Below are 55472 nucleotides of genomic sequence, written 5' to 3'. Positions count from 1 at the left end.
CGGTTCCGTCCATCGCAAGCCCTGTAAGGCATAGCTTGCCCCGGCGAAAGCCGCTTCCTATGAGTGCTGCCCGTAATCTCGATCCGCTAGGATGTCCGCTTGATCCGTCGCCTGCTTCCCGCTCTTGCCCTACTGCCGGTTCTCGCGAGCTGCGCGAAGGAGGATGATTTCGACGTCAGCGGCGGTCTGAACGTCGTGCGGTCCACCTGTCCGGCGGTCGCCATTCCGGCTTACACCGGCGATATCAGCCTGTTCAGCCCCGAGCAGAGCACCGATGCACGTGCGCTGGACGTCACAGCCACCATCACCGATTTGCGCACCAGCTGCGATCAGACCGGCGACATTGTCCATACAAAGGTGACGTTCGATGTGGTGGCACGCCGTGCCAGCCCGCACGGCGCGCGCGATCTGGTCCTGCCTTATTTCGCCACAGTCATGCGCGGCGGCACCACCATCATGTCGAAACAGCAGAGCCAGGTGCTGATCCACTTCGCCGATGGCCAAATCCGTGCGACCGGAACCGCCGGTGCGGGCGCCGACGTACAGAAGTCTCTTGCGACGTTGCCGGAGGTCGCGCAGCAGCGGTTGCGCCGCAAGCGCAAGGCGACCGACGCCGACGCCTCGATTGATCCGCTCGCCGATCCCAAGATCAAGGCCGCGATCAATCAGGCCAATTTCGAGTTACTGATCGGCTTCCAGCTGACTCAGAACCAGCTGGCCTATAACGCCACCCGCTAAACGTGCCGTGCCGCTGCCCGCGTGATCGGGTGGAGTCGCTTCGATCTCATGCGGAGGCAGGCGCAGGCGCCAGGGTACGGGTAAGCTGCGCCTGATCCAGCTGGCCTTCCCATCGCGCCACCACGATCGTGGCGACCGCGTTGCCGATGAAGTTGGTGAGGCTGCGGCATTCGCTCATGAAGCGATCCACACCCAGGATCAGGGCCATTCCCGCCACGGGCACTGCTGGCACCATCAGCAAGGTCGCGGCCAGCGTGATGAAGCCCGCCCCGGTCACCCCCGCTGCGCCCTTCGACGAGAGCATGGCGACGCCCAGCAAAAGAAGCTGGTGTCCTAGCGTCAGGTGAATGCCGCACGCCTGGGCGATGAACAAGGCGGCCAGCGTCATGTAGATATTGGTGCCGTCCAGGTTGAAACTATAGCCGGTCGGCACGACCAGACCCACCACCGGCCGCGCGCAGCCGGCCTGCTCCAGCTTCTCGATCAGGTTCGGCAGCGCTGCTTCGGAGGATGATGTGCCGAGAACCAGCAATAGTTCCGGCGTCAGATAGCGAACCAGCCGGACGATGGAGAAGCCCGCCAGCCACGCAACCACGCCCAGGATGACGAAAACGAAGAGCAGCGAGGTGATGTAGAAGGTCGCCACTAGCCCGGCGAGATTGATGAGGACGCCGATCCCATATTCACCCACGGTGAACGCCATCGCGCCAAATGCGCCGATCGGTGCCGCCTTCATCAGGATCGCCACCAGCCGGAACACAACCGCTTCTGCCGATTCGATGACGGCGAGGAGCGGCGCTGACTTTTCGCCCACCATCGTGATCGCGATGCCGGTCAGGATCGCGACGAACAGCACCTGCAATATCTCGCCCTCCGCCAGCGCGCTGACCAGCGTCTGTGGAATGATCGCAAGCAGGAAGCCCACGATGCTCTGATGTTCGGCCTTGGCAACATAACCGGCGGTTTTGGCGGGATCCAGCGTTGCCGGGTCGATGTGCATGCTCGCGCCGGGCTGGACGAGATTGGCTACGATCAGGCCGAGGATCAGCGCAAAGGTCGACATCGTCAGGAAATAAGCAAAGGCCTTCAGCACGATCCGGCCGAGCCCACCAAGGTCTCGCAGATGGGCGATCCCGCCGACTATGGTGAGGAAGATGACGGGTGCGATGATCATCCGCACCAGTTTGACGAAGCCATCGCCTAGCGGCTTCAACTGCGTACCGACGTGGGGCCAGATCTGGCCCACGGCGATGCCGAGCAGAATGGCGATCAGCACCTGAACGTAGACATGCTGCCACCAGGGCGTACGCTTCGGCACCGCCGCATCGATTACCGCCATCGCCAGACATCCTCTTCGCTTTGCGCTAAAGGAAGGGCAGCCACGGCCGGTGTCAATCGTGTGCGAGCATGTATAAGGCTTGTCCCGGCTCCGGTCGTCGCATCGGACGTCGCGATCAGGGGCAGTCCGTCCGTGCGATGCTGCCATGGGGAGTTCGGATGGACCGCAAGTTTTTCCTGAAGCTGCTCAGCCAACAGCTGTATCCGGTCCTCAGGCAGGAAGGCTTCGTTGGCAGTGGATCGACGCTGCGTCGCATAAACGAGCCGGTCATCCACGTCTTCAATGTACAGGGCGCATCGGCGGGCGGGGCCTGTTATCTGAACATCGGCGCGCATCTGTCCTTTCTGCCGCCCGAAGGCGGGGGCGCGCTGGATCCGCCGCGGATCGACGAGCCATCCTGCGTTTTTCGCGATCGGATCGAACCGCCGCCGGGGCCGGAATTCGGATGGTCCTATTGCACGTCGCCGGAAGAAGCGGCCGAGAGCGTGGAATTCATCGTCAGCGAATGGGAATGCGTCGGACGTGCCTTTTTCGCGCGCTACGCGTCCTATCCGCAGAGCTTTGAGACGCTGATCGCTGAGCAAGATCCCCAGCAGGTTCACCCTGCCAAGGCGCGAACCCTTGCGCGGATCGCGATGGAATTGGGGCGATACGAGCGGGCATCCGCGTTCATCGACGCAGCACTACCGCAGACGCCTGAGCGGGCGACCCTGCTCAAGGCCGATCTCGTCGCGCTCCAGAACGCGGTCCGGTCAGCTTCGACCCGGTAGCGGCCGCGCCAGGTCGCAGACGCAATGTAGGCGTGTGCCCTGCTTATTTGTTCAGGGCCCGCCACGCCCGTCCAGCGCGGAAGGACCATTCGAGCGTCGCGGCAAGCAGGCAGATCTTCAAGGTCTGGGGGATGATGCCGTCGCCGGGAAAGCTCGGCGGCCCCAGCACGATCGCAATCTGGTTCGCCACGCCCTGCCATATGTCGAGCGAGTGCGGCCCGACCAGCTTCGTTGCGCCGACCCATGCCCAGGCCGCTAGCCAGTCGAGTGCACGATACAGCACGATCATCACGACCAGCGGAACGATGCCGGCGGCTGCGGCCAGATAGACGCTGTTGGCCGCAGCCCGATAGCGCTTGGCGGTGCCGGCCCAGAAATGCCCGACGAAGTCGCGCAACCAGCTCGGCAGCGATTGCCAGCGGTTCACCGTGCCCTCGACGCGGCGGGACCATGTCCCGGTCACTTCGACCTTCGCGTCGTGCACGTCGTAACGATAGATCAACGCGGCGAGCGCCAGCCACACCACGGGCAGCAGCGCTGAAAAGAAGATTTTGACCAGTATGTCGACCGGGTCAGCCGAAGCTGCTTCGACGGGTCCGGGCAGGGCTGCCTGCGCGGTGCCGACCGGGTGGGTGATCGCCTGCCACAGCCCTTGAAATATGTCGCCGACGCGCCGGTCGGCAAACCATTTGAAAATGCCGCCCTTCCACTGCGTGATCACGTAAAGACCGATAAAGGTCCATCCGGCCTCGCAGAGAACGATCAGCATGCTCAATGCGGGATGGTCGCTATTCTTCTTGAGCGCCTTGGCGCCCCGCCGGATCGCCCACAATATGGCGACCGATCCAATCAGCCACCATCCGCCCGACACGTCGAACAGTGATCCGCTATAAGTGGGATCGAATGGGTTGAATTGGCCCAAGCCTTCCCGCGCATATTCGCGGATCGTGTCGCCCAAAAAGCCCCAGGCGGCATAATAAGCGAAGAAGGGCACAAGCGCGCGGGAAACAATACCGGGAAAGGTACGCCAGCCGGGTGTCGCCTTGGTGCCGATCGCCGGTCCCGGATCGGATTGGGATGCCTGGCCGATCGCCGGAAGGGCTGGGCGCAGTACCTCGAACATGGCGACGATGATGATCAGCTTGATCAGCACGACCACCGTGAGCGACAGCAGGCCAGCCAGACGATTGTGATAGCCCAGCCAGACCGCGAACTGGATCATCAGCTCATTCAAGAGCAACCCACCCAGGCCAAGCGCCAGAAGTTGTGGCAGGAAGCGGACCCACAGGCGAAACATATCGGCGATCAGGGCGAGCGGCCCGCCACGCATAACCTCTTGGCTCATTGAGTCTTACTCGCGGCAAACTGGAGATAGGCTGGACGCCCGGCCAAATTGCTCATGCGCACCCGCAATTCCGGGATCGGACGCGGTACGAGGTAATAAGCGTCGACGATCACCTTTTGGCCGGGCTCGGCCGCCGAAATGCTGGTGCCGTCACAGATGGTGCCAGGGGCATCGCCCGGCTTTGCCAACATGGTCTTCACCAGATCGGGGACCGTTTCGATTGCGGTCCACGCATGGCCAGCTCCATCGGTCACCTGGATTTCGCAGCCGAGCCATGATGTCGCCTCACCTTGGGGTTCGACGGTCAGCCGCGCCCGTAGGAAGGTGCGATCCTTGGGCAGCCCGGGTTCGAATGGAATGGCATTGAGCCCGACCAGCTGGACCTTCGCACCGGCATACGCAACCGTCTGGCCCTGCGGCACGTCGATCGCATCCAATTCCTGGGTTCGGCGGATCTCGCGCAAATCGCGCCAGCCTGTGGCGGCGACGGTCGCGGGCACGAGCACGAGCAGGCTGGCGAGCGCGATCCAGCGCAAGCGCCGTTCGGACGCGCCGGCCGTGGGGCGCGGTTCAGAGCTTGGCATGAAGGTCATCCAGATCGAGCATCGCCACCGGCGCTGCAGGCGGCGTCTTGGGGAAAGGAATTCGCGCTTCCGCCGTCAGCTGCGGAAAACGCTGTTCGGACAGCAGCAGCGTTCCGCCGGCCGTCACATCAGGATGCACTTCGAAGACGAGCAGATCATGCCGCACCAGGCCGGGCTGGATCGTCTTCGTGGAGGTCAGGACCGCATCCGCGCCTTCGACGCGTTCGCTGGCGGCGTAACGCCGGCCGTCCTGCGTCAGCCAGGTCCTGCCATAGACGGCGGTTGTTTTATGATCGACCTGCGATGCGACCGGCACGATCAGCCAGACCCCGCCGGTGTCGCGTGTCACGACCTTCCCGGCGGCGCGAAACCGGATCGCACGCGCAAGCCGAGGCTGCCCTGCTGTCACCACCAGATTGTCCGTTCGTACCGGCTTGTCGGGCACGCCGCGGAACCCGATCGGACCGGTAATGTCGATGAAATGCGGGGTCGTCGCGCGCATGGCCGCCAAGGCCACAAAGCCGGCCACGATCGCGGCCACGCTGGTCAGCCGGCTCACGAAGCAGCTCCCTTGCTTGCAGCTTCCGCTGGGCTGAGCGGTAATTCGATCACACCGATCTTCTGGGGATCGAACCAGCCCGGCTGGGCGTAAAGATTATCGAAGTCCCGGTAAGAGCGCGCGTCGATGGAAAAGCGTAGCTTGGCAGGCACCGGCTCACCTGCGGGGTAGGTCCACACCAAGGTCATATCCTCCGGCAACGCCGGCTGCAGTTCGCCCGTCGCGACACGATCCCGCTGCAGAAAGGGCGTCGGGTGGGCGTCTATACCGCGAATAGGCGTATCGAGATGGATGGCGCGCACGAACGAGTTGCTCGTCATCCCGGTACGGTTGGTCGCCTGCAAATGAAGGATGATCGCCTTGCGGTCCGATCCGATGATCCGGCCGCCGTCGGGCATCCGATCGCTCACGCTGACACCATCCAGGCGCAGCGTCCACTCGCCGGCATCGACCGGTTTAGCTGCAGCAAGCCCCGGGGGCGGGGGTGTCGTCTTCAGTTCGAAGAGGCCAATTCCCCAACCGGCAACCACGGCGGCAATGCCGCCGACGCCCGTCGTTACGCGCGATCGCCACCCGCCGATCGAAAACTTCCCCGCCAAAAGCATGCCCCCTGCACTGCCTGCTGTATCGTTTCGCCTCCGACTAACGCACATTAATCCGAAATCGTTTCATCGATGGAGGAAACGACGATCTCGGGCGCACATTCACGCGCTGGGCTTGGCTGCGGAGAGAGGATTGGTGGGTCCGCCGGGGCTCGAACCCGGGACCTCTCGATTAAAAGTCGCTTGCTCTACCGACTGAGCTACGGACCCGACCGGCGACGCTCCTATGGGCGGGGCGGGGTTGGGTCAACCTCGCCGCCTGCTGCCGGACCGTTCGCATGTCGGAAATTCGCCACTTGGGTGCAATTTGCCGCAGCGGATCGAGCGCGAAACGACGTTGCGACAACGATCTATGCGGAATCTGGAGCGCCCGATCCCGCCAGTGTCCACCCGACCATAACAAGATGTCCAGGTCGAGCACGCGTTCGCCCCAGCGGCGGCCCCGCCTGCGTCCGAAGGCGCGTTCGATCATCTTCAACTGGGCGAGCAGCGCCGGCGGCGCCAAAGGGCTCTCGATCAAGATCGCGGCATTGGCGAACCGCCGCAAGGATGGTCCTAGCGGGTCGCTTGTCAGAATGCCTGATCGTGCAATTGGGCGAAGCTGTGCGATGGCGGCGTGCAAGACGGCCGAGGGCGCTCCGTAGCGTCCATGGCGGCGATTGCCGCCCAGCCCGATCGCATAGATATGGATCACCCGGCGCGTGCGGCCTCGATATAGAGTTCGCGCAAGCGTTGGGTGATCGGCCCTGGCTTGCCGTCGCCAATGGACTGCCCGTCGATCCTGACCACCGGAATGACGAAGTTTGAGGCGCTGGTCATAATCGCCTCGCGCGCTGCCAATGCCTCCGCGACGGTGAACAGGCGCTCTTCCACCGGCACGCCGTCGCGTTCCGCGATCGCCATCACCGCCTTGCGGGTGCAGCCCGGCAGGATCGCATGGCTGTTCGGCCGCGTGACCAAAGTTCCTTCCTGCGTCACGATCAAGGCGCTGGACGATGCGCCTTCGGTGACAAAGCCGTCTTCGATCAGCCAAGCCTCCTGCGCGCCGGCCGCAGCCGCCTCGCGCTTGGCCATCACCTGACCGAGCAGCATGATGCTCTTGATGTCGCGGCGTGCCCAACGTGGATCCTGGATCGTGGCGACGGCAATGCCGGTCTTGGCGGTCGGGCGCTCGATTACCTCGCTCGCCTGTGTGAACAGGAACAAGGTTGGCGTGGTCGAAGGCGCGAGGAAATCGCGTTCGGCCGGGCCTCCCGTCAGCTGAAAATAGATGCCGCCCTGGTCCAGCCCGTTGCGCGTAATAAGTTCGCGCTGGATCGCCTCGATCTCATCGATCGGAATCGGCAGGGTGAGGTCCAATCCGGCTGCGGACCGGGCGAACCGCGCCAGATGTGCTTCGCTGTCGACCAGCTTGCCGTCCAGCACGGCTGTGAATTCGTAAATCCCGTCGGCGAAGAGGAACCCGCGGTCCTGCGCCGAGACTTTGGCGTCGGCGAGCGGCAGGAAGGCGCCGTTAAGCCAGGCAATACGCTCCATCAGATATCCTGTACCAGCCGGCCGTAAAGTTCGGGGCGGCGATCACGAAAAAAGCCAAATGCGGCGCGGTGGCGCTTCACCCGATCCAGATCCAGCGTGGCGACGATCACGCCTTCTTCCTCGCGGTCCAGTTCGGCCAGTATGTCGCCGCGCTCGTCCGTGATGAAGCTGGTACCGTAAAACGTCTGGCCATGCTCCGTACCGACGCGATTGGCGGCCACGATCGGCACGACATTGGACACCGCATGGCCCACCATGGCGCGCCGCCACAGCCGGGCGGTATCTAGGCTCTCGTCATGCGGCTCGCTGCCGATTGCGGTCGGATAGAACAGGATTTCCGCGCCCATCAGCATCATTGCGCGGGCGGTCTCCGGATACCATTGGTCCCAGCAGACGCCGACGCCCAGCTTCGCCTGCGGGCTGTTCCAGACCTTGAAGCCGGTATTGCCGGGCCGGAAATAGAATTTCTCTTCATAACCCGGGCCGTCAGGAATGTGGCTCTTGCGATAGACACCCTGGATCGCGCCGTCCGGCCCGATCATCGCCAGCGAATTATAATGGTGGGGACCATCCGCTTCGAAGAAGCTCGTCGGGATCGAGACCTTCAGCTCCGCCGCCAGCGCCTGCATCGCCAGCACCGCCTTATGCTCGTCGGTTGGCTTGGCGTTGGCGAACAGGCCTTCATCCTCGACCCGGCAGAAATAAGGGCCCTCGAACAATTCCGGCGGCAGGATGACCTGCGCACCGCGGGCAGCGGCCTCGCGCACACGCGCGTCGACCTTGGCGATGTTCGCGTCGATATCGTCGGAGAAGGCGAGTTGGATCGCCGCCACGGTGATTTCGGTCATGTGCTGGGTACCTGCTGGCTGATGCAGTGGAAGCTGCCACCGCCCGTCAGGATATGGTCGGCGCGATGCCCGATCGCAACACGGTCCGGAAACAGCGCGCCGATGGCTGAAACTGCAGCCTCGTCGTTCGGCGCGCCATATTGCGGCACCACCACCACCGCGTTGCCAATGTAGAAGTTCATGTAGGAGGCCGGAATTGGCTCGCCATCCACCTCGATCAGGCCAGGGGAGGGAAGGTGGACGACATCCACGCCGAAGGCGTACGCCCGCTCGGTCGCGTCACGATAGACATGCGCATTGGGATCATCGGCCGTCGGGGTTGGCAGCGCCAGGTGTCCCGGCGCCACGAAGCGTGCAAGATTGTCGACATGGCCATCCGTATGGTCGTTCGCCAAACCGTCGCCCAACCAAAGCAGCCGCGCGATCCCCAATCCCTCGGCCAGGCGACGCTCCACGTCTTCGCGCAGCAAGCCGGGGTTACGGTTCGGGTTGAGCAGGCATTGCTCCGTCGTCACGGCCAGGCCGGTGCCATCGACGTCGATGGCGCCGCCTTCCAGCACCCAGTCATAGCTGTCCACCGGAATATCGGCCGCCTGCGCCAGTCGCCCGCCAACGCCTTCGTCGCCGGGCAGGTGATATTTGCCGCCCCACCAGTTGAAGCCGAACCGCGCCGCCCGTCGTCCATCCGGGCCGAGCGTGATGATCCCGCCGGTGTCGCGCAGCCAGATGTCACCAAAGGGCTGGATCACGACGTCTGCGGCACCGCCGCTCAGCGTGCGTGCCGCGTCCGCCGATGCTGCGTCCGCCGCGACCAGGATCACTCGCTCGCCGCGCCCGTCGGCATGCACGGCACGGGCAAAGGCGACGACCTCCTGCCGGGCAGGGGCGAGATCGTCTTCCCACAGTTCGGCATGGCTCGGAAAGCCGATCCAGACGGCCTCATGTGGCATCCACTCGGCAGGTTGGCGGCGTGTCAGGGGGATTCTCCAGCGTCAGCGTCGGGCGCGACATGGCAGCAAGGAGAATGAGGTGCAATGCGCTTGCGAGCACCGCATTTCTGTTGGACATTGTGGATGGGGAATGGGGGAATAGCGAATGCGTAAGCGGGTACGTGCCATCTATGCTGGCGCGGCATTGGTCATCAATGCGGGTTATGCCGTAGCGGCGGCACCTGAACCTCAGACTGCAAAGGAACAGGCGACGCCGGCGCAACTGTTCGGCCGGCTTGCCGAAGTCGACGACATAAGCCTTTCGCCGGACGGGAAGAGCGTCGTTTACATCGGGCCAGGTGCAGGCACGATGACCTACGCGGTCGTGATGGACGTCCAGACCGGCAAGTTCCATCTCGCCGCAAAGCAAGATGGAAAGCCCTTGAACCTCGACTCCTGCGGCTGGTCCTCCAACACCCGCATCGTCTGCACAATGGCGGGCGTCGAGTTCGCGCACGATCCCCCGCTCGGCTATACGCGGACGGTCGCCGTCGATCAGGACGGCAAGAATCCCGTTTATCTCGGCCGGCGTCCGGCGCTGGAGGCACGACGCATCCTTCAATTCGACGGGCAGATCATCGACTGGATGTCGGGGGACGGCACCGTTCTGATGACCCGCGATTACGTACCCGACGACACCACAGGGTCCCGTCTCGGCAGCAGTGGGGATGGGCTGGGCGTGGATCGCGTCGATACCGCGACAGGACGGGCGGCGACTGTGGAGAGACCGACCAAGACCGCACGGGATTATATTACCGATGGCCAGGGCACTATCCGGATCCGCGCTCTATATGATGCACAAACGGACGGCACGCTGACGGGGCTGACCGTCTACATGTATCGGCCTGCAGGCGAGCGTGGCTGGAAAACCTTCTCGCGCACGAAGGAAGGCACGGTCGCCTTCACGCCGATCGCGGTCGATGGCACGCGCGATCTCGCTTATGCCGTCCGGACGCTGAATGGGCGCGATGCTTTGTACAGCGTGGCGCTCGACGGAAGCTTCAAGGAAGAGCTGGTCTCCAGTCATCCCGAAGTGGATGTCAGCCGGGTCGTCACGATCGGGCGGCGCGGGCGCGTCATCGGCGCGTCCTTCACCACGGATCGCCGCGAGATCGAATATTTCGACCCCGAATATAAGAAGCTTGCGGCGTCGTTGGCCCGGGTGCTGCCGAAAACGCCGCTGATTTACTTTCTGAGCGCGAGCGCCGACGAAAAGAAGCTCCTGATCTTCGCCGAGAGCGATACCGATCCGGGCAGATATTATATCTTCGACAAGCAAACGCGTCACCTTGACGAGCTGCTCCAGGCGCGGCCCGCCTTGGCCGACCTGACATTGGCGCCGATGAAGAGCATCACGTTCAAGGCCGCGGACGGTACCGCCATTCCCGCCTATCTCACCTTGCCGGTCGGCGGCCAGACCAAGGGGCTGCCGGCCATCGTCATGCCCCATGGCGGCCCCTCCTATCGCGACAGCTGGGGTTTCGATTGGCTCGTCCAGTTCTTCGCCCAGCGCGGCTATGCCGTGCTCCAACCGGAATATCGCGGTTCGAGCGGCTATGGTGACGCCTTTTACGCGCAGAACGGCTTTCGCAGCTGGCAAAAGGCCATGGGCGATATCGGCGATGCCGGACGCTGGCTGGTAAAGGAAGGGATCGCCGATCCCTCCAAGCTGGCGATCGTAGGTTGGTCCTATGGAGGATATGCCGCGCTTCAGTCCAACGTAGTGGACCCGACCCTGTTCAAGGCGATCATCGCGGTGGCGCCGGTCACCGATCTCGGCATGGTCAAGCGTGAGGCCATCGGCTACACCAACAGCCAGATCGTCGCGCGGCAAATCGGGTCGGGCGATATCGTGACGCAGGGTTCTCCGGCCCGTCACGCGGATCGCATCACGGCGCCGGTGCTGATGTTCCATGGCGACCATGATTTGAACGTATTGGTCGCCGAGTCGAAGGCCATGGATGCCGCCCTGCGCAAGGCCGGCAAGAAAAGCGAGCTCGTGATCTTCCCCGGCCTCGACCATCAGCTGGAGGACAGCGACGCGCGAGCCAAGATGCTGGATCAGTCCGATCGGTTCCTGCGCGCCGCCCTGCACATGTAAATTGCGTCGGGCACGCGCGCTTGCGTGCTCGACCCCATAACGAAAGAGGCGGCCGTCGCCGGCCGCCTCTTCTTTTTGTCTGTTCTGGTTAGGCCAGGATCAGCGCGAATAGAACTCGACCACCAGGTTCGGTTCCATCTTCACCGGGTAAGGCACTTCGTCCAGCGTCGGGACGCGGACATAGGTAACCTTCGATGCGCCGTCGGCGGCGACATAATCGGGGATGTCACGCTCGGAGAGACCCTGCGCTTCCATGACCAGCGCCATTTCCTGCGCCTTCGGCCCGAGCGTCAGCTCGTCACCCGGCTTCACCAGACGCGATGCGATGTTGCACTTCACGCCATTGACGCGAATGTGGCCGTGGTTGACCAACTGGCGGGCAGACCAGATCGTCGGCGCGAACTTGGCGCGATAGACAACCGCGTCCAGGCGGCGCTCAAGCAGGCCGATCAGGTTCTGACCGGTGTCGCCCTTCATACGAGCGGCTTCGGTGTACGCCTTCTTGAACTGCTTCTCGGTCACATCGCCATAATAGCCCTTGAGCTTCTGCTTCGCCTTCAGCTGGATGCCGTAGTCCGAAACCTTGCCCTTGCGGCGCTGGCCGTGCTGACCGGGACCATATTCCCGCTTGTTGACCGGCGATTTGGGGCGACCCCAAATATTCTCGCCCATGCGGCGGTCGAGTTTGTACTTGGCGCTGGAGCGCTTCGACATAAGTCTGTCCTTCAATTGCGTTGGTGCGCACCAGGCCGAAGCCGGATGCACGAAATGCCCGGAACCGCGCTGCTGTTTCTCTGGTAGGAGAGGGCAGGGCCACCGCTTCACCGAGCGTGCGGAGCCAATTGCGAGGGGCGCCTATGGCGGCGATCGCCTGCTAAGTCAAGAATGTGCGAGCCTTATGGTGCCAGCCGCAAGCGTGGCGCAGCAAGTCGCTCAATAGGCCTTTTCCGCCGCGCGGCTCATGCGGTCCAGTTCGTCGCGATCATTCTTGGCCCGCTCGTCCCATTGGGCGACGGTCATGCATTCCCGCTTTCCGCCCAGACGCGATCCCGTGCGCTGCATCGTGCGGCATACCATCTTATCGCGCGCAGGCACCGGCTTGCTCGCCGCGGCCACCGTTGTCGCCGCCGGCGCAGGAACGGCCGGTGCGGTGTCCGTTTGTGCAGCCGCCGGCACCGCGAACAGAAGCATCGGCAGAATGAAGACGCGCATTACAAATCCCCCCAATTGGATATCCGTCTACCAGAGCCAAGCCGGCGATCCGAATCAAGCCTCTTGTCGCCGTTAAGAGGCGTTATTTCATCACAATTAACGCCGTTTCGGGGAGGCGAAGGTCGACAGGATCCCCCGCACGGTCCGCACCTCCTGCGAATTCCAGCCAGGCTTCGTGAACAGCGTACGTAGCATTCGTTGCGTCGTGGGCTTTCGGTCGGGCGGGAAGAAATAGCCGGCTTCCGCCAGCATTCTGTCGAGCTGCGCGATCATGCCATCCAGCTCCTCCTGGGGTGCCGGTGGCAGGATATCGGTGACGGATGGCTGCACCAGATCGGCGCCCTTGGACCATTCATACGCCACCAGGATCACTGCCTGCGCCAGGTTGAGTGATCCGAATTCCGGATTGATCGGTACGGTCAAGATGGTCCGCGCGATCGCGACGTCGTCCGTTTCCAGCCCCGATCGCTCGGGCCCGAACAGGATCGCGCTGCCACCCGGCTCCCGGCGGATCGCAGCGGCTGCCTCGTCCGGACGTACGACTGGTTTGGTAACGCCGCGCTTGCGCACAGTGGTCGCGTAAACATGTGCGCAGTCGGCGACCGCATCGGCCACGCTGTCGAACAGTCGCGCCTGACGCAGCACGATGTCCGCGCCGGAGGCGGCCGGACCGGCACTGGGGTTCGGCCAGCCATCGCGCGGACTGACCAACCGCAAGTCGGTCAGCCCGAAATTCAACATCGCCCGCGCCGCCTTGCCGATATTCTCGCCAAGTTGCGGCCGGACAAGGACGATAGCGGGCGGGGGGATGTCGATTGTCACTCCGCTAACCACTTTCCGTTCGTGCCGAGTAGCCGTCGAGCTTGTCGAGACGGCGTATCGAGGCGTGCTACCCTCGAAATTCTTTTTCGCCGCGCGGCTGACCTCATCCCAATCCCCCGGATCAGGGCTTCCTTCTTTGCCCGCGACCAATTCTTGATCTGCAACTCCGCAGCCAGAGCCTCTTCTCTCGTAGGAAATTCGGCAGACCACAGCAGGGTGACCGGGCGTCGATCACGCGTATAACCGGCGACCTCCCCGGCATGGTGCTGCGCGATGCGTTGCTGGAGGTCGTCGCTGTGGCCGGTATAATAAGATCCGTCGGAGCAGCGGAGAACATAGGCCCAGAATGTCATGGGCGAACGCCTATCCCTCGATATACCATCTCGACAAGCTCGATGGTTACTCGGGACGAACGGGGAGCGGAGGATTAGCGTGCCTGCTGTGGCGCCTCACTCCCCACCCGCCTCCGTCACACTCCCAGCGAAATGTTCGAAATCCCGGGCCTCGCGGAAGTTCTTATAGACGCTCGCATAGCGAATATAGGCGACGCTATCGAGCTGCTGCAGCCCGTCCATCACCATCTCGCCGACGCGGGCGGCGTTGACCTCGCTGTCGCCGCTCGTCTCCAGCTGCCGCTGGATGGAGGAGACAAGCCGCTCGATCTGCTCGTTCGTTACCGGGCGTTTGCGCGCCGCGATAGCGATGGAGCGTTCCAGCTTCGCGCGATCGAATTGCTGGCGGTCGCCATCCTTCTTGACGACTGTCAGCTCACGCAACTGCACCCGCTCGAACGTCGAGAAGCGCGCGCCGCAGCTTTCGCATTGCCGGCGGCGGCGGATGGACGCGCCGTCCTCGGTCGGGCGGCTATCCTTGACCTGGCTGTCGGGGTGAAAACAAAAAGGACAGCGCAATTAAAGCTCCGGATAGATCGGGAAGCGCGCGGTCAGCGCCTTCACGCGCTCGCGCACATTGGCTTCGATCTGGGCGTCGCCCTGTTCGCCATTCTTGCGCAAGCCGTCCAGCACGTCGGCGATCATGTCGGCGATGTCGCGGAATTCGGCCACGCCGAAGCCGCGCGTCGTGCCGGCTGGCGATCCCACGCGGATGCCGCTGGTCTTGACCGGGGGCAGGGGATCGAACGGGATGCCGTTCTTGTTGCAGGTAATGCCGCACCGCTCCAGCGCCTCGTCGGCGTCGCGGCCGGTGACGCCCAGCGGTGTCAGGTCGACCAGCGCCAGATGGGTATCGGTCCCGCCCGACACGATCTCGGCGCCGCGCTCCTTCAGGCGTGCCGCCAAGGCCTTGGCATTGTCGATCACCGCGCGCGAATAGGCCTTGAACGACGGGTCGAGCGCTTCGCCGAACGCCACCGCCTTGGCGGCGATGACGTGCATCAGCGGGCCGCCCTGAAGGCCGGGGAAGACCGCCGAGTTTATCTTCTTCGCGATCGCCTCGTCGTCCGTCATCACCATGCCGCCGCGCGGGCCGCGCAGCGTCTTGTGCGTGGTGGTGGTGACGACATGAGCATGACCGAACGGCGTCGGGTGCACGCCGCCCGCGACCAGCCCGGCGAAGTGCGCCATGTCGACCATGAACAGCGCACCGACGGCATCGGCGATCTGGCGGAAGCGGGCGAAATCGATGTGCCGCGGGTAAGCCGATCCGCCGGCGATCAGCAGGGTCGGCTTATGCTCCTTCGCCATCGCCTCGACCGCATCATAGTCGATCAGATGGGTGTCGCGCGTCACGCCATATTGCACGGCATTATACCATTTGCCCGACAAAGCGGCCTTGGCGCCGTGCGTCAGGTGACCACCCGCATCCAGGCTGAGACCCATGATCGTATCGCCCGGCTTGGTCAGCGCCAGCATGACGGCGCCGTTGGCCTGCGCGCCCGAATGCGGCTGGACGTTGGCGAAGCCGCAGCCGAACAATTGCTTGGCGCGATCGATCGCCAGCTGCTCGACCGTGTCGGACGGCGCGCAGCCCTGATAATAGCGCTTGCCTGGATAACCTTCGGCATATTTGTTGGTGAAGACGGAGCCTTGCGCCTCCAGTACCGCCTTGGAGACGATATTCTCCGATGCGATCAGCTCGATCTGATCTTTCTCACGCGCGATTTCATGTTCGACGCCGGCGAACACAGCCGGATCGGCTTGCGCTAGACCGCGCGAGAAGAAGCCGTCCGGCTGGACGTCATTGGCGGGCTTGCTGCTCATACGGGCTCCTGGGCAAGATGTGCGAGTTTGGCGACGCGCCCCTGGTGGCGGCCCCCTTCGAAAGCGGTGTTGATAAAGGCCTGCACGCAGGCTTTGGCCATATCTTCACCAGTAAGACGCGCGCCAAGCGCGATGACATTGGCATCGTTGTGGCGCCGCGCGAGCGCGGCCGACAGCGGTTCCGATACCAGCGCGCAGCGCGCGGCCGGGTTGCGGTTCACCGCGATCGAAATGCCGATACCCGATCCGCACAAGGCGATTCCCATATCGGCCCGGTGTTGCGCGATGGCGTCGCCCAGCGCGAAACCATAATCAGGATAATCGACCGAGGCATTGGTCTCGGGCCCCAGGTCGGTGACCGCATGGCCCAACTCACGCAACCAGGCGGCCAGAACGGCCTTCAGCGCGACGGCTGCGTGATCGGAAGCGATGGCGATGCGCGCAGCCAACGGAAACTCCAGCGATTCGGGACACACAAGCTGTAGTATCCCAACGTCGTTGAAGCCAGCCTCGCTTGGGTCGGAGAGGTCAGGCGGCCAGGCGCATCTCCATCCGGCTCCAGATCTCCACGAGTGCGTCGATCAGATCGCGCATCATCGCTTCGTCATGGCTGGGGCCGGGCGTGAAGCGCAGCCGCTCGGTGCCCCGCGGCACCGTCGGATAATTGATCGGCTGCACATAGACGCCATATTCGGCGAGCAGGATATCGCTCGCGCGCTTGGCCTTGACCGGATCTCCGACCATCAGCGGCACGATATGGGTGGTGGACGGCATTACCGGCAGGCCGGCCTCCGCCATCATCGCCTTCAGCATCGCTGCCGCCTTCTGCTGGCCTTCCCGCTCCGATGCGGATTGCTTCAGATGGCGCACGCTCGCCAGCGCACCCGCGACCAGCACTGGCGACAGGCTGGTGGTGAAGATGAAGCCCGGCGCATAGCTGCGGATCACGTCGATGATCATCTTGTCGTCCGCGATATCGCCGCCCATCACGCCGAACGCCTTGCCCAGCGTGCCTTCGATAATCGTCAGCCGGCTCGCGGCATCGTCGCGCTCCGAAATGCCGCCGCCGCGCGCGCCATACATGCCGACAGCATGGACCTCGTCCAGATAGGTCAGCGCCTCATATTTGTCGGCCAGATCGCAGATGGCATGGATCGGCGCGATGTCGCCATCCATCGAATAGACGCTTTCGAACGCGATCAGCTTGGGCGCGTCGGGATCGGCGGCCGCCAGCAGCTCTTCCAGATGTTCCAGATCGTTGTGACGGAACACATGCTTTTCGCAGCCTGAGCTGCGAATGCCGGCGATCATCGATGCGTGGTTCAGCTCGTCCGAAAAGATGATGCAACCGGGCAGCACCTTGGCGAGCGTCGACAGGGTCGCTTCGTTGGAGACATAGCCGCTGGTGAACAGCAGCGCGCCTTCCTTGCCGTGCAGATCGGCAAGCTCGGCTTCCAGATCGACATGATAATGCGTGTTGCCGCCGATGTTGCGCGTTCCGCCGGCGCCGGCCCCCACATCGTGCAGTGCCTCTTCCATCGCGCTGATCACATCGGGATGCTGGCCCATCGCCAGATAGTCGTTCGAACACCACACCGTGATCGGCTTCGGCCCATTGTGGCCGGCGAAGCAGCGCGCATTGGGGAAGGCGCCCTTGTTGCGCAGGATGTCGATGAAGACCCGGTAGCGTCCCTCGGCATGGAGCCGATCGATCGCCTGAGTGAAAACGCGATTATAGTCCAAGAGGAACTTCCCCGGGTTTCGAAGCTGCGCCTCTAGCGCTGAAAGTTCCCTGTTTCCAGCGCTACACGCCGCATTTTTTGATTAAAGCCAATCGATTTTTTCTAAACCGAAGCTGGCAAGCGCTCCTCGCAACCCGTCGGAAACTTCATTCGGGGCGGTGAAGATCGCTGTTCCCGGCGTCGCCCGCTCTGGCCATGAATCTCCTGCAGTGAGGGTCAATGTGCGCCGTGCAATCCCCTTGGCCCCATCGACAAAAAGAAGCGGGCGGGGCGCGACAAGCGCCAGTCGATCTGCCACCAGCGGAAAGTGCGTGCAGGCCAGAACGACGGTGTCCATGCGATCGCCGCCGGCCTGATCGAGCAAGCCGGAAAGCGCGTCATGATACGCGGCATCTGGAGTAGGGTCGCCGCGCAGGCTTGCTTCGGCCAGTTCCACAAGCGCCGCCGAACCATGCCGCAATACCTGGCAGTCGCTGGCGAAGCGGTGCGACAGATCATCGACATAGGGTTGGCGTACGGTCGCCTCTGTCCCCAGCACCCCGATCACGCGACTCGTTGACCGCTCGGCCGCCGGCTTGATCGCCGGGACCGTTCCGACGACCGGCACGTCCAGCGCGGCCCGCACGCCCGGCAACGCGATGGTTGATGCGGTATTGCAAGCGATGACGATCAGACGCGGGCGATAACGTTCTGCCAGCCGCCCGAGCAAGGCGGGCACGCGTGCCGCGATCTCCGCCTCGGTCTTCGTACCATATGGAAAGCCTCCGTTATCGGCGACGTAAACAATCGGCGCCAGCGGCAAGGCCTGGCGGATCTCGGCCAAGACAGAAAGGCCGCCGACGCCGGAGTCGAATATCAGGAGCGGGCGGCTATCCACACCACACCCGTTCGCGTCGAGCGCAGTCGAGACGCCCTTTCGAGCGAAGTCGAGAAGCCTGAATGGGGAAACCTCGACTTTGCTCGGTCATCCCCCTCGACTTTGCTGGGGGCGATCGGAGCGGGAAAGTCACCCTTTGGCCCGCAGCCCCGACACGGTCAGGGTCGGGCTGATCCGCTCGATATCCGTCTTCAGGTGCAGCAAAGCGATGCCCGGCTGCTCCAGCGCGCGGGTGAGGGCAGGCGCGAACTGGTCGGTCGTTTCCACCGTCTCCGCCCAGCCGCCATAGGCCCGCGCCAGCGCGGCAAAATCGGGATTGGTCAGGTCGGTCGCCGATACGCGCTCGGGATAGCGGCGTTCCTGGTGCATCCGGATCGTACCGTAGCTGCCATTGTCGATGAGCAGGACCAGCAGCCTTGCGCCTTGGCGTGCCGCCGTCGCCAACTCCTGCCCATTCATCTGGAAATCGCCGTCGCCGGCCACCGCCACCGCGCGTCGGTCGGGGAAGCGGATCGCCGCTGCGACCGCCGCCGGTACGCCATAGCCCATTGCTCCGGCCGTCGGCGCGAGTTGCGATGGCTGTGCGGCGTAGCGCCAGAAACGGTGCGCCCAGGCCGAGAAATTACCTGCGCCGTTGCAGATGATGCTGTCGGCCGGCAGCTGCTCGCGCAGCTCTGCCCAGCACAATCCGAGGTCCAGCCGCATGTGGTTGGCGAACGGGGTATTCCATTCTTCCCATTCGCTATGCGCCTCGGCGCCACGGGGGCTGGCAATCGTCGTCTCGTCGATCGTGCACGCCACCGCCCGGGCGAAGCTGCGCATATCGGCGCAGATCGCCACATCGGTGCGATAGACGCGGTTCAGCTCTTCCGGGTCGGGGTGGACATGCACCAGCACCTGACCCGGGTGATCCGGCGTGATGAGTTCATATCCGTCGGTCGTGGCTTCCCCCAGACGGGCGCCTACCACCAGCAGCAGATCGGCTTGCTTGATCCGCTCGATCAAGCGTGGATTGGGGCCATAGCCCAGATTGCCGGCATAGACGGGGCAATCGTTGGGCAAGGCGTCCTGGCGCCGAAAAGCCGCCGCCACCGGCAAGCCCGTCCGTATGGCAAACAGCGCGAAATCGTCCCCAGCTCCGGCATCCCAGTCGCTGCCGCCCACAATCGCAACCGGAGCCTTGGCGCTGCGCAGCCGGTCGTACAGCGCGTTGATCGCTTCCAGATCGCATGCCTGCGGGGCACGATCGACGCGAGGTCGGTCCACCGCTTCGGCATCGTTGCCCAACATGTCTTCCGGCAACGCCAGCACGACTGGCCCGGGCCGGCCGTTCATTGCCGTCGCGTAAGCCCGCGCGACATACTCGGGGATGCGCGCCGCATGCTCGATCCGCGCCGACCATTTGGCGAGCGGCGCAAAGAAAGCGGGAAAGTCGACTTCCTGAAAGCCTTCCCGGTCCCGCGCGTCGCGCGCGACATCGCCGACGAACAGGATCATCGGCGTCGAATCCTGCATCGCGACATGGACGCCGATCGAGGCGTTGGTGGCGCCCGGGCCGCGCGTGACGAAGCAGACGCCGGGGCGATGCGTCATCTTGCCGTCAGCCTCCGCCATGAAAGCGGCGCCGCCTTCGGCACGGGTCACGACCACGTCGATATCCGGCGCGTCGACCAGCGCATCCAGCACCGGCAGGAAACTTTCCCCCGGTACGGTGAAGATACGGTCGCAGCCCTGCGCGCGGAGGGCGTCGACCAGGATGCGGCCGCCGGTTCGGTTCGATGTCATGGCGCGCCTATAGCGTCGCAGGAAAGCACGGGGCAACGTTGACCGCGCGCGGCTCGACCGCCTATCGCCACCGCAAATCCCGCAAGGAGCGTTTGTGGCCAACAAGATCTATCCCGATGCGGTCGCGGCACTGGCAGGCCTGCTCAAGGACGATATGACCATCTGTGCCGGCGGCTTCGGCCTGTGCGGCATTCCCGAGCGGTTGATCGACGCGATCGAGGCCTCCGGCGTGAAAGGCCTGACGATCGTGTCCAACAATGCAGGGATCGATGGGGTTGGCCTCGGCAAATTGCTGCGCAGCCGCCAGATCGCCAAGATGATCTCGTCCTATGTCGGCGAGAATATTGAATTCGAACGACAATATCTGGCCGGGGATCTTGAGGTGGAATTCTGCCCGCAGGGCACCTTGGCGGAACGATGCCGCGCCGGCGGCTCCGGCATTCCCGGCTTCTACACCAAAACCGGCGTCGGCACGGTGGTCGCCGAAGGCAAGGAAACCAAGGAATTTGACGGCGAGACCTACGTGCTCGAACGCGGCATCGTTGCCGATCTCTCGATCATCAAGGGCTGGAAGGCCGACGAAGCCGGCAATCTGATCTTCCGCAAGACCGCCCGCAATTTCAACCAGCCCATGGCCACCGCCAGCAAGCATACGGTTGCCGAAGTGGAAGAAATCGTGCCTGTCGGCAGCCTCGATCCGGACTGCATCCATGTGCCCGGCATCTATGTGAAGCGGCTGCTGCTGGGCGCGCCCTACGACAAGAAGATCGAGTTTCGCACGGTGCGCACGCGCGAAGCGGCATGACGCGAACGCCGACTATCCTGGCGCTGCTGCTGGTGCTGTCCGCACCGGCGCTTGCGCGCAAGCCAAGGCATGGTGCCAAGCCGAAATCGGCCGCAGCCGCGCAGACGGCGTCGGTCCCCGCCAATCTGCATGGCATTCAATATCTCTACGGGTCGGCGGAAGCGGCGGCTTTGACCCGTCAGAGCTGGCGGATGCTCGCCGATTATGTGGGGATGGAGATCGCCATCGGCGATCGTAAGAGCGTTGTGCTCGCCTCCGATGCGACGCTGGCCAATCCGCGCTTCGTGGAATGTCGCGACAAGCCGCCGGCAATCGTGCTGGACGTCGACGAGACCGCCATTCTCAACCTCGGTGCCGAATATGACGATCTCGTCGCCCAGCGACCGGGCTTCGATCCCGCCGCCTGGGATCGCTGGGAAAAGCAGGGCGCCAACTTCGTGGTCGCCGCGCCGGGAGCAAAGGAGGCGCTGGACCGGGTGCGCAACGTCGGCGTGACCGTGATCTTCAACTCCAATCGCGCGGCGGCCAATGCCGCGGCGACCGAGGACGCGTTGGTCGGCGTCGGCCTTGGCCCTGCCAAACATGGCGAGACCTTGTTCTTGCGCGGCGATGACGGGACCGACTCCGCCAAGGACGGCCGCCGCGCCACGATCGCGTCGCATTATTGCGTGCTGGCGATGGCGGGAGACCAGCTGGTCGATTTCTCGGATCGGTTCACGACCGAGCCCGCGACCGTCGCCGAGCGCCGGGCCATCGCCGATTACCCCGGCATCGCATCCTTGTGGGGGGCAGGGTGGTTCGTGATGCCGAATCCAGTCTACGGCAAGGCGCTGCAGGGGGATGCCGACGATATCTTCCCGAAAGACAAGCAGTGGCGCGATCCCGGCCCCACGCGGGGTCCAGCCATTCCCGTTCCCACCGTAACGAAAGCGAAGCAGTGATGGCCTGGACCCGCGATGAAATGGCAGCCCGCGCCGCGCAGGAGTTGAAGGACGGCTTCTACGTCAATCTCGGCATCGGCATCCCGACGCTCGTTGCGAACCATGTGCCGGAGGGCGTGGAGGTTACGCTCCAGTCCGAAAACGGCATGCTGGGCATCGGTCCGTTCCCGTATGATGATGAGGTCGATCCGGATCTGATCAACGCCGGCAAGCAAACCATCAGCCAGTTGCCATCGTCCTCCTATTTCTCCTCGTCGGACAGTTTCGCCATGATCCGTGGCGGCCATATCGACCTGACCGTGCTCGGCGCGATGGAAGTGTCCGAGGGCGGCGACATCGCCAATTGGATGATCCCCGGCAAGATGGTGAAGGGGATGGGCGGGGCGATGGACCTCGTCGCGGGCGTGAAGAAGATCATCGTCGTGATGGAGCACACCGCCAAGAATGGCGAGCCGAAATTCATCCCGGCCTGCACCTTGCCGCTGACCGGCAAGAACGTGGTGGACATGATCGTGACCGACCTGTGCGTCTTCCACCGGCCCGATCACCACACGCCGTTCAAGCTGATCGAGCTCGCGCCCGGCGTAACCGCGCAAGAGGTCAAGGCGAAGACCACCGCGGCCTACACCGCATGAGGGGCGGCTGGCGGGGATAACCCGCCGCAACCCGATCGGAGGCGCTACTTTCGGGCGAACGTCACCTTGACCGGGCTGTTGTTGGCGGGGTGCGAAAAGGCTTCGGGGCCATAAGCCGGATTGAAGTTCGGATGCCATGCCCGCAGCTCGCTGTCGCTGATCCACTCAAGCTGAAGCTGGTCGTCGGGTTCATTCACGCTGAACTGCGCGATCGTACCGATCGCGGAGTGGCACGTCCCGACCTTCTTGGCGTCAAGGATCGACGCTTGCGTCTCGGTCCCGCCCGACATGGATCCCACCGCCGGGCATTGCCGAACCTCGACATGATAACGCCCGTCTGGTGAATAGACGTCCTTGATCACCTTGTTGGGGCCGCCGCAGCTCGCGAGCAGGCCGGTCGAGACGAACAGGAGTGGGGTGGCGAATCGCATGAATGGGGGGTGACCTATTCCGGGCCCAAGGGGAAGGCTGCTGCCGCGCAGCGTCCCCGCTAGGTGCGGTCGGGGCGATCAACGGTTCGTCGCGCGACGAGCCGAGCTTCGCGCCCGTTGACCCGTCCGCCGCTCGGCTCCAAGGCAGTCGGCCCATAATGAACTGTTTTCCGTGATCCCGCCGCGCCCTCCCAGGTCTGCCCGTCCGTTTTGGCGTGACCCGCTGGTCGTGCGTAGCTTCTACGCGCTGCTGGCCCTCGCATTGCTGGTCGAGCTGGTCGTGATTGCCCGTCATTTCTTCTCGGCTCGGCCCGTGCGCCAGGGCATCAGCGCCGCGGCCAAGGCGGAACGCGCGCTCGGCGCCGGACCGCTCAATCCGCGCGTCTATCGGGTGGACTATGCGCATCTCGATAACCGCATCCGCGCGCTGGTGGACCGCAAGGACATGGCAGGCCTGGCCATCGCCGTCATCGAGGATGGACAGCTGTCCTTCATCAAGGCCTATGGCACGGTCGACGCCGACACCAAGGAGCCGGCAACCGTCCAGACCGTATGGCGCTGGGCGTCCGTCTCCAAGGGCGTTGCTGCGACGCTCGAGGCGCTGCTGGAGCGGCAGGGCAAGCTCAAGCTCGATGATCCCATTTCCAAATGGTCGTCCACGCTCAAGTTGCCGCACGACAATCAGAATGTCGCGACCTTGTCGGATGCGCTCTCCCACCGGCTCGGCATCGTCAAGAACGCCTATGCCGATCGGCTGGAGGGCAATGAAGATCCCGCGATGATCCGCGGCATGTACGGCCCGCTCTATCCCATGTGCCCGCCCGGCACCTGCTGGGCCTATCAGAATGTCGCCTTCGATGTCGCGCACGAGGCGATCAGCAAGGCGACCGGCCTCAGCTATGAGGAGGCCGCGCATCGCTATCTGTTCGGCCCGCTCGGCATGACGAGCGCGACTACTACCCAACAGGGCCTGATCGGCGCGCGCAGCTGGGCAAGGCCGCATGCGGGGCGGCGTCCCATCCCGGTGCAGGAAGCCTATTATCGCGTGCCCGCGGCGGGCGGCGTGAACAGCTCGATCGTCGATCTGGGCATCTGGATGCGCGCGCAGATGGGCGGAGCGCCCAACATTCTGCCCCAGGATCTTCTCTTCAAGCTGCACGTCCCCCGGGTCTTCACCCCACGCCGGGGGCTTGCGGCCTATGATCTGGCACTGAAGAACAGCTCCTATGGTCTCGCTTTCCGCGAGTCGGATTACCAGGGGCACCACCTCGTTTGGCATCGCGGTGCCGTGCGCGGCTCGCGTTCCGAAATGATCTTCGATCCGGCCGAGCGCTTTGGTGTCGCGCTGTTGTGGAACTCGACCTCCGTCAAACCCACCGGCCTGCCGCTGGAAGTGTTCGATCAATATTATGGCCTGCCCTTCCATGACTGGGTTGAGATCGGCAGACCCTGATTGATCGGGCATCGCCGCGCGCTTAGTCCTGCCGCGCGATGAATATCCTCCTCACTGGCTCCAGCGGCTGGCTCGGCCGCCATCTCGCGCCGCTGCTGGCGGCCGATGGACATCACCCCGTCGGCCTCGATGTCGCGCCCGGGCCCTACACGCAGATTATCGGCGGCGTGGACGATCGCGCCTTGGTGGCGCGGATCATGCGCGACTATCGTATCGACGCCGTCGTCCACGCCGCCGCCTTGCATAAGCCCGACATCGCCAGGGTCTCGCGGCAGCGCTTCATCGACGTCAATGTCAGCGGCACACTTGGCTTGCTGGAGGAAGCGGTCGCGGCGGGCGTCGATCGCTTCGTCTTCACCTCGACAACCTCGCTCATGATCTCCGCTGCGATCCGGGCGGGGCAGGGCGAGGCCGCGGCATGGATCGACGAAACCCTCACCCCATTGGCGCCGCGCAACGTCTACGGCGCCACCAAGCTCGCCGCCGAACGCCTGTGCCGCCTGATCCACGACGACCATGGGCTCCCCATCATCATCCTGCGGACCAGCCGCTTCTTCCCGGAGCAAGACGATCAGGCGCACCTCATCGAGCAGGATGGCGAGAACAGCAAAGCGGTCGAGCTGCTGCATCGTCGGCTGACCGTCGAGGATGCAGCCGAAGCGCATCGCATTGCGTTGGGACGCGCGCCGGACCTTGGGTTCGGGCTGTTCATCATCTCCGCGCCGACGCCTTTTGTACCGGCTGATATGCTCGATCTGAAGCGCGATGCCGCCGCGGTCATCACCCGGCTCTATCCTGATGTACGCGAACTTTTCGCCGCGCGCGGATGGACGCTGCCGGCGTCGATCGATCGCGTCTACGACGCCGCATTGGCGGAACGCATGCTCGGCTTCCGGTGCCGCACGGATTTCGGTGTCGTGCTGGAATCGCTACGGCGCCAGGGACGTTTGCCGTTTACGCACGACCCGTCCTACATCTCACCGCAATTGGCGGGCTAGGCGACGGACCGCCATTTCGTTGCGCCGCATGGCCGGTTGCGCGCAATAGACTTACTGGTTTTCGCGCCGGAGCGGGCTTATGTGCGCGCTCACTATGGCTCCACCGCGCACGCTTTATGAGAAGATCTGGGACGCGCATGTTGTCGCCCGCCGCGACGATGGCACCTGCCTGATCTATATCGATCGCCACCTCGTTCACGAGGTTACCAGCCCGCAGGCCTTTGAGGGTCTGCGCGTGGCGGGTCGCCTCGTCCGGCGACCGGATCTTACGCTGGCGGTGCCGGATCATAATCTTCCGACCACCGCGCGGACCGACGCCAATGGCGCGCGCCTGCCGATTGCGGATGCGGAGAGCGCGAACCAGCTGGCGGCGCTTCGCCGCAACGCCCCGGAATTCGGCGTGCGCCTGTTCGATGAGATCGCACCCGAACAGGGTATCGTTCATGTCGTCGGGCCGGAGCAGGGCTTCACGCTTCCCGGCACGACTTTGGTCTGTGGCGACAGTCACACCGCCGCGCACGGCGCGCTCGGCGCGCTCGCCTTCGGCATCGGTACGAGCGAAGTCGAACATGTCCTCGCCACGCAAACTTTGTTGCTTAAGCGCTCCAAGACGATGGAAATCCGCGTCGATGGTGCGCTCGGCTTCGGCGTCAGCCCGAAGGACGTGATCCTCGCCATCGTCGGCAAGGTCGGCGCCGCCGGCGGCACCGGCTATGTCGTCGAATATACCGGCTCGGCGATCCGCAGCATGTCGATCGAGGGGCGGTTGACCATCTCCAACATGGCGATCGAACATGGTGCGCGCTCGGGCCTGATCGCGCCGGACGAGACGACCTATGCCTATCTCAAGGGCCGGCCGATGGCGCCGCAGGGTGCGGATTGGGATCGCGCGGTCGACTATTGGCGCACGCTGCCGACCGATGCCGGCGCGGTCTACGACAAGGTCGTCACCCTGGATGCGGCCGACATCGCGCCCAGCCTCACCTGGGGCACCAGCCCGGAGGATGTGGTGCCGATCACCGGCAGCGTTCCCGATCCGATGAGCTTTGCCGATCCATCCAAGCAGGAAGCCGCGAAGAAGTCGCTCGACTATATGGGCCTCACGCCAGGTACGCGCATGCAGGATGTCGGCGTCGAACATATCTTCATAGGCAGCTGCACCAACAGCCGGATCGAGGATTTGCGCGCCGCTGCCGCCGTCGCCAAGGGCCGTCACATCGCTGGCACGATCCGCCAGGCGCTGGTCGTGCCGGGATCGGGCTTGGTCAAGCGTCAGGCCGAGGCGGAAGGGTTGGATCGCATCTTCCTGGACGCCGGCTTCGAATGGCGGGAACCAGGCTGTTCCATGTGTCTGGCGATGAACCCCGACAAGGTGCCGCCCGGCGAGCGCTGCGCGTCGACCTCAAACCGCAACTTCGTCGGTCGCCAGGGGCCGGGCGCGCGCACCCACTTGGTGTCGCCCGCAATGGCAGCCGCAGCCGCCGTCACCGGCCGCCTCACCGACGTCCGCGACCTGATGGGGTGACCATCGCCTTCCCGTCCCGTTGGGGGGAGGGAGGCGACTGCTGGAGGCCGATCGCATGAAGGGGATGCATCTTTTGACGGCAGCGGCCGCCATGATCGTGCCGGCGGCGACCCATGCCACAGCGCCTGCGCCGGTCGCGCTTACGCGGCTCGATTGCGGCAGGCTCGTCGCCTATGATCTCGACGAATTCTCCGACACCTATGCCTATCGCGGCAAGCAGAAGACGCTGACGGCCAACTGCTATCTCATTCGCCACGGCGACACTTATATGCTGTGGGACACCGGCCTCCCGCCGCAGCTGCGCAACCATGTCCTCAATCCCAGGCAGCCACTCGACGCCACGCTGGATGTCAGCATCGTCGATCAACTTGCCCGGCTTGGCATCAAGCCTGCGCAGATCGCGATCATCGCGATCAGCCACGATCATTTCGATCATATAGGCCAAGCCGGCGATTTTCCGCAGGCCAGGCTGCTCATGGGCAAGGCCGATATCGATGATCTGCGCGGCCCCAATGCGGAACTCGGCAAGCTGCTGATCCACTGGCTGAGCGGCGGCGGCACGCTCGATCCGGTTACCGGCGACAAGGATATTTTCGGCGATGGCAGCGTCGTCATGCTCGATCTGCCAGGCCATACCGCGGGGCATCACGGTTTGCTCGTGAAGCTTGCGCGCACAGGCTATGTCCTGCTCTCCGGCGACATCGCGCACTTCGCCGAAAATTATGCGAGCAACGGCGTCCCGGCCTACAATGCCAGCCGTGCCGATACGCTGGCCTCGCTCGATCGCTTCAAGACCATGGCGGCAAACTTGCATGCCACGGTCATCCTCCAGCACGAACCTGCGGACATCGCCAAGCTGCCCGCCTTTCCGAAAGCCGCCGACTAATGACCCCACTCACCAAAGTCGAAGGCCGTGCCTACCCGTTCGGCCGAAAGAACGTCGATACCGACGTGATCATCCCCGCCCATTGGCTGAAGACCATCACCCGTTCGGGTCTTGGTCGTGGCGCCTTTGAAACCGTGCGCGCGGAACCCGGCAACGTCTTCGAGGACCCGGCTTATGCCGGTGCGCCGATCCTCGTCGCGGGCGACAATTTCGGGTGCGGCTCCAGCCGCGAACATGCCGCCTGGGCGCTGGTCGATATGGGCATCAGGGCCGTGGTCGCGCCCTCCTTTTCGGACATCTTTTCCGGCAACGCGTTCAAGAACGGCATCGCCACCGTCGTCCTTCCCCAGGAGGCGATCGATCGGCTGATGGAGGTGGCGCAGAAGGATGAGATCACGGTCGATCTCGAAACGCAGACCGTTACGACGCCCTATCAGGACCGTTTCACCTTCACCATGGATCCGTTTCGCCGCGACTGCCTGATGCAGGGCAAGGACGAAATCGGCCTGACGCTGGCCATGGCCGACGATATCGGCCGCTACGAGAAAAGCATCGCCGCAGATCGCCCCTGGATCTGACGGATCTTTGAGCGATCGATTGGCCGACAGACCATGTCGGTGTTGGCGCGCAGCAATATCGCTCGCCTGACAGCCACTCCGCGCTAGTTTGCCGCAGCGGCCGTTCCGCTTCTTTGGGGGTGGTTTCGCCGTGCCGGCCTTCCTGTTCGGCCCTGTCGGGTTTTTCTATCGCAAGATGTGGCTGATTGCGGGGTTCATTATGCTCGCTCTGATCGGCATCAGTTCCATATCAGCCGCAAATCGTGCCGGCTTGCCGGTGGCGATCATGCTCGGCCTGACGGCCTATCGAACCTCCGTGCAGCACGCGATCGCCGCCTTGCAGAAGCTATGCCGGCCTGACAGCACGATTGATCCTGTCGCGCTCGTACAAGTGGGCGGTGTGTCGCGGAGGGCCGGGTGGATCAGCGGGATCATCTACGCCGCCCTGCTGCGCTGGCGCTGCTGGGCATCGTCCTGTTGATCCAGGACGGCGAGCCGCTTCCGCGCTGACCCCGCCGAGCCGGCCGCCGTCCGTCGCGATCAGTCGTTGGGTACGTTCACCAGCGCGTTGGTCTTGCCGTCGTCTTCGCGCGAAAGGGCGATGGAAACGGACTTGCCGTCCTTCTCACCCGCCACCATGCCGCCATCATCCGATACGAAGGACGACGGAACCTTCCATCCCGCCTTGGTCAGGCTGCCCTTGTAGAAATCCATCACCTTGCCGATCGCATCGGGGCTGCTCAGCGTGACCATCTTGTTCTTGCGACCTTCGGTCTCGGTCTCGATCACGCCGGTCACGGTCGCGCCCGGATACAGGGGCGCATAAGCGGGCATGGTGACACGCGCCGCCGCCGCGCCCTCGGCGGTACGGATAGAGCCCTTGTCGGTTGTGATGGAAGCCGTGCCCTTGCTGTCATCGCTGGTGAAGGTGGTCCCGGCAACGGTCGTCGACTTCTCGCTCGATCCACACGCACTCAACAGGACGGCGGCGGCGACAACGAAACGGCGCATTTCAGGCTTCTCCCATAGGATCGTGCACATTCACGACGATGGCTTGATCGTGTCGCGGAATGGCTGTGCTTCAATCTTCGACAAAAAGGGTCTGATAGGACGAGCTGGCCTCTACCTGTCAAACTGATCACCGTCAAAAACTTAATTGCACAGTGTGTATTTGCAGGATAGGCGCTGCGTCGGCTTAGCAGGAGGTCGTGCAATGGTGGTCCGGAAAAGCGGTGCGGTGATTTTGACGGTCCTTGCCTTGGCGGGATGCCATAAGGCCGGGAAGGACGCTCAGACGGAGAATGCGGTTGCGCCTGCGGAAAATGCGGCCACACCCGCCGCACCGGCAGCCCCGGCGCCCCAGGTGACGCCGCCTGCAGGCGGCTTCGCGATCGACAAGATACCGGTTTCCACCGCACCGCTCGGTGCCTTTCCTTATATCGGCCTTCCGGACGGTTACGCTTGGGGCGAACATGGCGGCGAAGGCGAAACCCGCGATTTCGATCATTTCCCGTTCTGGACAGGCTCCGCGCTCCACGATGTGGAGGGTAAATTGTTCATGTCCACCATCACCAGCAAGACGGGAAAGACCTATTCGGCTTTCGAATTGCAGAAGAATCTCGACACGGTGATCGCCGCCGCCGGCGGCGTGAAGATCACCAACAGCAAAATCCCGCGGGCGATCACCGAAACCTTGTCGGAGGACGTGACGGTCGGCAAGAATTCCTGTCTCGGCGACGTCTACAACGTCCCCGCGCAAGTGTCGGTGATCCGTCGCCCTGATCGCGAAATCTGGATCAATTATGTGCCGGATAGTTACAGTGCCAGCATGTGTATCGTGGAAACGAAGCCCTTCGTCGCCACCGCGAAGCTGCTGCCCGCCGATGCGCTCAAGCAGGCGATCTATCGGTCCGGCAAGGCTGTCGTCCACGTCAATTTCGCGACCGACGCCACCAAGATCCTGCCGGACTCGCAGTCTCAGATCGGCGCGATCGTGACGCTGCTGAAGCAGAACCCAACGCTCAAGCTCGCGATCAACGGCTATACCGATGAAACCGGATCATCGTCGCACAATCAGACTTTGTCGGAGGGCAGAGCGGCATCGGTGAAGCAGGCGCTCGTCGCCGCTGGCATCGGCAGCGATCGGCTGACGTCAAAGGGCTTCGGCGCGAGCGCACCCGTTGCCGACAACAGTTCCGAGGCAGGCAAGGCCCAGAACCGTCGGGTGGAACTTGTGAAGATCTGACAAAGGACGGCGGCCATGCGGCTGGCCGCCAACCCACCCCAAACGGCGCGCCGATTGATCGAACGGATGATCCTCTTTGATCAACTTTCCTCGTTAAGGCGGCCCTCTGAGCGGGTGTATCCTTCTCGTCATCAGAGGACATAGGAGGATGCGGACATGGACCCGAAGACCGGTTCAATGGGTTGCCCTGTAGATCGACCGACGACCGTCCGATCTCTACTTGGACGGACCAACCGGGATTGGTGGCCCGAAGCGCTTCCACTCGAAGTCCTCAATCAGGGTGGCACATCTCCCGATCCGCTCGGTGCGGAATTTGACTATGCCGCCGCCTTCAACTCACTCGATTACCACGCGCTCAAAGCCGACCTGAAGGCGCTGATGACGGACAGCCAACCCTGGTGGCCGGCCGACTATGGTAATTATGGCGGCTTGTTCATTCGCATGGCCTGGCACGCAGCCGGTACCTATCGCACCGCTGATGGGCGCGGTGGCGCCAATAGCGGCCAGCAGCGCTTCGCACCGCTGAACAGCTGGCCCGATAACGGCAATCTCGATAAGGCCCGCCGCCTGCTGTGGCCGATCAAGCGCAAATACGGCAACAAGATCAGCTGGGCCGATCTGTTCATCCTCACCGGCAACGTCGCGATTGAATCGATGGGCGGCCCGATCTTCGGCTTCGGCGGCGGCCGTCGCGACGTGTTCGAGCCGGAGCGCGACATCTATTGGGGTGCCGAAGAGAAATGGGTTGGCCAGGAAGGCAATGAGACCCGCATCCAGCCCGATCGCGAGATGGAGCTCGAACATCCGCTCGCCGCGATCCAGATGGGCCTTATCTACGTCAATCCGGAAGGGCCGGGCGGCGTACCCGATCCGCTTCAGTCTGCGCGCGACATCAAGGTCACGTTCGAACGCATGGCGATGAACCATGAGGAGACGGTCGCTCTGACCGCCGGCGGCCACACCTTCGGCAAGGCGCATGGCGCAGGTGATCCGAGCTTGGTCGATGCTTCGCCCGAGGCGGCCAATATCGCGTTGCAGGGTCTGGGCTGGGCCAGCGCGCACGAAAGCGGTTTTGGTGAACATACGATCACCAGCGGCATCGAAGGGTCGTGGGTGAACACGCCCACCGAATGGTCGGAAAACTACTTCCGCCTGCTGCTCGATTACGAATATGAACTGGTGCGCAGCCCGGCCGGCGCCAAGCAGTGGCAGCCGATCAACCAGAAGCCGGAGGATATGGCGCCAGCGGCCCACGATCCCAACAAGCGCGTGCCGACGATGATGACCACCGCCGACATGGCGCTGAAGGTCGATCCGGAATTCCGCGTGATCTCGGAGAAATTCCGCAACGATCATGAGGCATTCAAGGACGCCTTCGCGCGCGCCTGGTTCAAGCTGACCCATCGCGACATGGGGCCCAAGGTCCGCTATCTCGGCCCGGACGTGCCAGAGGAGGATCTGATCTGGCAGGATCCGGTTCCCGCCGGCACCAAGCCGTCGGATGAGGATGTTTCCGCGTTCAAGGGCAAGATCCTGGATGCGGGTTTCACCGTCGGTCAGCTCGTGAAAACCGCTTGGGCGTCGGCCTCCACCTATCGTCGTTCCGATCATCGCGGCGGCGCGAACGGTGCGCGTATCCGCCTCGCTCCGCAAAAGGACTGGGCGGTAAACGAGCCGGAGGAACTCGGCCGTATCCTCGCCAAGATCGAGGAACTGCGCGGCGCCCTGTCCATGGCCGATGCGATCGTGCTTGCGGGCACCGCTGCGGTCGAAAAGGCGGCGCGTGACGCCGGCTTCGACGTCGACGTGCCGTTCGTTGGCGGGCGTGGTGATGCGAGCCAGGATTGGACCGATGCCGAAAGCTTCGCGGTCATGGAGCCTGCGGCCGACGGGTTCCGCAACTATCTCAAGACCAAGCATAGTGTGAAGACGGAGGAGCTGTTGCTCGATCGCGCCTCGCTGCTCGGCCTGTCGGTTCCGGAAATGACGGTGCTGCTTGGCGGACTGCGCGTGCTCGGCGCCAATTACAAGGATATGCCGGAAGGCGTGTTCACCAACCGCAAGGGCCAGCTCACCAACGACTTCTTCGTCCATCTGCTCGATAACGACACGTTCTGGAAGGTTGTCGACACGAGCGCGGATGAGGAGTTCATCGGTTATGATCGGGCCGGTCAGCACGAGAAATGGCGCGCGACCCGCACCGATCTCATTTTCGGTTCGAACAGCCAATTGCGTGCCGTCGCGGAAGTCTATGCCGAGACCGGGCACGAGGAGAAGTTCGTCCGCGACTTCATCCATGCCTGGACCAAGGTGATGGATGCCGATCGCTTCGATCTGCCGCAGAAGGGCGATAGCGTGGAGCCGATCGGCATCGCCGAGCCCGCCGGGGTACAGTAACCGGAGCGGGCCGGGGGGCAGGTCCCGCCGCGGCCCCGCCTCCAATGCGTCTTGACGCAAAACGGACCGTCCGACCGCGCCCCAGCCAAAGAGGCGCGGCGGCGGTGTCGGTGATGGGAGCGGAGGTTTCCGATGCAGTTGAGTCAGGTGGATGCGCTCGATCCGCGCCGGCCGCACTGGGCCGTCGCCGTGGAAGCACCCAGCCGCGATTGGATTGCCGCCCGGGGGTGCCGTCGCCATGCCCGCTTCCTTGTTGACGGCGACAGCAAGGCCCCATCGCTGGCCCATTTCGAGCTGTTCGACAGTCGTGCCGAATGCCTGGCCTGGATCATGGCCAACCGCCGCGCACTGACCGATCACATGCCCGGGGCCACCGTTCATCCTGTGCCATTGGCGAGCTGGTTGCTAGGGCTGGCCTAATCCCGTCGCCGTCTGCGCTCAGCGATTGCTATCCGCACTCAGCAGGGCGATTGGGGCGGGAGTGGACGTAAGTCGGCGCTCGTTTTTCAGGGCGATGTCCATCACCGCGTCCATCCGCTCGATCGCCTGCCGTGTGAGTAGCACCTGCACCTTGCGCCGGTCCGCCGCATCTTCCTGGCGGGTGATCCAGCCGGCCGCGACCATCCGCGATAATTGACGGAAAGCGGTCGCCATCGGCACGCGCGCTGCCAGGCAGGCGCTGGTCACGGTCACCGATTTTCCCTTATAATATTTTTCGTAAAGATCCAGCATGATGTCCCAGGCCGGATCGACGAACAGGTCACACTCCAGAATCTTGTCGCGCCAGTGACGCGCCTGGATCCATGCTTTGGCAGTAGCAAGCCGTGCTTCCGCGCACCCCGGTTGCAGTTGCGTATGATGTAACTGCTCATCGGCACCGGATGGCGCAAGCTGCATCCCGAAGGCGCCTGCTAATTCCGTCAGCAGCCTTCGAACCGTTCCGCTTTCTTGAGGAAGTGCGGGATTTCGCATGATGATCTTGAATTCGCTCCGCCGTGATCGACGCGGGTGTCTGGCAAGCAGCAGGGGCCGCAGTAAAGCCCCCTTTGTACCGGATCGAACTATCAGCGGCCGGAAACATCAAAACGTTATCAATATGATACGATCTTTGTCCGGTTGGGAGAGTCCAAGCCTCTGCCCCGCGACTAAGTAGCCGAGCGCCCCTGCATCGTCGCAGCGAGGGACGGAGATGGTGTGATCGCACCGGCGTCATCCCCGCGAGGTGGCGGAAAGTCGGGTAGCGACTGCGCTCCTGATATCTCTCAAATTGCAAAAAATTGTCTTGGATGTCTCTGAACAGGTGCGAATAAGTTGCGTTCTCGAATGGTCAGCAAACGCCATTCTGACAGATGATGAGAAGATGGGTGATGCGCCGATGAGCGTGCGCACCACGTTGTGGGAGAGTATGGTAATAGCCAATTATTTACTCAGTGCGCTTACATCGACATTGGCGCCATTATTCAAATCCGAAGACCTGCTAAACCTTGGATCTACTCTACAGGATTCGAATATTGCGATCAGCTCGTCTGGCGCGGACGTGGCCCTCAAAGTAGGCGGGCTCACGGTGACGCTGCCGGCGACCGAGCTCGTCAAGGCCAGTCAGGACGCCCATGTGACGTTCGCCGACGGAACCCATCTGGTGTTGGGCTTCACCGGCAATGACGTTCTTACCGGGACAGGCGGCAATTCCTATCTGGATGGACTCAGTGGCAATGACCGGATCGAAGCGGGCGACGGTCATCATTATATTCTTGGCGACGCCGGCAGCGACACGCTGATCGGCGGCTCCGGCAACGATCATATCTACGGCTTCGGTCCCAACCCTGGCCCGGACGGCGGCGACAGCATCTTCGGTGGTGCCGGCAACGACTATATTCAGGGCAATGCCGGCGTCGACACGATCGACGGCGGCGACCGCAATGACCGCATCTTTGGCGGCCAGGACAATGATCGCATCTCCGGCGGCAACGGCAACGACTCCATCAACGGCAATCTCGGGTCCGATACGATCGATGGCGGCGCCGGCGACGATACCGTTCGCGGAGACCAGAGCGCCGACGTGTTGCGCGGCGGCGACGGCAACGATGTGCTGTTGGGTGATCTCGGCGCGGACACGCTTACCGGGGGTGCCGGATCGGATGTGTTCCAGCTCCGCGGGAACGACGCGGCCTTCCTGGGCCTGAACGGCCTGCTCGGCCAGCGCGAAACGATCACGGACTTCCAGGTCGGCACCGATCATATTTCGCTCGGCTTCGTTCCGCAGGCGGTGCATCAGGTTGGTGCGCTCTCGCTGGTTGATGGCCTGGCTGGCGTTCTTTCGACGCTGAGTGGGCATAGTGCAGACATCGCCCAGCTCACGGTCGGCAATGACAGCTATCTTTTCTACAGCAGCAGCAACGGTACGATCGCCGATAGTGTGATCGATCTGCAGGGCGTCCACGATACAATTGATCTGACCAGCTTCGTCTAAGCATCCCCGGGCGTGGCGCGTTGCGTCGCGTTCTCGATCGGCGCGGACCCGCAGCGTTCCGGGCCCGCGCCGATCGTCTTTTCAATCACCTCGGCCGGTCGCGGAGCTAATCTCTCTGTCAGGATTCGCTCTGCGGCTGCAGCCAGGCGTCGAACGCCGTCAATTCCAGCGGCCGCGCGAAGGCATAGCCCTGGCCCTCGTCGCAGCCCATGTCCGCCAACCTGGCCGCAATCTCCGTCGTCTCCACGCCTTCGGCGACCACGCGGTAGCCCAGCTCGTGCGACAGGGTGATCATGGATTGCACGAGGGTCTGTTCGCGTGTGCCCTCGGCCAGATTTTGGATGAAGGACTGGTCCAGCTTCACCACCTTGGCAGGCAGCTGTTGCAGATAGGCCAAGCTGCTCTGGCCGGTGCCGAAATCATCGAGCGCCAGCCTCACCCCGGCTGCATCCAGCAGTTCCAGCTGGCGGATCGCATGGGCGGGATTGTGCATCACCGCGCTTTCTGTGACCTCCAGTTCCAGCAGCGATGCCGGCACGCCATGTTTCTCGAGCGCGCGCTGCACCGTGTCGACGAAATCGCTCTGGTCCAGATTGGCGGCCGAAATGTTGATGGACAGGTGCAGGCATCGTCCGGCAGCGTGCCATGTCGCCAGATGGGCCAGCCCAAGATCGAGCGCACGTTCGGTGGCGGGGCGAGCGAATGCGGTCTGTTCGATGATCGGCACAAATTCGGCGGGCGAGATTTCGCCTAGCTGGGGATGCCGCCAGCGCAGCAGCGCCTCGGCGCCGACGCAAACGCCCGTCACCAGGTCGATCCGCGGTTGCAGCATCACACGCAGCTGCGTCGGACTGGTCAGGGCGGGGCCGAAATCATTCAGCAGCCGGAAGCGCCGCCGGTGCAGGCTGTCGTTCAACGGCGAATAGAGGCAGACGCCGCTCTCGCTGCCCCGCGCGTCCAGCGCCGCACTGTGGGCAATGCGCAGTACGTCGCTGGAGGGGGTGCGGCCGGTTTCGAACGGTGCCACGCCGATCGCGGTCGTGACCAGGAAGCGCAGCCGCGATCCCTCGCGCAGGCGCTGGACGCTCGCCCGCAAGCGCGCCAGGCACGTCTCCTCATCCACCCCAGGCGCCACCAGGAACGCGAATTTGGTCGAATCGACATGATAGGCCTGTTCCCCCGGCGCAAGCATCGCGCGCACGGTCCGCGCGCCTTGCCGCACGAGGTCATCGACATAATCCGAGCCGAGTACGCGCACGCCATTGTCCAACTGCTCGGTGCGGGCGAGTTCGATCAGCACCGCGAGCCGCCGTTGGCCCGGCTGATCCCGCCCCAGATCCTCCAGATCGTCCAGGAATTGCGTGCGATTGGGTAGGCCGCTGACCGGATCGATGCGGCCGAACGAATGCTGCAGCTCGATCTGCGCCATCACGATCTTGGCGAGATCGTTGAGCGCCGCCATCTCTTCGGCCGTCGCCTGCCGCGGTTCCGTCCCCAGCACGCACAGCGCGCCCAAGCCGTAACCCTCCCGCGTGATCAACGGCGCGCCGGCATAAAAGCGGATGCCCTGTCCGGCCAGGATGCTGGTGGCATAACATTCGTCGTCCAGCATGTCGGGAATCAGCACCACCTCGGCGCTCTCGGCCACCGCCGCACACGGCGCTTTGTCGCGCGGGATCGACCAATGCTCCACGCCGACGCGCGATTTGAACCATTGTCGGTCATGATCGGTCAGCGACACGGCGGAAATAGGCAGGTCGAAGATCTGCGCCGCCATCCGCGTGATGCGATCGAAGCTTTCGCTCGGTGGCGTATCCAGCAAATTGAGTTGCTGGAGCGCCTCCAACCGCGCCGCTTCATGCTGGTCTGCCATCGCAACCGTGACCTTTAAGAACGCTACGGGATATAAACGCCAGCTATCGGCCGATGGCAAGACGACACCGACGTCAGCTGCTTTGCATGCGGGTGTGGATGCTGCCGTCGCGCTGGCGTGCCTGGTCGTCCAGCAATTGCGCATAGAAGTCGGAAGGGGACATGCGCCCTTCCAGTTACGCCGCAATGATTACGATCGGCGTCACGCGCGCATCACCAGCCCGATCCGATCAACAATTCCAATACGCTGTTGTTCGTCTTGCGGACGCACCATCGATCCAGCGCGACCATGACGACCGGGGACGCGATCAGCGCCCCGGCGACGCTGAAATTATAAGCGATGCTGCCGCCAGGAACGATCGCGCCGACGATCATGGTCAGGATATGATATGTGCCAAACGCTGTCCCGGCGCCGCTCCCGACGATCAGGACGGCAAAGCCGATCAGCATCAGGCAGCCGCCCTTCGGCTCTGGCGCTGTCTTCAGATGTCGCACGATCTTGGCGACCGGCAGGGTTGGCATGATCGGCGTTGACGACCGCCGACCCGTGGCAAGGCCGGCCGGCGCATCACCGCTGCGGCCGGCCGCCCGCAGGGATCGCCGCACCGACCATTGAAGGAAGAGGCACAGCAGGATCAGCAGGCTTCCCATCAGCACGAACCCGCCCGGCTCGTCGCCCCGCGGGAACCAGTGCGCGGTGATCATGGCAGCGCCAACGATGCCCGCCACGAATCCCGCGACGTGCACCAGGAAGATCAGGATGCTGCGCCACCAGAACTGGACCCGATCCGGCGCTGTCATGGATGCTTGTTTCCCGGCGCCCGGCACTGTGCCGTCGCGAGCATCTCCAGCATGCTGTCCACCTCTGAAGGCTCGAACGGCTCTAGTTGCTCATCCAGCGTGAGGCGCACCGCATCGCCGCCACATCGCCGTTGCGCGACAAGCCTGACCTCCGCACCGCCCGATCCGCCCTCCGCGCGTGTGACGCCATACTGGATGTGCGCCGCGCCGATGCCACGCATGAGCGGCAGGAGCAGGGGAGTGCCGCCTCCGCCAACCGTGATTTCCACTTCGGACGCGCGGCGTCGCCGGTCTGCGTCGGGCTGGGTTAGCCGGATGCCACCGCCCGCGGCCTCGCTGACGACGAACGTCACCGGAACATTCAGCGTGATTGTCGTCTCGCCTAACTGCGCGGTCATCGGCCTCGTGTCAGACGTGGTTCTGTCGCAGCCGCTGAGGATGAGGGCCCATGCGGCCACCATCGTCTTTCTCCGAACCTCCGGCCGACCGCTCAACCGCTCACTCCTCCGGCGCCCCGTCGCCTGCCGCGATCGCGATTGGCCGCGCATAGCGGACGAGCGAGGTCAGCAATTTGCCCGGTTCCTCGCTGGTGATGTGGTGACCCGATCGCTCGAACCAGATCAATGTCTTGGACGGAGCGCGCACCTGATCGAACCATTCCTTGGCGACGTTGCTCGACACATTGATGTCGTGCCGACCCAGCAGCAGGATCAGTGGCACCTGCAGCGTGCGGATGGTGGAGAGATCGGTCGCCAATATCTGCGGCAGCATGGCGTTGGTCACCGCCGGCTGTCCCTTGAAGGCGTTGCGAACGTCCTCGTCGCTATATTCGGGCGCCAGTTTGATCGCGGCGCCCTCGAAGGCGCCGCCGCCGGGCCGCCGCCACGCCGCGCCGCCATAATGGCCGAGCCACGTGCGCTGCGTTAGGATGGCCGGCACCGGCACCGGCGCAGTTCCCTCGGCATAAGGCGCGATCGCCTGCAGCGCGCGGATCGCTTCCTCATTATGGTCGGCCTTGGCCTGCGCCATTGTCCACGCCCAGCCGCGCCGTTCGCTTTCCGGCCCGTTGGTCGCCTGGCCCATGCCGATATAGGCGTGGAGCCAGTCCGGGTGCTGGGCCGCCAGCCGCAGCCCCAATATGCTGCCCCAGCTATGGCCGATCACGAAGATGCGGCGCTTGCCGAACCGCCGCCGCGCCCATTGCACCACCTCCTCCGCATCGCGCTGATAGCGTTCGGGCGTGAGCGTGGCAGTGGGGCTGGGGCCGCTGGCGCTATAGGTCTTGCCCGCGTTGCGCTGATCCCATTGCACCACCGTGAAATATTCGTCCCAGCCGCGATTCCACCACCAGTCGAGCGGCATCTCGATGAAGCCCGGCCCGCCATGCAGATACAGGATCACCGGATTGCGCAGATCCTGGCTGCGGATCGACACCACCTGCTGGATGCCGCCGATCGGGATCGTCTCCGTCGCTTGCAGCCCGGTCGGGCTGACGATCTCGCGCAGGCCCGCGATGATCTTCACCGCCTCCGCGCGGCTGTTCGGACCGACGGGGGGCTGGGTAACGGCAGGGGAGGCAGCAACCAGTGCGGCAAATGACAGCGCGAACCAGCGCATCGGCAATCTCTCCCTAGATGATGTTACGGCGCCGCAAATATATCGGCCGATCCTGCAAGCTCTGAGCGCCCGCCGACAAGAAAAATCGCACTAGCCCGCTGACGTCCAGGGATGGACTGCTCCCAGTCCTGCTATATTCGGCGCGGGTTACGCTGGGCGCATCGATCCCGCGCCCATATCGCTCGGCCCGGCGCTGGATCCCAAGGCGATCATCCTCTCGCGCGGCTGGAATGTCGGGCCGCAGGCAAGTGTCGGCGTCACCGGCCAGGTCGGTTGTATGTGGCATCATGACTGACTCCGCATCGAAAGGTTCGCGCGTGGGGGCGACCATCTTCATCATCGCTGGCCTGGTCGCATTGGCGGTCGCCGCCTGGCAGGGCCTTCAGACCTGGCGCTTCGTCGGCCATGCCATCAGGGCAAATATCCTGAGATCACCACCGTATCGGGACCGCGTACCGCGTCCAGCCGGAAAGCGACGGAGACGATCAAAGGCGACGAGTTGTGCCTACTTCGGCGCAGGCTGCGCGGTCATCTTTGAAGCAAAGACCGGACCCAATCGGTGCTACATAATTCCGGCGCTTGGGATCCGTCCGACATGGCCTTGCCTGTCGATCCATTGGACAATCTGCCTCAATGACAGTGGCTTGATACTGTATTAACGCGCCTGTGTGACCGCGCTTCGCCATCACCTTGCGCTCCACCGCTTTGCCGCTGCCTGGCTGGTCGCGTTCGCGCTTGCGGTGCGGCTGATCGTACCGGCGGGCTTCATGCCGATGGCAGGGCATGCGGCGCTGGAGATGTGCGCGGGGCAGACCATGGGCCTGTCTGCCGCCGCGCCGGTCGCGGCAATGCCGGCTATGGCTGGAATGCCCGGCATGGAGCCCGCGCATGCCGCGCATCACAATGCGTACCCGGACGTCATGGGTCACGGCGGCAAGCCGATGTCGGGCGCCAGCGATCATGATTGCGGGTTTGGCGCCGCGATCGGCGGGGCGGTCAATCTGCCCAGCCTGATCCTGCCGGCGTTGCCCGCGCCGGTCGCACTGCCCGCCGCTTTCATCCACACCTTGCTCCTGCGCCCGGGCCTCGGCCTGGCGGCCCCGCCACCGCCCAAAACCGGTCCGCCAACCTTCCTTCGCTGACTTTGTCGCGCGCCGTGGCGGCGCGCTTTTGGTCATTGAAGGAAATCCCATCGTGTCTCTTCCTCCCGGGGCGCGCGCATCGTGCGCTCTTCTGCTCGTCGTGGCGTCCGCCACGGCGGCCTCCGCCCAGACATCTCCGCACCAGCAGCGGCGCGCGCAATTGCTGCACGAACGCGCTGCCATCGACGCCCAGCTGCAAGCACTGGATGCGGCTGACCATGCCACAACTTCCCCCATTCCGGCCTCGGGGGAGGGGGCGCCCGTTGCCGCATCTGCCGCCGGTCCGGACGAGATCATCGTCACCGGCAAGGCCCTGTCGCTCACCACCCAGGTGACCGGCCAGACGGTCACTACCGTCGACGATGCCGCCTTCCGCAACACGCCCGCCACCACCATCGCGGATATCGTGAAGCTCAGCCCCGGCGTGGCGGTCATTCAGGGCAATGGTCCACGCGACGTGGGCGTGTCGATCCGCGGCTCCAACGCGCGCAACAGTTTCGGCGCGCGCAATATCCAGGTGTTCGAGGATGATTTCCCCGTCACCCAGCCGGATGGCCTCGCCCGCTTCGACCTGACCGATCCGCATGCCTATGGCGCGGTCGATGTCGTGCGCGGGCCGTCGTCGGCCCGCTACGGCAATTATGCGATCGGCGGCGCGGTCAATTTCCGCACGCGGCGCGGCCGCGATATCGACGGCGCCGAATTCGGGCTGGATGGCGGCGGCGACGGTTATGCCAATCTCTACGGCACCGTCGGTAATGCTGGGCCCGATTACGAATATTCGCTGTTCGGCAGCTTCGCGCGCGCCAATGGCTCGACCGGCCATACCCATTATGAAACGGGCACGATCAACGCGCTCGCCACCTACGCCTTCACCGATCGCGATCGCGTCACCGCCAAGCTGATCTACAATGAGGGCGAGTTCCAGCTGTCTACCCGGCTCTCCTACAACCAATATCTGCAGAATCCTTATCAGCAGGGCTGTGACGCGGTCGCCACGGCGGCGCCCGGCTGCGGCACCATCAGCGTCTTCCTGAACGGCGTGAACGGCGCGCGCATCGCCCAGACGGCGCGGGAAGGGGATCTCGCCCGCAACGATCGCCGCACCATCGTCGGCGCGCGCTACGAACATGATTTCGATGCCGACACCACCTGGCGCACCCAGGCGACGTTCGACAGCCGCGTCGTCAATCAGCCGACCAGCGCCAACCCCTTCAAGGGCACGCTCGACAGCTATAATATCACCTCGGACGTCACCAACCATGGCCGCCTGTTCGGCATGGACGCGACCAGCTTCGTCGGCATCTTCTACAATTATCTCGATAATCAGAGCTTCACGTTCAACAAGACGCCCGCCGGCCGTAACGGCTTCGGCGCGCTCACCCAGACCGTGTTCGGCGACGTCCGCAATATGGGGCTGCGCGCGCGGGAGGAGTTGCAGCTCACGCCCGATCTCCAGCTGATTGCCGGGATCGGCGCCGAACGCTCGATCCTCAACGTCCGCCAGACAGCCTATGCCTATCCCACGACCGGCAGCAACAGCGCCACGCTCACGCTCATCCCGGCGCTCCGCCATTTCTGGAACGTCGCGCCGGAAGCTGCCTTGCTGTGGCAGGCGACAGATGCGCTGCGCCTGCATGCGCGTGTCGGCACCGGCTATGGCATCCCCCAGGCCGGCAATCTCTTCGTCACGCCCGATGGCGTGCCCGGCAACAATGTCGCGCTGAAAACGCAGAAGAATGTCGGCGTCGATGTCGGTGCGGAACTGGCCTTCGGCGACAATCTGCGCGCCGAAGTCACTGGCTATTATGAGTGGTTCCGCAACGAGCAGGTCAGCCAGTCGGCGGGCGTGAATCTGCTCGCCTACACCACCAACGCGCCGCGCTCGCGCCATCGCGGCGTCGAAGTGGGCCTGCACTGGAAGCCGCTGCCGGACCTGCTCCCCGGTGCGAAGCTGGACGCCAGCTACAGCTATAATGACCAGCGCTACAGCCGCTATGACGAGCGGCTGAGCGGTTCCGCGACCTTGTTCGATCGCGACGGCAACCGCATCCCCGGCGTCATCCCCACCTTCGCCAACGGCCGCGCCGGCTATGATCAGCCGTCCGGCCCGCTCAAGGGTTTAGGCGGCTTCGTCGAGCTCACCTATCGTTCGCGCTACTATATCGACAACGGCAATCAGCTGCGAATCCCCGGCTATACGCTCACCAATCTCAACCTCCATTATGATCCGCCGGGCGGGCAGGGGTGGTGGTCGCGCCTGAGCTTCTTCGCCTCGGTCCAGAACCTGTTCGACAAGACCTATGTCGGCTCTGCCTCGATCATCGCGGACAGCGTCAACGCCGCCGGCCAGCAAAATCCGGCGTCGGTCCTGATGAACAGCACCGGCTCGATCTACGCCGGCGTGCCCCGCACGGTGTACGCCGGAATTAAGACGCGGTTCTGAACGTCTTGGTCAACTAAGCGCTCAACTCCTCGTTACGCCGTCGCGATGGGCGCGACAGCTACTCGGGCCGAACGGATGGGCGAGCCGAATGCCTCTCTCCCCGTTCGTGTCAAATAGGGTTCGAGCCCGTCGACCCGTATCGAGACAGCCTGCCGCCGTCGCACCACGCACCGCACGATCCCGCCTAGGACACATCTGATGGCCACCACGACGCCAAAACCCACCCTCTATAACGCCATCTGGCGCTGGCATTTCTATGCCGGGCTGTTCTGCATTCCGCTGGTGATCTGGCTGGCGCTGACCGGCTCCATCTATCTGTGGCGTCCGCAGGTCGAGGCGTGGCTCGACAAGCCTTACGATCATCTCGCCACCTCCGGCCCGGTCGCAACGCCGGAGGCGCAGGTGGCGGCGGCGCTGCGGGCGGTGCCGGGTGCGACGCTGCACAAATATGTCCTGCCGCAGGCGCCGGACAGCGCCATACGCGTGCTCGTCACCAGCCACGGCGTCGACAAGCGCGTCTATGTCGATCCGCGCAGCCTTGAGGTCCTCAAGGTGGCCACGGAAGAAAAGCGCCCCTTCCGCATGATCTTCCACCTTCATGGTGAACTGCTGGCCGGTGCCGTCGGCAGCTATATTGTCGAGATCGCCGCCTGCTGGGCGGTGGTGATGCTGCTGAGCGGCTTGTATCTGTGGTGGCCGCGCGGCGGGGCAGGGGTGGCGGGTGTGCTTTATCCCCGGTTGCGGCGGGGCAGCCGCATCTTCTGGCGCGATCTTCACGCGACCACCGGCATCTGGGTCTCCGTCTTCGCGCTGGCGCTGATCCTCACCGGCCTGCCCTGGGCCAAGGGCTGGGGCACCTATCTCGGCGAGGTCCGCGCCCTTACCGGCACGGCGCGCGGTCCGGTCGATTGGACGATCGGCGGCAAGGCCCCGGCGCCGGATCCGGCCAACAGCATGGCCGATATGCCGGGCATGGAGGGAATGGGTGAGGCCGCCGCTGGCCAGGGCATGGCCGGCATGCGCGGTAAGGCCGCAGGGGCAGGCATGCACGACGTGCCCAATGCTGCTGCCAGTGCGACGACGGGCGACGATCCGCACGAAGAACATCGCGACATGACCATGCCCCATGTCACGCTCCGCCCAGGCGATCTTTCCCGCGTGATCACGACCGCGCGCACGCTCAACCTCGCGCCGCCGGTGCTCGTGATGGTGCCCGGCGCGGTAGGGGCGCCCTGGTCCGTCTCCTCCGATGCCGCCGATCGGCCGCTGCGCGCCGATGCCAAGATCGATGGCGCCACCGGCCGCATCCTCTCCCGCACCGATTTTGCCGAGCGGCACTGGATCGATCGCGCGGTCGGCTATGGCGTCGCCGGCCATGAAGGCGCGCTGTTCGGGATCGCCAATCAGCTGTTGGGAACGGTCACCGCCATCTTCCTGATCATGCTGGCTGTTTCCGGTGCCGTCATGTGGTGGCGCCGCCGCCCGATCGGCCTGCTTGGCGCTCCGGTTCGCCTCTCGCGTCCCGCCATCGGCGCCGGCCTGATTGCGATCATCGTCGCGCTCGGCCTGTACATGCCCGTCTTCGGCGCCACCCTGATCCTGGTCCTGCTGACGGAGAAACTGATCCTCCGCCACCTCCCCAAAACCCGCCGCTGGCTAGGCCTGGCCCCCACCTGACGCAGGGGAATAAGCGGACCGGGCCGCGTAAACCGCCGTCATCCCAGCGCAGGCTGGGATCCATCTCTCCACCAGCGACGCCCTCGCGGTCCGTGGACCCCAGCCTGCGCTGGGGTGACGCCAAGCTTAAAGGTCCCTACGCCCCGTCATGCTGAACTTGCTTCAGCATCCATCTCGCCGCCAGCGCTATGCTGCCTGTGACGGGACGGATCCGAACCGTAATCCTTACATCGCCCGGAACCGCGCCTCGATCGCATCCCAGATCAAGCCGGGCGTATCCGTCCCATTATAGGCATCGATCGCCACGATCCCGGTCGGCGATGTCACGTTGATCTCGGTCAGATAGCCCGCGATCACGTCGATGCCGACGAACACCAGCCCGCGCTTGGCCAGCTCCGGCCCGAGCTTCGCGCAAATCTCCAGCTCGCGCGGGGTCAGTTCGGTGGCAGCACCCTTGCCGCCCACCGCCAGGTTGGATCGGATCTCGCCCGGCTTGGGCAGGCGATTGACCCCGCCGGCGGGCTTGCCGTCGACCAGCACGATGCGTTTGTCGCCCTTCGACACGTCCGGCAGGAAGGCCTGCACCATGAACGGCTCGCGCCATACTTGCCCGAACAACTCGGTCAGCGCGGCCAGATTGGCGTCCTGCCGGCCGACATGGAACACGGCCGATCCGGCAGTGCCGTAGAGCGGCTTGACCACGACCTCGCCATGCTCGGCATGGAAGGCGCGCGCCTCTTCCAACCGCCGCGTGATCAGCGTCGGCGGCATATATTCGGCATAATCCAGCACGAACAGTTTCTCGGGCGCATTGCGCACCGCCGCCGGATCGTTAACCACCAAAGTCTGGTGCTGGATCCGCTCCAGCAAGTGAGTGGCGGTGATATAGGCCAGGTCGAACGGCGGGTCCTGCCGCATCAGGATGACGTCGATATCGTCGCCCAGGTCGATCGTGCGCACCTCTTCGGCGTGAAAATGATCGCCCACCACGCGCTGCACCTTCACCGCGCGGGCAGGGGCGGTCAGCCGCCCGTCGCGATAGGACAGGTCGCCTGCCGCATAATGGAACAATCTATGCCCGCGCGCCTGCGCGCTCAGCATGAGCGCGAAGGTCGAATCCCCGGCAATATTGATCTTCTCCAGCGGGTCCATCTGGACCGCGACGCGCAGGCTCATGGCCGTATCATCCTCTCAGGCTTCAACCAGTTCAACATGTCCATCCGTTCGCCCCGAGCAAAGTCGAGGGGCAAAGCCGAGCGGAGCCGAGGCTTCTCGCTACGCTCGAAGACCGGTCTCGACTACGCTCGACCCGAACGGTTGACGAAAAATATGGGTGTTCACCCGATCCAGGCATTCTCGATGTGCCGTAAAGCGCGCCCCGGGGCGATCAAGATGACGTCGATGCGCATATCGTCGCCCGCTTCCAGATAGCGATGTGCCAGCGATTCCGCCGCTGCCGCCACCCTGGCGAGCCGGTATTGATCGATCGCGAAGTCCAATTCCGCACCCGTCTTGCGCCGTTTGACCTCGACGAAAGCGACCAGATTGCCCCTTTTGGCGACCAAATCCACCTCTCCAGCGGGCGTTCGTACCCGTCTTGCAAGGATCCGCCAGCCCTTCAGACGCAACCACCAGGCCGCCGCCGTTTCACCCACGCGGCCGGCGCGCTCAGCCTGGCGGCGGTCTCTCACGCCTTCATCGCCAGCGCGCGCGCATACAGATCGCGCTTGTTCAGGCCCGTCGCCTTGGCCACTTCATGCGCCGCCTTCGCTGCCGGTAACCGGGTCAGTGCCTCCGTCAACAGCGCATCCGCATCTTCGCCCGACGGCATTTCGGCCTCTCCGGGTGGTCCGACGACGATGACGATCTCGCCTTTGGGGGGCGCATTGGCATAGCGTTCGGCCAGTGCAGAGAGCGTATCGGTGACGCATTCCTCGAATTTCTTGCTGATTTCGCGCGCCACGGCGGCTTCGCGCTCACCCAGAACCTCCCTCAAAGCCATCAAAGTCGCGCTCAGGCGGGGACCGGATTCATACAGGATCAAAGTTGCCCGCACCTTCGCGACCTCCTCAATCGCCTCGGTGCGCGCCTTCGCTTTGGATGGCAGGAAGCCCAGGAAGAAGAAGCGATCGGTCGGCAAACCCGCCAGGGTCAATGCCGCAATCGCCGCGCAGGGGCCGGGGATCGTGACCACCGCATGCCCCGCCGCGCGCGCATCGCGCACCAGCTTGAACCCGGGATCGGAGATGAGCGGCGTGCCCGCATCCGACACCAAAGCGATCGCCTCGTGCCCCAGTCGCGCGATCAATCCCGGGCGGACGCGATCGGCATTATGGTCGTGATAGGGAACCATTTGCCGCTTCACACCGATATGACCGAGCAGCTTGGCGGTAACCCGACTGTCCTCGACCGCAATGGCGTCGGCATTCGACAATATCGCGGCGGCACGTGGGGAAAGATCGGACAAGTTGCCGATCGGGGTTGCGACGATGTAGAGGCCGGGCGAAAGCGGCCCGTCTTCGGGTGGAGAGGGATTCATGGGAGTGAGCATGGCAGACGGCGCCCCCCGGCGGCAATTGGGCATGTTCGCCCCCCGAAAATTGGGCGCGATCTGCCTCGCTCTCCTGCTCGGCGCCTGTTCGACGGTGGCCCCCCGTGGCCCCACGCCGGTGAGCAAGCCGCCCAAAACGGTCGAGAAACCGACGCCGCAGACCGGCTTGCCCGAGGATAAGGAGCGCCACCGCGTCGCCCTGCTGGTGCCGTTGAGCGGCCCCAATGCGGCCGTCGGCCAGTCGATTGCCAATGCGGCAGCACTGGCTTTGGCGGATACGGGCGGCAAGACGCTGCGCATCACCAACTACGATACCGGTGCGGGTGCGGACGCCGCGGCGCGCAAGGCGCTTGCCGAGGGCAATGAACTGTTTCTCGGCCCCTTGCTGAGCGACGATGTTCGCGCCGTTTCGACCTCGGCCGGCGCGGCCGGTGTCCCTGTCATCGCCTTCTCGAACGATCCCGCGGCGGCCAGCGAGGACGTCTGGCTGCTCGGTTTTTCGCCCGCCCAGTCGATCGATCGGGTCGTGCGCTATGCCAAATCGCGCGGCCTGACCCGCTTTGCCGGCCTCATTCCCCCCGGCCTGTACGGGCGCAATGCGTCCAACATGCTGCTGCGCGCGGCCGATGCGGCGGGCGGCACGGTGGTGTCGATGCAGAACTATCAGCGCACGCCGGCCTCGATCGCGGCGGCGATCGCCAAGCTGCCAAAGGACAAATATGATGCAGTGCTGATCGCCGATAGCGGCCGCATCGCCATCGCTTCGGCACCGCTGATCCGCAAGAATAGCGGGGCGGCGGTGCGCATTCTCGGCACCGAATTGTGGAATGCGGAGCCCAGCCTCAACAACTCGCCGGTCCTCGCGGGCGCCTGGTTCGCCAGCGTCGACGACAGCATGTTCACGCAATTCACCACCCGTTATCGGGCCCGATACGGCCGGACGCCCTATCGGCTGGCGAGCCTGGGCTATGACGCGGTGCTGCTGACCGTCCGCATCTCAAAGGATTGGAAGGTCGGCCGCCGCTTCCCGATCAATGCCTTGTCCGACGAAGGCGGTTTTGCGGGTGTCGACGGCGCCTTCCGTTTCGCCAAGTCGCACATCGCCGAGCGGGCTTTGGCGGTCCATCAGCTCGGCGCAGGCGGTGGATCGATCGTCTCGCCGGCACCCACCGGCTTCTAAACCGCGATCTCCGCCAGGATCGTATTGAGAACAAGCATCCCCTGCGGGGTGACGCGTAGCCGCTCCGCCGTCTGTTCGATCAGCCCCAGGTTGGCCAGGCGCGCCACAGCGGCCGCGTCCACCGCTGGGCGGATACGATCAAGGGGGATGCCTTCCTCCAGCCGAAGCCCCATGACCAGGGTCTCGCGCGCGCGATCGGTGTCGGACAGCGCGTCTTCCAGGTCCATGCCATGGCCCCGTGCGTCGATCCGGGTGAGCCAGTTTTCGGGCTTTTTGGCGCGGGTAGTGGCCACGCCGACGCGGCGGCCATGGGCGCCGGGGCCGATGCCCAGATAATCGCCATAGCGCCAATAGGTCAGGTTGTGGCGGCTCTCTTCGCCAGGACGCGCATGGTTGGAGATCTCATAGGCGGGCAGGCCGGCCGCGGTGGTTAAAGCACGGGTCAGTTCGAACAGGTCGGCCCCCAGATCGGGATCCTGCGGCGCCAGTTCGCCCCGCGCCGCCATCGCGGCAAAGCGCGTGCCCGGCTCGATCGTCAGCTGATAGAGCGAGAGGTGGCCGGTGCCGAGGCCGATCGCGCGATCGAGCGTCTTCGCCCAATCATCCACGGCCTGGCCGGGCAGGGCGTAAATCAGATCGAAGCTGACCCGATCGAAGTTCCGTTGCGCCGTCTCGAGAGCCGCCAGGCCTTCAGCCACATCGTGCGCGCGGCCCAGGAACTGCAAGGCCGCGTCATCCAGCGCCTGCAGGCCCAGGCTGACGCGATTGACGCCTGCCGCGGCAAGACCGGCGAAGCGCGACGCCTCTACCGAAGACGGATTCGCCTCCAGCGTGATCTCGATTCCCGGTGCGAACCCCCAATGCCGCTCCGCCGCCTCGATCAACGCCGCCACCGTTGCCGGCGGCATCAGCGAAGGCGTGCCGCCGCCGAAGAAGATCGATGTCAGCGGCCGTTTGGGCCCGACATCGACTTCGTGGGCCAGATCGGCCAGGAGGGCGCTGCGCCAGCGATCCTGGTCAACGCTCTCGCGAACGTGGCTGTTGAAATCGCAATAAGGGCATTTGGAAACACAGAAAGGCCAGTGGATGTAGAGGGCGAGCGCCTCGTTCACAGCACCGCCGCGACCAGTTTCCGGAAGGCATCGGCGCGGTGGCTGATCGCATGCTTCTGCTCCGGATCGAGCTCGGCATAGGTGCGGGTTTCGCCATAGGGCACGAACACCGGGTCGTAGCCGAAGCCGACCTTGCCGCGCGGCGGCCAGGTCAACGTGCCCTCCGCCCGGCCTTCGAAGCTTTCGACATGCCCATCGGGCCAGCAAAGCGACAGCACGCAGACGAAATGCGCATCGCGTCCCGCTTCGGGACCCTTGGCCGCAAGCGCGTCCTCGACCTTGCGCATGGCGAGGTTCCAGTCGCGCCCATTGGGCGTCTCCGCCCAGTCGGCGGTGTAGACGCCGGGATCGCCGTTCAGGGCATCGACGCACAGGCCGCTATCGTCGGCCAGGGCAACCATGCCCGACAGATCGGCCGAGAAGCGGGCCTTGAGCTCGGCATTGGCCGCGAAGCTCGTGCCCGTTTCGACAGGCTCCGGTATGTCGAGCGACGCCGCCGAAACGGGCTTGATCCCGTAGGGCGCGAGCAAGGCCGTGATCTCGCGCACCTTGCCTTCGTTGTGGCTGGCGATGACGAGCGTGCCGGGTTCCAGCTTGCGATGCGGCACCGCCGGCGGTTCGTCGTCGATCAGTTCGATGGTCACCGTCCGGTCGCCTTCAACTGTGCTGCGAAGATCTCTGTACACCCAATGCGGGCGAGCCGCAGCAGTCGCAGCAAAGCTTCCTCGTCATAGGTCGCGCCCTCCGCCGTCGCCTGCGCTTCGGCAATGTTGCCGTCGGAGAGCAGAACGAAATTGGCGTCCGCATGCGCGTTGCTATCCTCGATATAATCGAGGTCGAGCACCGGCGTGCCTTCGTAGATGCCGCATGAAACCGCCGCGACCTGCGACTTGATCGGATCGACCGTGATCAGGCCCTGCTTCATCAGGCCATCGACCGCGAGCCGCAGCGCCACCCAGGCGCCCGAGATCGACGCGGTCCGCGTGCCGCCATCAGCCTGAATGACGTCGCAATCCAGCGTGATCTGGCGCTCGCCGAGCGCGGTCAGGTCGCAGATCGAACGGAGCGAACGGCCGATCAGGCGCTGGATTTCCTGGGTCCGGCCGGATTGCTTGCCCTTCGCTGCCTCCCGGTTGCCACGGGTATGCGTGGCGCGCGGCAGCATGCCATATTCCGCCGTGACCCAGCCCTGACCCTTGCCGCGCAGGAAGGGCGGAAGCCGTTCTTCTACCGAAGCGGTGACCAGCACCTTGGTCTCGCCGAACGCGATGAGTACGGATCCTTCGGCATGCTTGGTATAGCCAGGGGTGATGGTGATGGGGCGCATCTGATCAGGAGCGCGGCCGCTTGGGCGCATCGGGGGATTGTCCTTATGGTTAGGCGGACGCATGTAACCGCAGTGACTGCGTGTCGCCAGTCTGAAGGACATGCCATGAAGATAACCGCACTGATTGTCGGCGTGATTGCGCTGCTGATGGGGATCTTGTGGATCGGGCAGGGGACCGGCGTGATCCGGTGGCCGGCCTCCAGCTTCATGATCGACATGCGCCCATGGGCGCTTCGCGGAGCGCTATTGGCCGTGGTGGGCCTGGGTCTCATTCTGTGGGCGCGTCGAAAATGACCGTTCCCATCACCGAGATGTCGTCACGCGCCCGTGACGTGTTCCGCATGGTCGTGGAATCCTACCTGCAAAGTGGGCTTCCGGTCGGATCGCGCACGATTTCCCGTTTCGGCGGCCTCAACCTTTCTCCCGCATCGATCCGCAACGTGATGCAGGATCTTGAGGAGATGGGGCTGCTGGCAGCACCTCATACGTCCGCCGGGCGGATGCCGACCGAGGGCGGATTGCGGTTGTTCGTCGATGCGATGATGCAGGCAACCGAGCCGTCCGATGTCGAGCGGGCGGCGATCGAGGCACAGGCGCGCGGACCGCTGGAGGAAGCCCTGGCGGCGACCAGCTCCGTTCTGTCCGGGCTATCGGCCTGCGCCGGACTGGTGATGGTGCCGCGCGGCGAGCCGATGCTGCGCCAGTTTTCGTTCCTGCCGCTCGGCCATGACCAGGCTGTCGCAGTGCTGGTGGGAACCGACGGAACGGTGGAAAATCGTATCGTCGATATCCCGCCTGGCGTGAGCCCATCCGCGCTGGTGGAGGCTGCCAATTATATCAGCGGCCGGTTGACGGGGCTGACGCTGGGCGAAGCCCAGTCGCGGCTGAATGACGAAATCGCGAAAGGGAAATCCGCGCTCGATGCGACCGCGCAGCGCTTGGTCGCGCGCGGCCTGGCGGTCTGGTCGGAGGATGGATCGCGCCGCCCCGTCATGATCGTACGCGGCGCGGCCAACCTGATCGATCCGGCGGCCGATGCCGACCTGGATCGGGTGCGCCAGCTGTTGGACGAGATCGAAGGCAAGGAAGAGATTGCGCGCCTGCTGGATCGTGCGCGCGGTGCCCGCGCCATGAAGATCTTTATCGGATCGGAAAACAAGCTGTTCGCGTTGTCAGGATCGTCGGTGATCGCTGCACCTTATCATGCCGCCGATGGACGCGTGGTGGGGGTGGTGGGGGTTATCGGCCCAACCCGGTTGAACTATGCGCGTGTGGTTCCCATGGTGGACTTTACCGCCCAAACATTGACGAGATTGATGGCATGATCGACGAAACGACCACCCCAGAAGCCGAAGACCTGCGCGACGAGACCGCTGCAGACGCCCCCGAGGTGGCCGAACATGACGCAGCAACGCGTCTTCAGGCTGAGATCGAGGATCTGAAGAAGCAGATCCTCTACGCGCAGGCGGAAACGCAGAATGTTCGCCGTCGCATGGAAAAGGATGCACAGGACGCGCGTGCCTATGCGGCGACCAGCTTCGCCCGCGATATCCTGTCCGTTTCCGACAATTTGACGCGTGCGTTGGCCGCCATCCCGCCAGCCATGCGTGAGGACGAGGCGATCAAGCCGCTGGTCACGGGTCTGGAGATGACTGGCAAGGAACTGGAGAATGTCTTCCAGCGCAACGGCATCACCAAGATCGAAAGCGTCGGCGCGAAGCTGGATCCGAACCGCCATCAGGCGATGATCGAGCTGCCCAGCGATCAGGAGCCCGGCACGATCGTGCAGGAGATGCAGGCCGGTTATATGATCAAGGATCGGCTGCTGCGCCCGGCCCTCGTCGGGGTTGCCAAGGCGGCTGAATAAAAAGCGGGCTAAATTCCAATTGTCATTGCGAGCGCAGCAATCCAGTCCCGTATTGTCCGTGTGGACAGGCCTGGATTGCTTCGTCGCTACGCTTCTCGCAATGACGGGGCGGCGGCTAGACCCGCGTCGCGCAAAAGTGCTTCTAGCACCGGCCGGGGCCGACCGTTATGCCGCGCCGTAAACGCATGCTCCACGATCATCGCCTGTTGTTCGATCCCATAGGCTTGCAGCGGCCGGCCGGGCTGGATCGTATAGGCATATCGGCACAAAGGGTGCCGCCTGAGGATGAGGTAGAGGCCGCGCTGATGCTGCCAGACGTGGGTGAGTTCGTGGATCAGCAAGGCCTGCAGACGGGGATGCGCCGTCGAAAAGTCTTCGCGCCACAAGCCGTCATCGGGATGGAACCAGATATGACCGTCCGGCGCCATGACATAGTTGCGCGGCTGGAACGGCCACCATTTGCTGCGATGCAGCCGAATCCTGTCCCAGATGATGGCCTGGCCGAATATCGAGCCGCCCATCGCGCGTTCGCCGGCGGTGAGCGGGCGGCCGGGATCGCGGCGCAGCCAGCTCAATAAGGTGCATCCTCGCCGGCGCTGACGGTCTTCGCCTCCGCCTCGGCGGTCGTGCCGTCGGCGAAGCCGAAGCGCAGCGGCACCGCGGTGCCGGCTTTTACCACGGGATCGAGCCCGATCAGCATCGCATGGTTGCCGCCGGGCTTGAAGGCCACGGTCGCGCCAGCGGGTATGTCGACATGGCTGAGCGCGGCCATTGTCGCCATGCCGCCCATTCCCGCCATGCTCTGATGCATCTCCGTCTTGGCGGCGAGCGCGCTTCCCATCCGCACCAGACGTTCTGTCCGGCGCCCGCCATGGAGCGTGAAGTAAGCGGCGGCCGGTTGGCCGGCGACGGCCGGCAGACGCACCCAGGCATGGGTGACCTGGGGTTCGGATGCCCGGTTATGGCAGCCGGCCAGAAGCAGCAGGGGAGCGAGCAGGGCGATGCGTCCGATCATCCTGCTTCTGTAGGCGGTAATCATGCCCAGCGAAACTGCACCGATGCGACGCCTTGCGGTGGCCTTTCCCCTCCCTATATCGCCTGCTGGAAGCCGTCGCCGGAACGGTTACGCCCGCCTGTTGAGGGGGCGTGCCGGCGGACGGAACAGGGTATTCGACAAGAGGATTACAATGGCCAAAGTTATCGGGATCGACCTGGGAACGACCAACAGCTGCGTTGCCGTCATGGAAGGCGGCAAGCCTAAGGTCATCGAGAATGCCGAGGGTGCGCGCACCACGCCCTCGATCGTCGCCTTCGCCAAGGATGGGGAGCGACTGATCGGTCAGCCGGCCAAGCGCCAGGCGGTGACCAACCCCGACAATACGATCTTCGCGGTGAAGCGCCTGATCGGCCGCCGCTTCGACGATCCGGTGACCAAGAAGGACACCGAGCTGGTTCCGTATCACATCGTGAAGGGCGCCAATGGCGACGCATGGGTGAAGGCGGGCAGCGACGATTACTCCCCCAGCCAGATTTCCGCCTTCATCCTGCAGAAGATGAAGGAAACCGCCGAGAGCTATCTGGGCGAGACGGTGACCCAGGCGGTCATCACGGTTCCGGCCTACTTCAACGACGCGCAGCGCCAGGCGACCAAGGACGCCGGCAAGATTGCGGGCCTTGAAGTGCTGCGCATCATCAACGAGCCGACGGCGGCGGCGCTCGCCTACGGGCTCGAGAAGGACAATAACAAGACGATCGCGGTCTACGATCTGGGCGGCGGCACGTTCGACGTGTCGATCCTGGAAATCGGCGACGGCGTGTTCGAGGTGAAGTCGACCAACGGCGATACCTTCCTCGGCGGCGAGGATTTCGACGCCAAGGTCGTCCAGTATCTCGCCGACGAGTTCAAGAAGGCCGAAGGCATCGATCTCACCAAGGATCGGCTCGCGCTGCAGCGCCTGAAGGAAGCGGCCGAAAAGGCGAAGATCGAACTGTCGTCGACGCAGACGACCGAGGTCAACCTGCCCTTCATCACGGCCGACGCGACCGGCCCGAAGCATCTCGTCAAGACGATCACCCGCGCCGATCTGGAGCGTCTGGTCGACGACCTGATCAAGCGCACGATCGAGCCGATGCGCAAGGCGCTGGCCGATGCCGGCGTGAAGGCGGACGCGATCGACGAGGTCGTCCTTGTCGGCGGCATGACCCGCATGCCCAAGGTGCGCGAGGCGGTGAAGGCCTTCTTCGGCAAGGAGCCGCACACCGGCGTCAACCCCGACGAGGTCGTGGCGATCGGCGCTGCCATCCAGGCGGGCGTGCTCCAGGGCGACGTCAAGGACGTGCTGCTGCTCGACGTCACCCCGCTGTCGCTCGGCATCGAGACGATGGGCGGCGTGGTGTCGAAGATCATCCACCGCAACTCGACCATCCCCGCCAGCGCCACCGAGATGTTCACCACCTCGGTGGATGGCC

General features: G+C 64.2%; 59 protein-coding genes and 1 tRNA gene (1 of these 60 running past the window's edge). 24 read left to right on the top strand and 36 right to left on the bottom strand.

All coding sequences use genetic code 11. The features are described 5' to 3' along the window. A protein-coding gene (gene ispH / locus ACOJSI_RS05680) for a 4-hydroxy-3-methylbut-2-enyl diphosphate reductase (RefSeq protein ID WP_420137284.1) crosses the window boundary here: on the bottom strand, positions 1-13 show its beginning. The gene continues 956 nt to the left of window position 1, outside the view; 13 of the gene's 969 nt are visible here — the first part of the coding sequence; the start codon lies at positions 11-13; its stop codon lies off the left edge, out of view. 86 nt (positions 14-99) lie between these two features. Here ispH and ACOJSI_RS05675 point away from each other — a divergent pair, with 86 nt between their 5' ends. Beyond that, complete coding sequence (locus tag ACOJSI_RS05675) at positions 100-738, top strand: hypothetical protein (protein WP_420137283.1); 639 nt, start codon at positions 100-102, stop codon at positions 736-738. A gap of 46 nt (positions 739-784) precedes the next feature. On the opposite strand, the gene dctA is transcribed toward ACOJSI_RS05675, so the two are convergent. Beyond that, complete coding sequence (gene dctA, locus ACOJSI_RS05670) at positions 785-2077, bottom strand: C4-dicarboxylate transporter DctA (protein WP_420137282.1); 1293 nt, start codon at positions 2075-2077, stop codon at positions 785-787. Between the two features lie 158 nt (positions 2078-2235). Here dctA and ACOJSI_RS05665 point away from each other — a divergent pair, with 158 nt between their 5' ends. Next, positions 2236-2847 (top strand): DUF4304 domain-containing protein, encoded by a 612-nt coding sequence (locus tag ACOJSI_RS05665; RefSeq protein WP_420137281.1) that lies wholly within the window; start codon positions 2236-2238, stop codon positions 2845-2847. Between the two features lie 43 nt (positions 2848-2890). Here the strand turns inward: ACOJSI_RS05665 and ACOJSI_RS05660 are convergent, their stop codons facing one another. The 9 genes from ACOJSI_RS05660 to ACOJSI_RS05620 form a co-directional block, all read right to left on the bottom strand. Next, complete coding sequence (locus tag ACOJSI_RS05660; protein WP_420137280.1) at positions 2891-4192, bottom strand: hypothetical protein; 1302 nt, start codon at positions 4190-4192, stop codon at positions 2891-2893. Beyond that, the gene (locus ACOJSI_RS05655) at positions 4189-4776 is read right to left on the bottom strand and encodes a hypothetical protein (RefSeq protein WP_420137279.1); all 588 of its coding nucleotides are present in this window, start codon (positions 4774-4776) and stop codon (positions 4189-4191) included. Before ACOJSI_RS05655 ends, ACOJSI_RS05660 begins: the two co-directional genes overlap by 4 nt. Next, positions 4763-5335 carry a hypothetical protein gene (locus tag ACOJSI_RS05650; protein WP_420137278.1) on the bottom strand — a complete coding sequence of 191 codons (573 nt, stop codon included), beginning with the start codon at positions 5333-5335 and terminating at the stop codon, positions 4763-4765. Before ACOJSI_RS05650 ends, ACOJSI_RS05655 begins: the two co-directional genes overlap by 14 nt. Next, positions 5332-5934 (bottom strand): hypothetical protein, encoded by a 603-nt coding sequence (locus tag ACOJSI_RS05645; protein ID WP_420137277.1) that lies wholly within the window; start codon positions 5932-5934, stop codon positions 5332-5334. The genes ACOJSI_RS05650 and ACOJSI_RS05645 overlap by 4 nt, the downstream gene beginning before the upstream one ends. A 137-nt stretch (positions 5935-6071) precedes the next feature. Further along, positions 6072-6147: transfer RNA gene (locus tag ACOJSI_RS05640), tRNA-Lys, on the bottom strand. Continuing rightward, positions 6110-6631 carry a 2-amino-4-hydroxy-6-hydroxymethyldihydropteridine diphosphokinase gene (gene folK, locus ACOJSI_RS05635; protein ID WP_420137292.1) on the bottom strand — a complete coding sequence of 174 codons (522 nt, stop codon included), beginning with the start codon at positions 6629-6631 and terminating at the stop codon, positions 6110-6112. Before folK ends, ACOJSI_RS05640 begins: the two co-directional genes overlap by 38 nt. Further along, entirely contained in the window at positions 6628-7473 is an 846-nt protein-coding gene (locus ACOJSI_RS05630) for a D-amino-acid transaminase (protein WP_420137276.1), read from the bottom strand. Before ACOJSI_RS05630 ends, folK begins: the two co-directional genes overlap by 4 nt. Beyond that, positions 7473-8321 (bottom strand): N-carbamoylputrescine amidase, encoded by an 849-nt coding sequence (aguB, locus tag ACOJSI_RS05625; protein WP_420137275.1) that lies wholly within the window; start codon positions 8319-8321, stop codon positions 7473-7475. Before aguB ends, ACOJSI_RS05630 begins: the two co-directional genes overlap by 1 nt. Then, positions 8318-9298 carry an agmatine deiminase family protein gene (locus ACOJSI_RS05620; RefSeq protein WP_420137291.1) on the bottom strand — a complete coding sequence of 327 codons (981 nt, stop codon included), beginning with the start codon at positions 9296-9298 and terminating at the stop codon, positions 8318-8320. The genes aguB and ACOJSI_RS05620 overlap by 4 nt, the downstream gene beginning before the upstream one ends. 118 nt (positions 9299-9416) lie before the next feature. On the opposite strand from ACOJSI_RS05620, the gene ACOJSI_RS05615 reads away from it, so the two are divergent. Then, positions 9417-11411 (top strand): alpha/beta hydrolase family protein, encoded by a 1995-nt coding sequence (locus tag ACOJSI_RS05615; protein WP_420137274.1) that lies wholly within the window; start codon positions 9417-9419, stop codon positions 11409-11411. 99 nt (positions 11412-11510) lie between these two features. On the opposite strand, the gene rpsD is transcribed toward ACOJSI_RS05615, so the two are convergent. From rpsD to ACOJSI_RS05565, 10 genes are all read right to left on the bottom strand, one after another. Continuing rightward, on the bottom strand, positions 11511-12125 hold the full coding sequence (rpsD, locus tag ACOJSI_RS05610) for a 30S ribosomal protein S4 (RefSeq protein WP_420137273.1): 615 nt from the start codon (positions 12123-12125) through the stop codon (positions 11511-11513). A gap of 219 nt (positions 12126-12344) precedes the next feature. Next, entirely contained in the window at positions 12345-12623 is a 279-nt protein-coding gene (locus tag ACOJSI_RS05605; RefSeq protein ID WP_420137272.1) for a hypothetical protein, read from the bottom strand. 96 nt (positions 12624-12719) lie between these two features. Next, a complete protein-coding gene (locus ACOJSI_RS05600; RefSeq protein ID WP_420137271.1) occupies positions 12720-13445 on the bottom strand; it encodes an RNA methyltransferase in 726 nt (241 codons plus the stop codon). Beyond that, positions 13442-13798, bottom strand: coding sequence for a GIY-YIG nuclease family protein (locus ACOJSI_RS05595; RefSeq protein ID WP_420137270.1), 357 nt, complete (start codon positions 13796-13798; stop codon positions 13442-13444). Before ACOJSI_RS05595 ends, ACOJSI_RS05600 begins: the two co-directional genes overlap by 4 nt. Before the next feature lie 96 nt (positions 13799-13894). Then, positions 13895-14356, bottom strand: coding sequence for a transcriptional regulator NrdR (gene nrdR, locus ACOJSI_RS05590; RefSeq protein WP_420137269.1), 462 nt, complete (start codon positions 14354-14356; stop codon positions 13895-13897). Then, positions 14357-15664, bottom strand: coding sequence for a serine hydroxymethyltransferase (gene glyA, locus ACOJSI_RS05585; RefSeq protein WP_420137268.1), 1308 nt, complete (start codon positions 15662-15664; stop codon positions 14357-14359). Continuing rightward, a complete protein-coding gene (locus ACOJSI_RS05580) occupies positions 15661-16113 on the bottom strand; it encodes an RpiB/LacA/LacB family sugar-phosphate isomerase (RefSeq protein ID WP_420137267.1) in 453 nt (150 codons plus the stop codon). The genes glyA and ACOJSI_RS05580 overlap by 4 nt, the downstream gene beginning before the upstream one ends. A 79-nt stretch (positions 16114-16192) precedes the next feature. Continuing rightward, on the bottom strand, positions 16193-17407 hold the full coding sequence (gene hemA, locus ACOJSI_RS05575; protein ID WP_420137266.1) for a 5-aminolevulinate synthase: 1215 nt from the start codon (positions 17405-17407) through the stop codon (positions 16193-16195). A gap of 81 nt (positions 17408-17488) precedes the next feature. Further along, positions 17489-18283: a glutamate racemase gene (gene murI / locus ACOJSI_RS05570; RefSeq protein ID WP_420137265.1), complete on the bottom strand. Its 795-nt coding sequence runs from the start codon at positions 18281-18283 to the stop codon at positions 17489-17491. 129 nt (positions 18284-18412) lie between these two features. Continuing rightward, positions 18413-20068 carry a thiamine pyrophosphate-binding protein gene (locus ACOJSI_RS05565; protein ID WP_420137264.1) on the bottom strand — a complete coding sequence of 552 codons (1656 nt, stop codon included), beginning with the start codon at positions 20066-20068 and terminating at the stop codon, positions 18413-18415. A 94-nt stretch (positions 20069-20162) separates the two neighbouring features. On the opposite strand from ACOJSI_RS05565, the gene ACOJSI_RS05560 reads away from it, so the two are divergent. Genes ACOJSI_RS05560 through ACOJSI_RS05550 form a run of 3 tightly spaced genes read left to right on the top strand, consistent with a single transcriptional unit; the run spans position 20163 to position 22449 of the window. Next, positions 20163-20873, top strand: coding sequence for a CoA transferase subunit A (locus ACOJSI_RS05560; protein ID WP_420137263.1), 711 nt, complete (start codon positions 20163-20165; stop codon positions 20871-20873). Next, complete coding sequence (locus ACOJSI_RS05555) at positions 20870-21814, top strand: HAD family acid phosphatase (RefSeq protein WP_420137262.1); 945 nt, start codon at positions 20870-20872, stop codon at positions 21812-21814. The genes ACOJSI_RS05560 and ACOJSI_RS05555 overlap by 4 nt, the downstream gene beginning before the upstream one ends. Beyond that, positions 21814-22449, top strand: coding sequence for a 3-oxoacid CoA-transferase subunit B (locus ACOJSI_RS05550; protein WP_420137261.1), 636 nt, complete (start codon positions 21814-21816; stop codon positions 22447-22449). Before ACOJSI_RS05555 ends, ACOJSI_RS05550 begins: the two co-directional genes overlap by 1 nt. A 44-nt stretch (positions 22450-22493) precedes the next feature. Here ACOJSI_RS05550 and ACOJSI_RS05545 read toward each other — a convergent pair whose 3' ends face one another. Beyond that, positions 22494-22880, bottom strand: coding sequence for a hypothetical protein (locus ACOJSI_RS05545; protein WP_420137260.1), 387 nt, complete (start codon positions 22878-22880; stop codon positions 22494-22496). Between the two features lie 229 nt (positions 22881-23109). Here ACOJSI_RS05545 and ACOJSI_RS05540 point away from each other — a divergent pair, with 229 nt between their 5' ends. The 6 genes from ACOJSI_RS05540 to ACOJSI_RS05515 all read left to right on the top strand — a co-directional run bounded on the left by ACOJSI_RS05540 (position 23110) and on the right by ACOJSI_RS05515 (position 28780). After that, positions 23110-24333, top strand: coding sequence for a serine hydrolase domain-containing protein (locus tag ACOJSI_RS05540; RefSeq protein WP_420137259.1), 1224 nt, complete (start codon positions 23110-23112; stop codon positions 24331-24333). Positions 24334-24371: 38 nt separating this feature from the next. Further along, positions 24372-25331 (top strand): NAD-dependent epimerase/dehydratase family protein, encoded by a 960-nt coding sequence (locus ACOJSI_RS05535; protein WP_420137258.1) that lies wholly within the window; start codon positions 24372-24374, stop codon positions 25329-25331. A gap of 94 nt (positions 25332-25425) precedes the next feature. Further along, complete coding sequence (leuC, locus tag ACOJSI_RS05530) at positions 25426-26856, top strand: 3-isopropylmalate dehydratase large subunit (RefSeq protein ID WP_420137290.1); 1431 nt, start codon at positions 25426-25428, stop codon at positions 26854-26856. 55 nt (positions 26857-26911) lie between these two features. After that, positions 26912-27742, top strand: a complete 831-nt coding sequence (locus ACOJSI_RS05525; protein ID WP_420137257.1) for an N-acyl homoserine lactonase family protein — start codon at positions 26912-26914, stop codon at positions 27740-27742. Continuing rightward, positions 27742-28320: a 3-isopropylmalate dehydratase small subunit gene (gene leuD, locus ACOJSI_RS05520; protein ID WP_420137256.1), complete on the top strand. Its 579-nt coding sequence runs from the start codon at positions 27742-27744 to the stop codon at positions 28318-28320. Before ACOJSI_RS05525 ends, leuD begins: the two co-directional genes overlap by 1 nt. Before the next feature lie 88 nt (positions 28321-28408). After that, positions 28409-28780: a DUF2628 domain-containing protein gene (locus ACOJSI_RS05515; RefSeq protein ID WP_420137255.1), complete on the top strand. Its 372-nt coding sequence runs from the start codon at positions 28409-28411 to the stop codon at positions 28778-28780. Positions 28781-28839: 59 nt separating this feature from the next. On the opposite strand, the gene ACOJSI_RS05510 is transcribed toward ACOJSI_RS05515, so the two are convergent. After that, the gene (locus ACOJSI_RS05510; RefSeq protein ID WP_420137254.1) at positions 28840-29310 is read right to left on the bottom strand and encodes a hypothetical protein; all 471 of its coding nucleotides are present in this window, start codon (positions 29308-29310) and stop codon (positions 28840-28842) included. A 202-nt stretch (positions 29311-29512) separates the two neighbouring features. Between ACOJSI_RS05510 and ACOJSI_RS05505 the strand changes: the two genes are divergently transcribed. The 3 genes from ACOJSI_RS05505 (at position 29513) to ACOJSI_RS05495 (ending at position 33361) form a co-directional block, all read left to right on the top strand. Beyond that, complete coding sequence (locus ACOJSI_RS05505) at positions 29513-30544, top strand: OmpA family protein (protein ID WP_420137253.1); 1032 nt, start codon at positions 29513-29515, stop codon at positions 30542-30544. Positions 30545-30700: 156 nt separating this feature from the next. Next, positions 30701-32941 carry a catalase/peroxidase HPI gene (gene katG, locus ACOJSI_RS05500; protein ID WP_420137252.1) on the top strand — a complete coding sequence of 747 codons (2241 nt, stop codon included), beginning with the start codon at positions 30701-30703 and terminating at the stop codon, positions 32939-32941. Between the two features lie 132 nt (positions 32942-33073). Then, the gene (locus tag ACOJSI_RS05495) at positions 33074-33361 is read left to right on the top strand and encodes a hypothetical protein (protein ID WP_420137251.1); all 288 of its coding nucleotides are present in this window, start codon (positions 33074-33076) and stop codon (positions 33359-33361) included. Positions 33362-33379: 18 nt separating this feature from the next. On the opposite strand, the gene ACOJSI_RS05490 is transcribed toward ACOJSI_RS05495, so the two are convergent. Beyond that, a complete protein-coding gene (locus ACOJSI_RS05490; RefSeq protein WP_420137250.1) occupies positions 33380-33838 on the bottom strand; it encodes a MarR family winged helix-turn-helix transcriptional regulator in 459 nt (152 codons plus the stop codon). A 640-nt stretch (positions 33839-34478) separates the two neighbouring features. Between ACOJSI_RS05490 and ACOJSI_RS05485 the strand changes: the two genes are divergently transcribed. Further along, positions 34479-35411 carry a calcium-binding protein gene (locus ACOJSI_RS05485; RefSeq protein ID WP_420137249.1) on the top strand — a complete coding sequence of 311 codons (933 nt, stop codon included), beginning with the start codon at positions 34479-34481 and terminating at the stop codon, positions 35409-35411. 118 nt (positions 35412-35529) lie between these two features. Here the strand turns inward: ACOJSI_RS05485 and ACOJSI_RS05480 are convergent, their stop codons facing one another. From ACOJSI_RS05480 to ACOJSI_RS05465, 4 genes are all read right to left on the bottom strand, one after another. After that, on the bottom strand, positions 35530-37284 hold the full coding sequence (locus ACOJSI_RS05480) for an EAL domain-containing protein (RefSeq protein WP_420137248.1): 1755 nt from the start codon (positions 37282-37284) through the stop codon (positions 35530-35532). Between the two features lie 212 nt (positions 37285-37496). Further along, positions 37497-38084 (bottom strand): hypothetical protein, encoded by a 588-nt coding sequence (locus ACOJSI_RS05475; protein ID WP_420137247.1) that lies wholly within the window; start codon positions 38082-38084, stop codon positions 37497-37499. Further along, on the bottom strand, positions 38081-38482 hold the full coding sequence (locus ACOJSI_RS05470) for a Tsi3 family protein (protein ID WP_420137246.1): 402 nt from the start codon (positions 38480-38482) through the stop codon (positions 38081-38083). The genes ACOJSI_RS05475 and ACOJSI_RS05470 overlap by 4 nt, the downstream gene beginning before the upstream one ends. Positions 38483-38582: 100 nt before the next feature. Further along, positions 38583-39701, bottom strand: coding sequence for an alpha/beta fold hydrolase (locus ACOJSI_RS05465; protein ID WP_420137245.1), 1119 nt, complete (start codon positions 39699-39701; stop codon positions 38583-38585). Positions 39702-40369: 668 nt separating this feature from the next. On the opposite strand from ACOJSI_RS05465, the gene ACOJSI_RS05460 reads away from it, so the two are divergent. From ACOJSI_RS05460 to ACOJSI_RS05450, 3 genes are all read left to right on the top strand, one after another. Beyond that, positions 40370-40843, top strand: a complete 474-nt coding sequence (locus ACOJSI_RS05460) for a hypothetical protein (protein WP_420137244.1) — start codon at positions 40370-40372, stop codon at positions 40841-40843. Between the two features lie 52 nt (positions 40844-40895). Beyond that, positions 40896-43289, top strand: a complete 2394-nt coding sequence (locus ACOJSI_RS05455) for a TonB-dependent receptor family protein (RefSeq protein ID WP_420137243.1) — start codon at positions 40896-40898, stop codon at positions 43287-43289. Positions 43290-43487: 198 nt separating this feature from the next. Then, positions 43488-44966, top strand: coding sequence for a PepSY-associated TM helix domain-containing protein (locus tag ACOJSI_RS05450; RefSeq protein ID WP_420137242.1), 1479 nt, complete (start codon positions 43488-43490; stop codon positions 44964-44966). A gap of 225 nt (positions 44967-45191) precedes the next feature. Here the strand turns inward: ACOJSI_RS05450 and gshB are convergent, their stop codons facing one another. The 3 genes from gshB to rsmI form a co-directional block, all read right to left on the bottom strand. Then, positions 45192-46142: a glutathione synthase gene (gene gshB / locus ACOJSI_RS05445; RefSeq protein ID WP_420137241.1), complete on the bottom strand. Its 951-nt coding sequence runs from the start codon at positions 46140-46142 to the stop codon at positions 45192-45194. 161 nt (positions 46143-46303) lie between these two features. Then, the gene (locus tag ACOJSI_RS05440; RefSeq protein ID WP_420137240.1) at positions 46304-46657 is read right to left on the bottom strand and encodes a YraN family protein; all 354 of its coding nucleotides are present in this window, start codon (positions 46655-46657) and stop codon (positions 46304-46306) included. Beyond that, positions 46654-47505, bottom strand: coding sequence for a 16S rRNA (cytidine(1402)-2'-O)-methyltransferase (gene rsmI, locus ACOJSI_RS05435; RefSeq protein WP_420137239.1), 852 nt, complete (start codon positions 47503-47505; stop codon positions 46654-46656). The genes ACOJSI_RS05440 and rsmI overlap by 4 nt, the downstream gene beginning before the upstream one ends. 10 nt (positions 47506-47515) lie before the next feature. On the opposite strand from rsmI, the gene ACOJSI_RS05430 reads away from it, so the two are divergent. Then, entirely contained in the window at positions 47516-48697 is a 1182-nt protein-coding gene (locus tag ACOJSI_RS05430) for a penicillin-binding protein activator (RefSeq protein ID WP_420137238.1), read from the top strand. On the opposite strand, the gene hemW is transcribed toward ACOJSI_RS05430, so the two are convergent. From hemW to rph, 3 genes are read right to left on the bottom strand one after another with little or no spacing between them, the layout of a single operon-like run. Continuing rightward, on the bottom strand, positions 48694-49809 hold the full coding sequence (gene hemW / locus ACOJSI_RS05425; RefSeq protein ID WP_420137237.1) for a radical SAM family heme chaperone HemW: 1116 nt from the start codon (positions 49807-49809) through the stop codon (positions 48694-48696). The two genes, ACOJSI_RS05430 and hemW, sit on opposite strands and share 4 nt — an antisense overlap. Beyond that, complete coding sequence (gene rdgB, locus ACOJSI_RS05420) at positions 49806-50447, bottom strand: RdgB/HAM1 family non-canonical purine NTP pyrophosphatase (RefSeq protein WP_420137289.1); 642 nt, start codon at positions 50445-50447, stop codon at positions 49806-49808. The genes hemW and rdgB overlap by 4 nt, the downstream gene beginning before the upstream one ends. A gap of 2 nt (positions 50448-50449) precedes the next feature. Beyond that, positions 50450-51166: a ribonuclease PH gene (gene rph, locus ACOJSI_RS05415; RefSeq protein WP_420137288.1), complete on the bottom strand. Its 717-nt coding sequence runs from the start codon at positions 51164-51166 to the stop codon at positions 50450-50452. A gap of 75 nt (positions 51167-51241) precedes the next feature. On the opposite strand from rph, the gene ACOJSI_RS05410 reads away from it, so the two are divergent. The 3 genes from ACOJSI_RS05410 to grpE are packed head-to-tail and all read left to right on the top strand — an operon-like array spanning position 51242 to position 53003. Beyond that, positions 51242-51430 (top strand): hypothetical protein, encoded by a 189-nt coding sequence (locus tag ACOJSI_RS05410; RefSeq protein ID WP_420137236.1) that lies wholly within the window; start codon positions 51242-51244, stop codon positions 51428-51430. After that, positions 51427-52461 (top strand): heat-inducible transcriptional repressor HrcA, encoded by a 1035-nt coding sequence (hrcA, locus tag ACOJSI_RS05405; protein WP_420137235.1) that lies wholly within the window; start codon positions 51427-51429, stop codon positions 52459-52461. Before ACOJSI_RS05410 ends, hrcA begins: the two co-directional genes overlap by 4 nt. Further along, on the top strand, positions 52461-53003 hold the full coding sequence (gene grpE / locus ACOJSI_RS05400; RefSeq protein ID WP_420137287.1) for a nucleotide exchange factor GrpE: 543 nt from the start codon (positions 52461-52463) through the stop codon (positions 53001-53003). Before hrcA ends, grpE begins: the two co-directional genes overlap by 1 nt. A gap of 86 nt (positions 53004-53089) precedes the next feature. Here grpE and ACOJSI_RS05395 read toward each other — a convergent pair whose 3' ends face one another. Beyond that, positions 53090-53524, bottom strand: a complete 435-nt coding sequence (locus ACOJSI_RS05395; RefSeq protein ID WP_420137286.1) for a vgr related protein — start codon at positions 53522-53524, stop codon at positions 53090-53092. A 50-nt stretch (positions 53525-53574) separates the two neighbouring features. Next, positions 53575-54018 carry a copper chaperone PCu(A)C gene (locus tag ACOJSI_RS05390; protein ID WP_420137234.1) on the bottom strand — a complete coding sequence of 148 codons (444 nt, stop codon included), beginning with the start codon at positions 54016-54018 and terminating at the stop codon, positions 53575-53577. A 172-nt stretch (positions 54019-54190) separates the two neighbouring features. Here ACOJSI_RS05390 and dnaK point away from each other — a divergent pair. Then, the coding region (gene dnaK, locus ACOJSI_RS05385) for a molecular chaperone DnaK (RefSeq protein ID WP_420137233.1) at positions 54191-55472 on the top strand (1282 nt) is incomplete at its 3' end.

It is taken from the genome of Sphingomonas sp. (genome assembly GCF_048595155.1).
Classification (GTDB): Bacteria; Pseudomonadota; Alphaproteobacteria; order Sphingomonadales; family Sphingomonadaceae; genus Sphingomonas_I.
This window is presented reverse-complemented; position numbering and strand designations above follow the sequence as displayed.

What these genes read in the sequence shown, in the direction of transcription:
- dctA (WP_420137282.1), bottom strand. Translation starts at nt 2,077, where the DNA reads ATGGCGGTAATCGATGCGGCGGTGCCGAAGCGTACGCCCTGGTGGCAG.
- ACOJSI_RS05665 (WP_420137281.1), top strand. Translation starts at nt 2,236, where the DNA reads ATGGACCGCAAGTTTTTCCTGAAGCTGCTCAGCCAACAGCTGTATCCG.
- ACOJSI_RS05660 (WP_420137280.1), bottom strand. Translation starts at nt 4,192, where the DNA reads ATGAGCCAAGAGGTTATGCGTGGCGGGCCGCTCGCCCTGATCGCCGAT.
- ACOJSI_RS05655 (WP_420137279.1), bottom strand. Translation starts at nt 4,776, where the DNA reads ATGCCAAGCTCTGAACCGCGCCCCACGGCCGGCGCGTCCGAACGGCGC.
- ACOJSI_RS05630 (WP_420137276.1), bottom strand. Translation starts at nt 7,473, where the DNA reads ATGGAGCGTATTGCCTGGCTTAACGGCGCCTTCCTGCCGCTCGCCGAC.
- aguB (WP_420137275.1), bottom strand. Translation starts at nt 8,321, where the DNA reads ATGACCGAAATCACCGTGGCGGCGATCCAACTCGCCTTCTCCGACGAT.
- ACOJSI_RS05615 (WP_420137274.1), top strand. Translation starts at nt 9,417, where the DNA reads ATGCGTAAGCGGGTACGTGCCATCTATGCTGGCGCGGCATTGGTCATC.
- rpsD (WP_420137273.1), bottom strand. Translation starts at nt 12,125, where the DNA reads ATGTCGAAGCGCTCCAGCGCCAAGTACAAACTCGACCGCCGCATGGGC.
- ACOJSI_RS05605 (WP_420137272.1), bottom strand. Translation starts at nt 12,623, where the DNA reads ATGCGCGTCTTCATTCTGCCGATGCTTCTGTTCGCGGTGCCGGCGGCT.
- ACOJSI_RS05595 (WP_420137270.1), bottom strand. Translation starts at nt 13,798, where the DNA reads ATGACATTCTGGGCCTATGTTCTCCGCTGCTCCGACGGATCTTATTAT.
- glyA (WP_420137268.1), bottom strand. Translation starts at nt 15,664, where the DNA reads ATGAGCAGCAAGCCCGCCAATGACGTCCAGCCGGACGGCTTCTTCTCG.
- ACOJSI_RS05565 (WP_420137264.1), bottom strand. Translation starts at nt 20,068, where the DNA reads ATGACATCGAACCGAACCGGCGGCCGCATCCTGGTCGACGCCCTCCGC.
- ACOJSI_RS05555 (WP_420137262.1), top strand. Translation starts at nt 20,870, where the DNA reads ATGACGCGAACGCCGACTATCCTGGCGCTGCTGCTGGTGCTGTCCGCA.
- ACOJSI_RS05550 (WP_420137261.1), top strand. Translation starts at nt 21,814, where the DNA reads ATGGCCTGGACCCGCGATGAAATGGCAGCCCGCGCCGCGCAGGAGTTG.
- ACOJSI_RS05545 (WP_420137260.1), bottom strand. Translation starts at nt 22,880, where the DNA reads ATGCGATTCGCCACCCCACTCCTGTTCGTCTCGACCGGCCTGCTCGCG.
- ACOJSI_RS05535 (WP_420137258.1), top strand. Translation starts at nt 24,372, where the DNA reads ATGAATATCCTCCTCACTGGCTCCAGCGGCTGGCTCGGCCGCCATCTC.
- leuC (WP_420137290.1), top strand. Translation starts at nt 25,426, where the DNA reads ATGGCTCCACCGCGCACGCTTTATGAGAAGATCTGGGACGCGCATGTT.
- ACOJSI_RS05525 (WP_420137257.1), top strand. Translation starts at nt 26,912, where the DNA reads ATGAAGGGGATGCATCTTTTGACGGCAGCGGCCGCCATGATCGTGCCG.
- leuD (WP_420137256.1), top strand. Translation starts at nt 27,742, where the DNA reads ATGACCCCACTCACCAAAGTCGAAGGCCGTGCCTACCCGTTCGGCCGA.
- ACOJSI_RS05510 (WP_420137254.1), bottom strand. Translation starts at nt 29,310, where the DNA reads ATGCGCCGTTTCGTTGTCGCCGCCGCCGTCCTGTTGAGTGCGTGTGGA.
- ACOJSI_RS05505 (WP_420137253.1), top strand. Translation starts at nt 29,513, where the DNA reads ATGGTGGTCCGGAAAAGCGGTGCGGTGATTTTGACGGTCCTTGCCTTG.
- katG (WP_420137252.1), top strand. Translation starts at nt 30,701, where the DNA reads ATGGACCCGAAGACCGGTTCAATGGGTTGCCCTGTAGATCGACCGACG.
- ACOJSI_RS05495 (WP_420137251.1), top strand. Translation starts at nt 33,074, where the DNA reads ATGCAGTTGAGTCAGGTGGATGCGCTCGATCCGCGCCGGCCGCACTGG.
- ACOJSI_RS05490 (WP_420137250.1), bottom strand. Translation starts at nt 33,838, where the DNA reads ATGCAGCTTGCGCCATCCGGTGCCGATGAGCAGTTACATCATACGCAA.
- ACOJSI_RS05480 (WP_420137248.1), bottom strand. Translation starts at nt 37,284, where the DNA reads ATGGCAGACCAGCATGAAGCGGCGCGGTTGGAGGCGCTCCAGCAACTC.
- ACOJSI_RS05475 (WP_420137247.1), bottom strand. Translation starts at nt 38,084, where the DNA reads ATGACAGCGCCGGATCGGGTCCAGTTCTGGTGGCGCAGCATCCTGATC.
- ACOJSI_RS05470 (WP_420137246.1), bottom strand. Translation starts at nt 38,482, where the DNA reads ATGACCGCGCAGTTAGGCGAGACGACAATCACGCTGAATGTTCCGGTG.
- ACOJSI_RS05465 (WP_420137245.1), bottom strand. Translation starts at nt 39,701, where the DNA reads ATGCGCTGGTTCGCGCTGTCATTTGCCGCACTGGTTGCTGCCTCCCCT.
- ACOJSI_RS05450 (WP_420137242.1), top strand. Translation starts at nt 43,488, where the DNA reads ATGGCCACCACGACGCCAAAACCCACCCTCTATAACGCCATCTGGCGC.
- gshB (WP_420137241.1), bottom strand. Translation starts at nt 46,142, where the DNA reads ATGAGCCTGCGCGTCGCGGTCCAGATGGACCCGCTGGAGAAGATCAAT.
- rsmI (WP_420137239.1), bottom strand. Translation starts at nt 47,505, where the DNA reads ATGAATCCCTCTCCACCCGAAGACGGGCCGCTTTCGCCCGGCCTCTAC.
- ACOJSI_RS05430 (WP_420137238.1), top strand. Translation starts at nt 47,516, where the DNA reads ATGGCAGACGGCGCCCCCCGGCGGCAATTGGGCATGTTCGCCCCCCGA.
- rph (WP_420137288.1), bottom strand. Translation starts at nt 51,166, where the DNA reads ATGCGCCCAAGCGGCCGCGCTCCTGATCAGATGCGCCCCATCACCATC.
- ACOJSI_RS05410 (WP_420137236.1), top strand. Translation starts at nt 51,242, where the DNA reads ATGAAGATAACCGCACTGATTGTCGGCGTGATTGCGCTGCTGATGGGG.
- hrcA (WP_420137235.1), top strand. Translation starts at nt 51,427, where the DNA reads ATGACCGTTCCCATCACCGAGATGTCGTCACGCGCCCGTGACGTGTTC.
- ACOJSI_RS05395 (WP_420137286.1), bottom strand. Translation starts at nt 53,524, where the DNA reads ATGGGCGGCTCGATATTCGGCCAGGCCATCATCTGGGACAGGATTCGG.
- ACOJSI_RS05390 (WP_420137234.1), bottom strand. Translation starts at nt 54,018, where the DNA reads ATGATCGGACGCATCGCCCTGCTCGCTCCCCTGCTGCTTCTGGCCGGC.